The organism is Streptomyces sp. RPT161, assembly GCF_027533845.1.
In the GTDB taxonomy this organism is placed as follows: domain Bacteria; phylum Actinomycetota; class Actinomycetes; order Streptomycetales; family Streptomycetaceae; genus Streptantibioticus_A; species Streptantibioticus_A silvisoli_A.
The window spans coordinates 1-56,579 of sequence record NZ_JAPZVN010000013.1 but is presented as its reverse complement, the minus strand read 5'-3'; the positions used below and the strand labels follow the sequence as shown (position 1 = coordinate 56,579).

Below are 56,579 nucleotides of genomic sequence, written 5' to 3'. Positions count from 1 at the left end.
ACGTTCCTTCACAGGCGTGGGGGCCAGTGGGACGGTACGGCGGGGTGCGCCAGGCAAGGTCTCACCCAACGGGAACCGCCACAACGCCCGCAGACACAACAGTGCGCCCGCTCCGGCCACAACATCGCCTGGCCGCGAACTGCGCTGGCCGTCCACCACCCCTCCCGCAGCGCGCTCGAGCTCGCTCGCGGCGACGGGACTGGGTGTGCCGACTGCTCGTCCGGCCCACCCTCCGAAGGCAGTTGGGCCCTGGCCGCAGCAGCACAGGCCGCTCCACACCTTCAAACGGCCAACGCTGCCGCCACGTTCCCACTCCAGATGTGACTTTCACCGACTCACCTGGGCCTTCTCAACGACGTGTCCTGGACCCCATGATGCGTCTCTCCGCAAGAGCGATCAGACAGCCGCCGCCGCAGGCGATCGGGCTAGCTCCCCCCTGCACACCGAACGGCCTTGTCGCACCTCCGATGAGCGACCGAGGAGACCACCAAATTGATCAAGGACAACACGCCCGTCAACGCATCGGCCGCAGGCACCTGGAGACTCGGCGATCTGAGCGTGAACCGAATGGGCCTCGGAGCCATGCGCCTCACCGGCAGCGCCGCATTCGACCACAGCGCACCGAGCGACCGCAGCACGTCAATCAGGGTCCTGCGCCGAGCGATTGAGCTGGGCGTCAACCACATCGACACCGCTGCCTTCTACTTCTCCCGGCTCCGCTCGGCCAATGAACTGATCAATACGGCCCTGTCGCCGTACCCCGAAGACCTGGTCATCGTGACCAAGGTCGGCCCCGGACGTGACCCCTCGGGTCAGTGGTACTCGGCCACGCCCGAGCAACTCCGCGGCCAGGTGGAAGAGAACCTACGCCAACTCGGCCGAGACCACCTCGACGTGGTGAACCTACGCAGGATGTCCCAGCCGTCGATCGCCGAGCACTTCGGCGCGCTGGCCGAGCTCCGCGATGCCGGGCTGATTCGGCATCTGGGAGTCTCCAATGTCACCGCGGACCAGTTGGCACAGGCCCAAGCCATCGCACCCGTGGTGTGTGTGCAGAACCAGTTCAACCTCGACGTGCAAGCCCACAGTGAAGTACTGCGACGCTGCGGCGAGCAGGGCATCGCTTTCGTGCCCTACTTCGCGATCGCCGGAGAGGGGCGCGAAAAAGGTGCAGCCGCCAGGGAACGCGAAGGCGAGCGTGTCCTGGCTGTCGCCAAGGCCCACGGCGCATCAGCGGCCCAGGTCCGACTGGCGTGGACGCTGCAACAGGGCCCACACGTGCTGGCCATCCCAGGAACCGGCAACCCCGAACACCTGGAGGCCAATATCGCTGCCGGCGCCCTCCGACTTACAGACGACGACATGGTTCTGCTCAACTCCCGTCTCGTCGGCGGCAGTTGAGGACCTGCCGGAAGGCGAGAGTATGCGGATCTGCGCCGGTCACGGCAGAGCAATCCTCCACGCAGTGCTTACGGAAGCTCACCGACTGTGATCACATGCTGCGCCTGGGCCGGTGGGCCTCTTGAGACGCGCGAGCTGCGGGTCGGGGCTTCGCGGGGCAGCTCCCGGGGCGGTGCCCATGTTCCGCTGCGCGGACATCAGCGTGCCGCCCCCGCTGCGGGCTGCACGGTAGGGCCACATTACATACCTTGCTGGTTATATAGCCCAGTGGTAATGTTCACGCGTGGCAACGACTTTCGAGGTCGTGTCCGACCCGACGCGTCGGCGGATACTGGATCTGCTGCGCGAGCGCGAGCGTTCCGTCGGTGAGTTGGTCGAGTGCCTGGGGCTCAGCCAGCCCGGGGTCTCGAAACACCTGCGGATGCTCCGCGAAGCCGGGCTCGTCCACGTCCGCCGTGACGCCCAGCGCCGCTGGTACGGCCTCTGCGCTGAGCCGCTGGCCGAGATCGACGCGTGGCTTGGGCCCTACCGCGAGTTCTGGGCCCGTCACCTCGACGCCCTGGAGCGCCACCTTGACCAGGAGAAGGAGTGATCGACATGCCCAGCAGCAACGACGACGCAGGCATGGGGGCTCTCGAAGTCCGCGACGACGGCAGGTACGTGTTGCGCTTCGAACGGTTCCTCGCCCATTCGCCCGAGCGGGTCTGGCGTGCGCTGACAGAAGCTGACCAGTTGCGCCAATGGTTCCCGTGCGACATCGAGGGCGAGCGCGAACTCGGGGCGAAGATCCGCTTCGCCTTCCGCGGAAACGCCCCACGGGCCGAAGACATGCCCGAAATCCTCACGAAGGACCCAGAGGACCTCGACGGTACGTTCACCGCGTTCGACCCACCGCGCCTGCTCGCCTACACCTGGGGCGAGGAGGACCTACGTTGGGAGCTGGAACCCACTGAGGGCGGCTGCCGCCTCGTCTTCACCCACGGCTTCACCAAGCACAGCGGCATCCCGCACCCCGCCGGCCCGAGGAAGAAGGCCGCCAGGACCGCCGCTGGTTGGGACGTGTGCCTCGACACACTCGAAGCACTCCTGAACGACGACGACACTCCACCGGCGAATCTGTGGCCGCAACTCTACGGCCACTACGCCACCAAGTTCGACCAGCCTCAATAACCGCCGACTTACGGGGCTTCGGCCAAAGGACTGGAGTCGAGCTCGGCGAGTAGACGCGCCGGGCCGTCGTAGACCGCCAGGGCGCCAGCGCGCCGGAGATCGGCCTCCGGTATGCCCCCGGACAGCAGTGCGATGCAATCAACGCCCGCCTTGGCGGAGGCTTGCACGTCCCACACCGTGTCGCCTACGAAGACCGCACGCGATGCTGGTACGCCAGCGCGGTCGAGCGCCCGCTTGACCAGGTTCGGTGCGGGCTTACTCGCGTCCACGTCGTCCGCGCTCGTGGCCGCGGCGATGTACTCATCGGCTCCAATGGCGCAGCGCATTGCGTTGAGCTCGTACTGTCCGGCCGAGCTCGCCAGTAGGACTTTCCAGCCGCGCTGGCTGACCGTGCGCAGCAGATCCGCGGCTCCCTCAAGCGCGGGCAGGCGTTCAAGGTAAGTGGCAAAGAGCGCCTTGTGCGCCGCTGCGATCTCCGCGTCCTGGTCGGTATCGCGTTCCTCACCCAGCAGGTGGGCGATGAGCTTGTCCGACCCCATGCCCACCGTGCGGTGGATGGCCGTCATCGACACAGTGTGCCCGGCTTGGCGGAACGCCTCCCACCAAGTGGACACATGAAGGTAGTTGCTGTCGACCAGCGTGCCGTCGACGTCGAAGAGCGCGGCGCCACCCGTGTCCTGCGGTTCCCTTGCGCGCTCAGCGCGGGAATGCCTCGTCACCTGGACATCACCACTTCCCCGTACGTCGGGTACCACGATGCTCAGTGCGTGTACGGCGCCGGATCACGTAGAGATCGGTCAGCGCCACCACCGCGAACACCGCGCACACGGCGGCCAAGGTGATGTAGAGCGTCCGACCCTGCTGGCTGCTGGGGCTGGCCGTGGCAGCGAGTATCGCGAAGACGGCCGCTCCCACGAGGAAAACCGGAGCGAAAACGGTCGCCAGCATCCGTCGCGCAGGCAGGTCACTGATTGCTGTCCGTGGCTCGGAGCCGGTGCGCTGCCGACGTCCTGCCGCACCCCGTGGGCGCTTGTCCTGCGGGCGCGCAGGCCGGTGGTGTGTGAGGCGATTGCTGTGTGGGTCGGGCATGGCCTCGTCCTCGGCTCGTCGGCGGTTCGGTAGGCCCAACGGATCCCGGCTCCTCCCGGCGGGCCGTGAGTGCGACGTGAGCAGGGGCTCGCCGAGTAACGCTTGGCGGCCGTCTGGTACCGCTCTTCCGACGACCGCCTCCCGTAAGCACCCTGGTCACGGCGGCTCCCAGGATCGGGTACCCGGGGACCGGGCCCTCAACCGCCCGAAGACCCCACCGCAACGACAACTCCGGTTGCCAGCCCCGCCGTTGGAGGCGGACGCCTGCACTGGGCCTCCTGGACGCCTTTTCAATCCGCCCTTGCACGCGACGTACGTCAGTTGTGGCTGCCCCCGTCGGGGTGCATGAGGACCTTCGTCCAGCCGTTGTCCCGGGCGTCGAAGTGCTGGTATCCCTCGGGTGCCTTGTCCAGCGGGAGTTCATGGGAGACGATCCATGAAGGTTTGGCCTTGCCAGCCTGTATCAGGCCGCACAACTGCCTGTTGTAGGCCTTGATGTTGGCCTGGCCGTTGCCGATGGTCTGGCCTTTGAACCAGAGCAACCCGTAGTCGAAGGCGATCTCACCCTCCTTGTACAGCTTGTCCGGGCTGCCCGGGTCCTGCGGGATGAAGACGCCGACCACGCCGATGGTCCCAGTGAACTTCACGGACTGTACGAGATTGTTCAGTGTGAGGTTGGGGTGCTCATGGCCTTGGGGGTCATGGGCCTGGTAGCCCACGCACTCACAACCCCGGTCCGCGCCGAGACCGTCTGTTTGCTCATTCACCTGGTCGACGGGCGAGACCTTGGAGTCGTCGATGGGAATCGCCCCGATCTCCTCGGCCAGGGCCAGCCGGTCGGGGTGCCGGTCCACCACCATGACCTTGGAGGCGCTCTTGAGCGTCGCCGACAACGCGGCCATCAGACCGACCGGCCCCGCACCGTAGATCACCACGGTGTCACCGGGCTGCACGCAGGCCAGCTGGGTGGCGTGCCAGCCGGTGGGGAAGATGTCGGAGAGCATCACATAGTCGCTCTGCCGCTCTCTGGCCTCCTCCGGCAGGACCAGGCAGTTGTGGTCACCGTAGGGTACGCGCAGCAGCTCCGCCTGGCCACCATCGTACGGGCCCATGTCAGCGAAGCCGTAGGCGGCGCCGGCCATCTTCGGGTTGTCGGGCGTCGTCAGGCAGAAGGCGGTCAGGCCCTTCTCGCAGTTACGGCAGAAGCCGCAGGAGATGTTGAACGGGAGACAGACCAGGTCTCCCACCCGGACGCGGTCGACCCCGTCGCCGACCGCGACGACCTCGCCCATGTTCTCGTGGCCGAAGATCCGGCCTTCCTCGAAGTCGGTACGGCCCTCGTACATGTGCAGGTCCGAGCCGCAGATGTTCGTGGTCGTGATCCGCACCAGGACGTCGGTGGGCCGTTCGATCCGTGCGTCTGGAACCTCTTTCACCGCGACGGAACGTGGGCCCTCGTAGACGGTTGCCTTCATGGCATCCCCTTGCGACGGCTTCGCTCTCGGTGGTGCCGGGGGCCGGTGCCCCGCTGAGGCATATCAAGCCCGATACCCATACACGGCATCTGGGCTTACGGCCCGGCTCCGGCATGCCGCACCACCGCGCTTACCATTCCACCCTCCCACTGCCGCCAGCCATGTCAACCGCTGCCTGTCACGTCACAAACGACAGCCTCAGAGGTTCTATGTGAACCGGTCGCGCCCACCAGCTGATGTTGGAGACCGGATGCCGCACAACGCCTCCATGCCTGCGGGTCCCCTCTCCACTTCGCCGACAGCACAAGGCCGACGAAGATGCCCCTCGATGCTCGGCGGCAGTCAGCCCCGCCCCCGAGACTGACCGCCAACAACCCAGACTTCGGACCGTCGTTCAGGCGAGCACCCAGTAGCGGGAACAGGGTGACAGGTGCGCACCTTGGCGCGATCGAGCACCCCGGGTACGCAGGCAACCACGAGCCGCGCAACGGCCGTTGCTAGCCGAGGCGCACCGCCCGGCCATCCTGCCAGGCGTTCAACCGCTGCTCGCTCCGCTCAACGGCGGCCTGCTCGGCGGCCCGGTCGCGGAAGCGGGAGATGGCCAGGTACACCAGTGAGGTGACGAGGAGCCCGACCAGCCAGGAGATGTCGGTGTCGGCGAGTTGGCGGGCCGCTGGGCCGGTGTACGACCACTGGCCCAGGTTGGGCAGGACCATGAAGGGGATCTCGGCGGCGATGCCCAGCGCGTAGGCCGTCAGGCCGCGCCAGGACCAAGTGCCGTAGATGCCGCTCCGGGTGAACAGATCGGTGACGGCGTAGTGGCCGCGCCGGACGAAGAAGAAGTCGACGAGGTTGGTCGCGGTCCACGGGACAAGCAGGTACAGCATGAGCGTCAACGCCGTGAACACGGTCGCCACCGCGTTCTGCGAGACCAGCGATCCGACGGCGTACCAGGTGACGGCGAGTGCGAGGATGGTGATCACGCGCGCGGCACGCGTCGGGTTGATCTTGCGCACCGAGTCGATGCCGGTCAGCACGGTGAGCATGCCCCCGTACGCGTTCATGCCCATGGTGGCGCCCAGGCTGAGCACGGAGAGCAACGCGGTCGCCGCGCCGAGCCCGGTGAGGACGTGGTCGCCCGCCTGCCGCAGCCCTACGAGACCGTCGCTCACACCGAGCCGTACGGCAAGCCAGCCGCCGAGGGCGATGAGCCACACCGCCGATCCGGAGGCGCCGAAGAAGACGGAAGCGATCAGGGCACGGGCCGGGGCGGTACGCGGCAGATAGCGGGAGTAGTCCGAGACGTAGGGCGCGTAGGTGATGTTGTAGGCGGCCGCCGCGGAGAACTGCGCGAAGAACGCGGACCATGTGAAGGCGAAGTGCTGATGGACGGTGTGTCCCCCGGCTTGGCCGGTGAGCACACCGGCGGTGAGCAGCAGCATCAGCGGCAGCGAGACGTACAGCAGCCATCGGAAGACCCGGTGCAGCCAGTCATGGCCGTATATTGCGAGTACCACCGCGAGCAGTGTGGCGGCGAGCGCGACGGCCAGCGGACTCCAGCCGAACACGCTGTGCAGTCCCTGGGACAGCAGCACCTGGTCGGCGACGTTGAAGCCCAGATAGGTGAAGAGAGTGGCCGTCAGGACCACGATGACGCCGCGGTAGCCGAACTGTGCCCGCGACTGGAGCATCTGCGGTAGCCCGAGGACCGGCCCCTGCGAAGCGTGGAAGGCCATGAAGAGGGTGCCGACGACGATACCGAGCACCCCCGCCAGGACCGTCGGGCCGAGCGGCAGGCCCAGCGAGGGACCGACGAACCCGACGGCGACGGTGAAGTACTGGAAGTTGCCCAGGAACCACAGCGGCCCCTGATGCCAGACATGGCCGTGCCGCTCCGAGTCCGGCACCCAGTCGATGGATCGGGTCTCCACCCCCGCACCTATGGAGCTTCGCGTCGTTTCGCGTACGCCACGTGTTCGGACCATGGGTGCCTCCCTGCGACCGTGCGGGGCTTGTGGGACCTGCGGTGGTGTCTGTGGGAGGGGACCGTAACGGGCCAGACCAGGCCGCGAACAGTGGATGTTTCCAACGGTTTCACCGGCCGCGTTGGATGAACCGCACACCGCCTGGAGGCGCCGATGGAGTACGACGCGTTCATCCGGCTGGTTACCGAGAAGTTCGACCTGGCGGAGTTCGTGCGACGTGTGAGCGAGCGTGCGGGTGTCGACGCGACCGTGGCACGCAGGGGAATCTGGGCGGTCTTCACCACACTGCAACAGGCGGTTCCGGGCAAGGAGTTCCAGGACGTACTGGATCAGCTGCCGAGGGAGTTCCAGAACATCTAGCCGCGCGACAGCGGCTCAGTCCACCCTCGGCCCGGCCAGCGGGGCGCGGCGGGTACCGCCAGAGCACGGCTACCGGGCTTGCCGGCCCTCGCCCTTGGCCCACAGGGAGCGGACATGGCCCAGGTGGCGGGTCATGCACTTCTGGGCACCCTTGGCGTCTCCAGCCAGCATCAGCTCCAGCAGTTCCAGGTGTTCCTCGGCTGACGGGAGCAGACGGCCGCTTTCGTTGAGGGCTGTGAGCCCGTACAGGCGTGAGCGCTTGCGCAGATCGCCGACGGTCTCGACGAGGCGTTCGTTACCGGAGAGCGCCAGCAGGCGGAGGTGGAACTGGCGGTCGGCCTCAAGGTAGCCGATCAGGTCCTGGTGGCGCGCGGCGCTCACGATCTCCTCGGCGAGCGGACGCAGAGCTTCGAGTTGCTCGGCGGAGGCGGTGCGGGTGATCCCGCCGACAGTGGGGACCTCGATCAGGGTGCGGATCTCGGTGTACTGGTCGAGATCACGTTCGTTGACCTCGGTGACCCGGAAGCCCTTGTTGCGGACCGGCTCGACCAGTCCCTCGCGGGCCAGGTCGAGCATCGCCTCGCGTACCGGTGTCGCGGAGACACCGAAGTCCTCGGCGAGCCCCGGCGCCGAGTAGAGCTCACCGGGGCGCAGTTCACCGGAGATCAGCGCGGCCCGCAGGGCGTGGGCGACCTGGTCGCGCAACCGCTCGTGCGCGGTGATCAGGTTGCGCGTTTTCAGGTGCCCCATGGTGAGCCCCTCCGTTTCCGAGGTGAGCTTCAGCGTACGGTGTCACACTGCCCCGGTGGGGCTGAGGGTGTACGTCCGTGTGCACGTGTAGAAGTCCAGGGCGGCTCGGCCCTGTTCGCGTGCCCCATGGCTGGATGCCTTGGTGCCGCCGAACGGCAGGTGGAAGTCGACGCCGGTCGACGGGGCGTTGACCCGGACCATGCCGGTGTCGAGATGGTCGAGCCCGTGCAGAGCCGCGTTCAGGTCGGCGGTGTGGACCGAGGTCACCAGCCCGTACGGGACGGAGTTGGCGATCCGTACCGCGTGCGACAGGTCGTCCGCGGGCAGCAGTGCGGCGACGGGGCCGAAGACCTCCTCCTGTAGCAGTTCGTGGCCTGGTGGCAACTTCTCGACCAGGGTCGGAGCCGCGTACCAGCCGGGTCGCCCGGGAGCGTTGCCGCCTGCCAGGACGGCACCGCCCCGGCAGGTCGCCTGGGTCACCCGGTCCCTGGCCTGCTCGCTGATGAGCGGGCCGCAGACGGTAGCCGGGTCGGACGGGTCGCCCACCGGCAGCTCCCGTAGCGCCGCCGCGAGGGCCTCGCGCACCGGGTGGAGGGCGGCGCCCACCGGGATGACCCGGCTGGTGGCCGTGCACTTCTGTCCCGCGTATCCGGCGATCGCGGCGGCGACGTGGGCGGCGGCCCGCTCGATGTCGGCGTCGGGGAGCACGATCGCCGCGTTGAGCCCGCCCATCTCGGCCTGGACCGGAATGCCTCGGGCGGTCGCGGCGCGCACCACCTCGTGGCCGACCGCTGTGGAGCCGGTGAACGAGACGACGTCCGAGAACGTGATCAGGGCGCCGCCTTCCGCGGCGCCGCCGGGAGCTACGGTGAACACCGCGCGTGGCAGCGCCCGTTGGAGGATCTCGGCGAGTCGCAGCGCGCATGCCGTGGCCTCGGGCGCGGGTTTGAGCACGACCGTGTTGCCGACGGCCAGCGCCGGGGCCGCCTTCCAACTGGGGATGGCGAAGGGGAAGTTCCAGGGCGTGATCAGGCCGGCGACGCCGTACGGGCGGCGGCGGGTGAGCAGCAGCCCCGGGCCGCCGAAGGGTTCGTGGACAGCGCCGGTGGGCTCATGGGGGGCTTGGGCGTAGTACCGCCAGATGGCCGCGGTACGCGCCACTTCTGCTCGGGCCTCGGTGAGCGGCTTGCCCACCTCGCGCACGGCGAGTGCGGCCAGCTCGTCCGCCGCGGCCTCGATGGCCTCGGCGACGGCGACCAGGGCCGCCGAGCGGGCGCCCGCGCCGCCGTCCAGCCAGGCGGGTTGGGCGTCACGGGACTTGCCGACGGCATCGGCGACGGCGGCGGCGCCGGACGCCGCCACCCGCAGCAGTACGTCGGCCGGATCGGCCGGATTGCGTGAGACGAGGGACAATGGCGTGGTCACAGGAGGAAGCCTCCGGGGAAGGGGTCGTCCGGGTCGAGGAAGTACTGGGCGGTACCAGTGATCCAGGCCCGTCCGGTGATGGTCGGGATGACGGCGGCCACACCGGCGACGAGGGTCTCCTCGACGAGTCGGCCGGTGAACTCGGTACCGATGAGCGACTGGTTGACGAAGTCGCGGTGGAGGGGCAGTTCGCCGCGCGCGTGGAGTTGGGCCATGCGCGCGGAGGTGCCGGTGCCGCAGGGTGAACGGTCGAACCAGCCCGGGTGGATCGCCATGGCATGCCGGGACCGGTGTGCGTCCGAGCCGGGCGCGGCGAGGTAGACATGCTTGAGGCCGCTGATCTCCGGCCGTTGGGGGTGGACCGGGCGGCTGGGCGAGGCGTTGACGGCGTCCATGACGGCCAGACCCGCGGCGAGCAGCTCGTCCTTGCGGGAACGGTCGAACGGCAGTCGCAGCGCGTCGAGTTCGACGAAGGCGTAGAAGTTGCCGCCGAAGGCGAGGTCGTAGCCCACCGTCCCGTACCCCGGCACCTCGACCTCGCGGTCCAGGCCGAGACAGAACGCGGGCACGTTGGTGAACGTCACGGTTCTGGCCACGCCGTCCTCAACGCGCACGTCGACGCGGACCAGGCCTGCCGGAGTGTCCAACCGCACTGTGGTGACCGGCTCGGTGACCTCTACCATCCCGGTCTCCACCAGTACGGTGGCGACCCCGATGGTGCCGTGCCCGCACATCGGCAGCACACCGGAGACCTCGATGAACAGCACCCCGTAGTCGGCGTCCGGGCTCGTCGGGGGTTGGAGGATCGCACCGCTCATGGAGGCGTGGCCGCGTGGCTCGTACATCAGTAGCGTGCGGATGTGGTCCAGGTGCTTGATGAAGTGCAGTCTGCGCTCGGCCATCGTGGCACCGGGGATCACCCCGACACCTCCGGTGATGACGCGAGTTGGCATGCCCTCGGTGTGCGAGTCGACGGCATGGAAGACATGACGGGTGCGCACGGGAGTCCCTTCTGCGATCCGGCGATCAGTGATGGCCGTCGGCGATGGCCTTCTCGGTGGCGGCGAGCACCGCGGCCTCGGCCAGCCCGGTGAGCGGTGAGCGCGGCGGGCGGGTGGGGCCGCCATGACGGCCGACGATGTCCATGGAAGCCTTGATGGCCTGCACGAACTCCGTCCTGGAATCCCAGCGCAGCAGCGGATGAAGCGCCCGGTACAGGGGCAGTGCCGTCTCCAGGTCCCCTGCGACGGCGCTGCGGTACAACTCGGAACAGGCGGCCGGAAAGGCATTGGGGTATCCCGCGATCCAGCCGACGGCACCGGCGATCGCGAGTTCGAGGAGCACGTCGTCCGCGCCGATCAACAGGTCGAGCGCCGGGGCGAGTTCGGCGATCTCGTAGGCCCGGCGCACGTCACCGGTGAACTCCTTGACCGCGACCACGCTGCCCTCGCCGTGGAGTTGGGCGAGCAGGGCCGGAACGAGGTCGATCTTGGTGTCGACGGGATTGTTGTACGCGACGACCGGCAGCCCGGCCCTGGCCACCTCAGCGTAGTGGGCCCGTACCGCGGCCTCGTCGGCACGGTAGGCGTTGGGCGGCAGCAGCAGTACGGAGCCGCAGCCCGCCTCCGCGGCCTGTTCGGCCCACCGGCGGGCCTCCGCACTGCCGTAGGCGGCCACACCCGGCATCACCCGGGCACCGTCGCCGATCGCCTCGACAGCGGTCCGCACCACGCGGGCGCGCTCCTCGGGGGTGAGGGTCTGGTACTCGCCGAGGGAGCCGTTGGGGACGACACCGTCGCAGCCGTTCGCGATCAGCCAGCGGACGTGCTCGGCGTAGGCGTCGTAGTCGACGGAGAGGTCCTCGCGCAGCGGAAGCGCGGTGGCGACCATGAGGCCGCGCCACGGGCGTTCTACGTGCCAGGAATTGGTGGTCATGCCAGTTGACCCTTCTCTAGCCTGTGACATCTGTGCTTCGGATCGCGGGGGCGCCGCAGGGCTGGGGGGCGGCCGAGCGGGGAACTAGTCGTCGGCTTCGGCTGGCGAGCCGAGCACGCCGAGTGGCACGGGTACGGCGAGCGGCCGACGCTCGGGGGACGGCGGTATATCCCCGTCGCCCGCACCCGCCGCGAGGCAGGCAACGGCGGCTCCGCACATGCGGCCCTGGCACCAGCCCATCCCGGCCCGGGTGAGGAGTTTGACGGTACGGGCGTCCCTCGCGCCCAGGTCTGCGGCGGCCTCGCGGATGCGGCGGGCCGTCACCTCCTCGCACCGGCACACTTCGGTGTCGTCACCGAGCCAGTCGATCCAGCCCGGGTGCGGCGTGTGCGCGACGGCCATGGCATCGGCGAAGGCACGCATCCGGTCTCGACGGCGCCGAAGCTCTCGAACGCGCGCTGCGTCCATGGGCGTCCCGCGCAGCCGGAAGGCCGCCGCCCGGCCCGCCAACTCACCTTCGACGCAGGCTAGTTGCCATCCGCCGACCCCGCCGGTCTCCCCCGCCGCCCACACGCCGGGCACGGAGGTCGACTGGAGCCCGTCAAGGGCCAGGGCGTGCGTTCCGTCCGTCGTCCGCCGGGTCGCGCAACCCAGAGCCGTGGCCAGTTCGATCTGCGGTACCAGCCCATGGCCCACGGCCAGCGCGTCGCACATGATGCGGCGGCCGGTTCCCGGCACGGGCCGCCATTCCTCGTCGATCCGGGAGACGGTCACGGCCTCCACCCGGTCGGTGCCGTGGACCGCGGTGACCGCGCTGCGGGTGTGCGGCCGCACGCGGTGACGCAGCAGGGACGCGCCGTGGGTCGCGGCTTCCAGTAGCTTGTGCGGGTTGGCCGCCAGGGCGCGGGCGTGCCGTGCGTATCTGAGGTAGCCGGTGGCCTCCACGACGGCGGGCACCCGCGCCCCGGCGGCGGCCAGCGAGGAGGCGACGGCGAGTAGCAGCGGCCCGCTTCCGGCGACGACGATCCGCCTACCGGGCAGCACCAGCGCGGACTTGAGCATCGCCTGGGCACCTCCGGCCGCCACCACGCCAGGCAACGTCCAGCCGGGAAAGGGGAGTTGCCGTTCGTGCGCACCCGTCGCGAGCAGGACCGCGCGGGTACGCACCCGCACCGGGCGCTCCTCGTCGCCGTCGGCGCCGGCGACGGCGTGCACCGTCCACAGTTCGCCGCTCTCCCGGGTGACGGTCCACACATGGTGCCGCAAGAGGCGGTGGGTGTCGCCGGTCTCCAGGCGTTGGCGCAGCGTCGCGAAGGCAGACCAGTCATGGTGCAGGGCCTGCGGCCGCCGTGCGCCGAGGGCCGGGGCGGGGTGCCGGAAGAACTGGCCGCCGACCTGGCCCGATCCGTCCATGAGGCAGACCCGCAAGCCCAGTTCGGAGGCCGTGACGGCGCCCGCGAGCCCGGCGCAGCCGGCGCCGACCACCGTCAGGTCGAACGGTTCAGACGCTGAGTCCGGCACGGCCGTGTCCCTCCTGGGTGGTGATCGCGTCACCGGGTCGGGCGGTCACCAGGCATGCCCTCCTGTTGGGCTCGCCGTTGACGGTGGCGAGGCAGTCGTAGCACTGCCCGATACCGCAGAAGGCGCCGCGCGGGCGTCCGCCACCGCGGGTGGAGCGCCAGGCGAGGATGCCCGCACCCCACAGCGCCGCGGCGACGGACTGCCCGGGCAGGGCGGTGACCGCCCTGCCGTCTACCGTGATCTCGAACGGCGGACCGGGCTCGGCCCTGACCAACTCGGCGGGGGTACGGGCCACTGCGGGCCTCCTTTCAAAGTGGTGGGGCGGGAAGCGGTCCACGGCACCCCTACGGGGCCGCTGGGCCGCTCCCCTCAGCGAAGCGCGCGGGGCTGAAGGGCGTTGCGTCAAGCGGCAGTTCGGCGCCACTGAGCATCCCGGCGATGAGCACGCCCGTGGCGGGGGCGAGCCCTATCCCCGCGCCTTCGTGACCGCAGGCGTGCAGTAGGCCAGGGACGCGGGGGTCACGGCCGATCGCGGGCAGGTGGTCGGGCAGATACGGGCGGAAGCCCGCGTAGGCCCGTACCGCACGCACTCCCGCCAGCACCGGGAACAGCGCCGTGGCCTGGGCCGCCAGCCGACGCAGGGCCTCCACCGAGAGCGTGCGGTCGAAGCCGACCCTTTCACGGCTGGCACCGATCAGCACCGGGCCCGCGGGGGTTCCTTCGACCACGGGCGAAGTCTGCAGTGCTGCCGAACCGCTCGCGACATCGGCGACGTAGTCCGCCGCGTACACCTTGTGCCGGACCACGCGTGGCAGTGGTTCGGTGACAAGGACGAAACCACGGCGCGGGAGCACTGGCAGCTCGGTGCCCGCGCGCCGGGCCAGTTCGCCGCCCCAGGTACCGGTGGCGTTCACCACGTGCGGGGCGTGGACGGTTCCGGTCGTCGTCCGAACCCCGGTCACCTCGCCGGTCGTGGCGGCGAGCAGGCCGGTGACCTCCTCGCCGAGGCGGATCCGGGCACCGGAGGCGCGCAGCAAGTGGGCTGCGGCGAGGGCGGGCTGGACTTGCGCGTCCTGCGGGTAGTGGAAGCCGCCCGCCAGGCCGGGAGCGAGGTGCGGCTCCAGATCAGCCAGTCGGTCGGCCGGTATCTCCTCCGCCAGCACCCCGGCCTTCTCCTGCCGCTTCGCGAACTCGCGCAGTGTCTCCATAGCCACCGCGTCGGAGGCGACGACGAGGCCGCCTTTGGCCTCGTACTCGATCTGCAAGGGCAGCGGCTCGGCCAACTGACGCCACAAGCGCGTGGAGAGCAGGGCGAGTTCCAGCTCGGGCCCCGGTTCCTTGTCGGAGACCAGCAGGTTCCCTTCGCCCGCGCCCGTGGTTCCGCCGGCCACGGGGCCGCGGTCGATGACGGTGACGGAGAGGCCGGAGCGAGTGGCGTAGTAGGCACAGGCTGCGCCGACCACTCCGGCCCCGACGACGATGACGTCCGAAGAGTTTCCCATGGACACGTCAGTAATATTTCACATTTCACTGAGCGTCGCTAGAGGCCTGTCCGAACGACTACAAGGCCGAGCGGAGCGGGCGCAGTTGGGGATCTCCCACCGGGGAGCGGTCGGCAGCGTCGGTTTCAGATGGCCGACGCTGCCGACGCGCCGATCAGCGCAACTGGCCGGGCGTCACGCGAGCCGGAACGATGTGTCGTCCAGCAGGAAGGCCGTGGCGGCGTTCCCCGTCTCGTGCGAGGTGAACTTCACGATCACCGTTGACCCGAACTCGGGCGCCACATAAGGCGTCAGATCGACGCTGACCGGCACGTAGCCGGAGGTGGCGTCGAGGTTGGACCAGGTGTGCAGCACGGCGATGCGCTTGCCGGAGTACTGGTCGTCGAGTTCGAGGGTGAGGGTGCCCTGGGACTGCGCCGATGTGTTGGTGGAGTCCACGTGCAGCCAGAAGGAGAAACTGGCCTTGGTGTAGCCGGGGGTCGTCTCGACGGACTGCGACAGCGTGTCGTCCTGGGTCGCGGAGTGGCCAAGCCAGGCGTAGCCCTTACCGGAGTGGGCGGCGTGCGCGGTGGACTGGGTGATGATCCCGGGAGCGGACTGGGCCCACCAGCCCGGGTAGTTGCCCTTGGCGTCCGCGGCCACCTCGAAACCGGGGTCGACGATCTGCTCGATGCCCTGGCAACCGTACTCGGCGCTGGGAAGTATGCCGAGGCGGAAGTGGGCCGCCGCCCGGTTCCCGGCCTTGTCCCGGACCGTCACGGCGACCGCTCGGGTGCCGCGCTGGTTGCTACGGCCGTGGATCAGTCCGGTGCGGGCGTCGATCGACAGGCCTCGGGGCAGTCCGGTTGCCGAGTAGCGCAGTGCCTTCGACAGCCGGTCCGTGGCGATGACCGGCACCGACACCGGTCGGTTGACCGGCTCCGTTCGGTCGCACAACGTGCTCACCACCAACGGATGGTTGGCGACCACCGGATGGGAGCCCGAGCAAGTGTGCTGGTCGTTGGACCACGTGGTCTGCACCGCGAAGGCACCGGTGGTGAGTTGCAGGTTGAACAGTCCGCCCGGTGTTCCCTGGTTGATCCAGGCGCACTTGTCGCCGTCCTCCTGGCCCGCCGCGTCGATCCAGCCGCCGATGGCGTTCTGGTCCGTGATGGTCTCGGCGTACTCGTGGCCGCCCAGGATGCTCCAGCCGTCGAGTCGGCCGCGCGGCCCGGGGTTGATCCAGTTGGTGCCGCAGTACTTGTAGTCGGTGAGGTACGGCATGAGCGTGTACGCCACGGTGCCGTAGCTGGACCGCTCGAAGGTGTGCCAGGCGCACCATGTGTTGAGTTCGTGCCAGTGGTCGGGGTCCATGCCCTGGGCGGTGGTGACCACGTACTGGACGTTGCGGTTGCTGGCCGGTGTGGTGTTGCCGAAGTGCTTGGCGGCGGCAGCCGCCTCCGCGGCTATCTGCGGTTCGGTGGCTGCCTGCGGCGCGGCGGTGGAGTTGTCCACCCAGACCCCCGCCAGTGCGTCACCGTGCGGTATGCCGACGTGCGGGGAGTTGGCGGCGCATTTCGTGGAGCCGGTTGACACGCTCTCGCAGTACTGGGTCATCACGCCGCTCCAGGCGTCGCCCTTGGTGCCGAGCCCCCTGAAGAAGGACTGCTGGTAAGGGGCCGCGTTCTCCGGGTCGTTGGAGAGCGTGGTGTATCCGGCGGAGTCCTTGCCCGCGGTGCCCCACTGGGAGCCCCAGTAGATGATGTAGACCTTCGGGGATCCCGACGTGACGCCCACCGAGTCCTGGCCGCCGCGGTAAGTGAGGTCCGGTTGGTCGTTGTTGACCAGACCCATGGGGTGGGCCGGGTGCTGGCTGACGGTTGCCGTGGATCTCGCGGTCATCGTGGTCAGGGCGTCGGCGGCCGCATGCGGATGGCCGGGTTGGACCTGCACCCAACTGCCGTGGGTCCGCACCCAGCCGGCTGCGGCCGGATGCTGGTCTGCCGCATGGCCCGTGCCGGCGGCAACGGTGGTTCCGGCCAGCGCCAGGGCGAAGGTGATGAGCGGTGCGGTCAGCTTCCCGAGCGCGCGAAGGCCGCGCGGGCGGGCAGGCGGTGCTGCCATGGGGGTTCCCTTCGTAGCGGGCAGAAGGAGGGGCAACGTGACAAGTTGGCCCGGTGGCCGCCACGCCCCGTGTGCGAGTCAGGCGTGGGGTGGCGGTACCGGTCCGCATGGATGCGTCGACGCGCGGAAGGCGCCAGAACGTCGTGGGCGAAGCTCAATTGCATGACGGCCAGGGCGATGGCCCAACAGCGGGCTTCCCGGGCACGGTTACGGTGGTGAAGCCGGGATGCCAGTCGCGCTACGGACGTAGCCGGTTCGCTGAGCTCTACTCACGATGGGTGCTCCCGAAAGGGGCGGGCACGCGACGCGCGCATGACCAGAGCATGACAGCGGTACAATTTCACATGTCACGTGTCGCCGCGCCGCCGCGTGAAGTAAAGGTTGCACAAAGGGCGGACCCGCGAAGCCTGCGCGCCACTCGCGCCCGCTTTCTTCGACCGACGGCGAGGGCTGGCCGGGACGGCACCCACGCCGCCCTGGCCGCGCCGCGAGGCCGGGTCCGCTGCACGCGGGACGCGGCACCAACCCGCTGACGACCGCCCCGCCCACCCTTGCGGCCGCCGTCACCGCTGGTCAGCTCCCCGAAGGCAGGGCAAGGTGGAGAAGTGACCCGGCAACGCCCTGCTGGTCTGGGACAGCCATGGCAGACAAGCCGTGCATGGCTGGCGCTCCCGGTCGTCCTCGTCGTGCTGATCACGGTCGTGGACATCCGCTCTCCGACGGGCGTCCACCTGGGCCCGGCGCTGGTCATCGCTCCGGCGGTCACCGCCTTCTTCGCCGGACCTCGCACGACGGGTTCCGTCGGCGTGCTGGCCCTGGCGGCCCAGGTGGTCATCGCCGTGCTCCACGGGGGGCTCACCACCACCAACCACATAGTCCAGATGATCACCCTCGCGGTGCTCTCAGCACTGGTCGTGTCCATCTGTGTGGTGCGTGAGCGGCAGGGCCAGGAACTGGCGCAAGTGCGCTCGGTGGCCGAGGCCGCACAGCACGTCCTGCTCTGGCCGCTGCCGGAGCACATCGGGCCGCTGCGGGTCGCCTGTCTGTACCTGGCCGCCGAGGAGGAGGCCCGGATCGGCGGGGACCTGTACGCGGCCACCCGCACCGACACCGGCGTCCGCGTCATGATCGGCGACGTGCGAGGAAAGGGCCTGTCCGCCATCGGCGAGGCCGCGCTCCTACTCGGTGCCTTCCGCGAGGCCGCCCACCAGCACACCACCCTCCCCGCGCTGGCCGCAGCCCTGGAACGGAGTGTGACGCGCTACCTCACCGACTTCGAGCCCACGGAAGAGGTCGGAGAACGCTTCGCCACCACCTTGCTGATGGAGATCCCCGACAGCGACCACATCACCCGCATGACCAGCTGCGGACATCCTCCACCGCTGCTGCTCACCCCCGGAGGGTCCGCCGCCCCCCTCAGTCTGCATCCCGCACCCCCACTGGGCGTCGGCCTGGCCGGCCCAGCCGGCTACACACTCGACGTGTTCACCTTCCAGCCCGGTGACACCCTCCTGCTCTACACCGACGGCGTCACCGAAGCCCGCGATGCCGACGGTGCCTTCTACCCGATCGTGGAACGGGCCGCCCGCTGGACCGAGCACAGCCCCGAAACGCTCCTCAGCCACCTCCGGCGCGACCTCCTCGCCCATGTCGGCGGACGCCTCGGAGACGACGCCGCGCTCATCGCCCTCCATCGGACCCCCACCGCTCACCCCGGCCATCACCCTGGAAAGACCATCCACGCCGACGGGTTCCGACACCGGCCCTGAAGAGGCCTCACGGGGCTCGTGCACACCCGCCACCGCGGCGGCGCTGCCTTCGCGAACCATGAACCGGCCAGGTACTGGCCGAAAGTGCCGCTGCGCGGGAGCCCAACTGTCGAGCAGTCTTCGACGAGCCTGATGTGAACGCCCCCGCAAGCCAGTTGAAGCCGCTCAGCATCAGAAGGGAACTCCCCACCGTGTCCGACTCCCCGCAGATCAACGTCGTTCGCCGCTTCTACGACGCCAAGGGCGACCTTGAGGTCATCAGGTCGGTGGTGGCCGAGGACGCCCGGTGGGACGTTGCCGAGGGCTTCCCCAACGGGGGCGTCTACGACGGCCTGGAGCGCATCGTCAACGGTTTCTTTCCCTTCCTCGGCGCCTTCCAGGAGTTCCGCTGCGTGGGCGACGAGTTCTACGAGGACGGCGGCCATGTCATCGTGCTCGGCCGCTACATCGGCACCACCGTCAAGGGCAACGGCGTCGTCTCCCGGTTCGCCCACTTCTTCACCCTGCGCGAAGGAAAGATCACACAGCTGCGCCAGACGTCCGACACCTTGCCCATCGCCCGAGCGCTGGAGCACTGAACAACGACACGACGCTGCGGTCCGGGCCGCTCGGCGGTGGGCCGCTTCTCCAGTCGGTCCGCCCCCGGCCTACGGCCGATGGCGCTGGGCCGGTGGTGACCTGGCGGCCAGGCGGTGCATCGATCGCCCTCGGCCACCCGCTGGACCCGTCGGCGGCCGGTTCGGGCGGACTCCTCGATGATCCTCCAAGGGCCGCCCAGCTGTGCTACCGTTACGGCGTTGCAGTTGTGGTACCCATGAACGCATGTGCGCCTGACGGGAATGTTTCTCCTTCAGGCGCATTATTTGTTTCCGGCGTCTCCGGATGGGGCCTCTGCCTACAGAAGGAGAAGGTCATGGCACAGGGAACCGTGAAGTGGTTCAACGCCGAAAAGGGTTTCGGCTTCATCCAGCAGGACGGCGGCGGCCCCGACGTCTTCGCCCACTACTCGAACATCGCGACTCAGGGCTTCCGTGAGCTCCACGAGGGCCAGCGGGTCTCCTTCGACGTCGCGCAGGGCCAGAAGGGCCCGCAGGCGGAGAACATCGTCCCCGCCTGATCGCCGGACGCGTATCCGCTCGCCGGGGTCCGCACCGCATGGTGCGGACCCCGGTTTGTGCTGTTTCCAGGAAGGCAAATAACTGCATGTCCCGCAGGCCCCAGAAGCCGAACCGGCGCGCCTCGTCGCCCCCGCCGTCCGCGTCGTCGCCGAGGGAGTTCCGGCTGCCGGAAAGCACGACACCCACACTTCCCGCCGTCGAGGACTTCGCCGGTCTTGACATGCCCGCGGGGCTGCTGAAGACCCTCACCGCACAAGGCGTGACCACCCCCTTCCCCATCCAGGCCGCCACGCTGCCCAACTCGCTCGCCGGCCGTGACCTCCTGGGACGGGGGCGCACCGGCTCCGGCAAGACCCTCGCGTTCGGGCTGGCGCTCCTGGCCCGCACCGCCGGACTGCGCGCGGAGCCCAAGGCGCCCCTCGCCCTCGTGCTGGTGCCCACCCGTGAACTCGCCCAGCAGGTGACGGACGCGCTGACCCCCTACGCGACGGCGGTGAACCTCCGGCTGGCCACCGTGGTCGGCGGGCTGTCCATCACCAAGCAGGCCAGTGCGCTCCGGCGCGGCGCCGAGGTGGTCGTGGCGAGTCCCGGCAGGCTCAACGACCTCGTGGAGCGCGGGGACTGCGTGCTCGACAGCGTACGCATCACGGTGCTGGACGAAGCCGACCAGATGACCGACATGGGCTTCCTGCCGCAGATCACCAAGTTGATCCAGCAAGTGCGGCCCGACGGACAGCGCATGCTCTTCTCCGCCACCCTCGACCGCAACATCGACCGCCTGGTGCAGCGGTTCCTGACCGACCCCGTGGTGCACTCCGTGGACCCGTCCGCGGGAGCGGTGACCACCATGGAGCACCACGTGCTCCACGTCCAGGACGAGACCGACAAGAAGGCAGTCACCACGCGCATCGCGGCTCGTGACGGCAGGGTCATCCTCTTCCTCGACACCAAGAGGTCCGCTGACCGGCTCACCAAGCGGCTCCTGGCCGTCGGTGTCCGCGCGGCGGCACTGCACGGAGGACGGTCCCAGCCGCAGCGGAACCGCACCCTGGAACAGTTCAAGAACGGGCAGGTCACCGCGCTGGTCGCGACGAACGTCGCGGCCCGGGGTATACACATCGACAACCTCGACCTCGTCGTCAATGTCGATCCCCCCGCCGACCACAAGGACTACCTCCACCGGGGCGGCCGCACCGCCCGCGCGGGCGGCTCCGGCAGCGTGGTCACACTGGTCCTGCCGGACCAGAAACGAGCCGTCACCCAGCTCATGTCGGACGCGGGCATCCGTCCCCGGACAGCCCGCATCAAGTCGAGCGACGCGGAACTGGCCACCCTCACCGGCGCCCGCGAGCCTTCCGGCGTGGCCGTCACCATCGAGGTCCCCCAGCCCGCGACTCCGACGGCGTCCCGTCCCAGCCGCAAGACCGGCACCGAGCCCGGCAGGCGGTCCGGCCGCCGACGCCGAAACGGCGGCGGGGCCGGAGCGGCAACGGACGCTGCCACCGGGACGGTGGCCCGGCGCTCGGATCGCCGGGCCGCGCCCGGTGCGGCAGCAGCCGGCGGCACGTCCGCAGCCGGCGGTCGCGGCTCTGGCCGCCGGGCGGGATCCGACGGGCCCAAGGGTGGTGCCGCCCGCGCGGGAGGCCGCAGTGCCGACCGCCGGGGAGCGGCCGGCACTGCCTCCGGCAAGGTTGTCCGCGGATCCGGCCGACGGGCGGCGGCCGGAGGAGCCAAGGGTGACACCGGCGACCGCGGCTCCGGCGGCCGAGGCGGCCGCCGCACCGCCAACTAGCTCGGCATCGGGCAATCCGCCCTGCCGACTACCTCGTAGGCGTTCGCCGACGGCGTGCGTGCTCCGCCACTGATGCAGCGGCGGAGCATGCTGCCCTGCTCCTTGCGGCTGGCGTGGTGGGGGCCGCCCGGCGCGACGTAGCGCACGCAGGGCGGCGAAGTGCGCTTCGATACGGCAGCCCAGGGCCGCGCCTCGTACGACAAGCGGTTCGCCCAGGAGTCGGTGGCCCGCAGCGACGACAACGAGTTCGTCGACTTCTGACCATGCCTCGCTTCGAGCGGCGCCGTCTTTCCAGAAGACGGCGGCGCCGCAGCCAACAGCGTCGCAGCGACGCTCGCTTGTGGGGCTGCCGCCTCAAAGGCCAGCGAATGGATCCCGACGCGTCACAGCGGCTGTGCAGTCCAACGAAGCGAGGGCGTGCGCGGTCGCGGTTCCGATGGCGGCGTTGATCGCCGCGTCGTCCGATCCAGGCCGGGACCGTGTGAAGACGGCTGCGGCGTACCGGCGGCCGTCCGGGTAGGAGATGACACCGATCTCGTTGCGCACAACGCCGACGAGGCTGCCGCTCTTGGCCGCCACCCGCACGGGCGGCCGGAACGCGCTCGCGATCCGGTGCCTGGTCAACTGCCGCGCCATGATGGCCCGTACGCGTGCGCACGCGTTGGGCGGCCCTGCCTGCCCGTTCCAGATCAGCCGAAGCAATGTGACCATGTCGTGCGCAGAGGTACGGCTGCCTTTCCTCGGATCCAGCGCGCGAGCGGTCAGCAAGGTCTCATCGGCTCGCGCCGACTCGTCTGCCGGCGCATTGGCCGACCAGGAGACCAGGTCCTTCCAGTCGGCGTGGCCGAGGTCCTCGCCGATGGAGTTCAGCATCGTCATCAGGTCAAACTTGACCACCGTGTCGCTCAACCCGAGACGTGCGGCCGTCGCATTCAGGGTGTCGATACCAAGCCGTCCCATGAGCGCGTCAGTGCTGGGATTGTCGCTGATGGTCAGCATCAGGACGACCATGTCACGCCAGGAGAGCACGGCGTCATCCTCGAACAGGGATATCCCGACCGGGCCTGGAGTCCGGTCAGCGGCCTGCAGGACCACGCGCTCACAGGGGTCCAGGCGACCATCGGCGAACCAGGTCTCCGCCTCCAATGCGACCAGCACCTTGATGACCGAGGCCGGCACCACGAGGTCATCGGCGCGCAGTCCGAACTCCCCTCCGCCGTCCAGCGACTGGACCAGCACAGCGCCTTCGCAACCCGCCCGGTCAAAGACCGGCTGAATACCGCCGCCCATGAAGCCGATCCTGTCACTGGCTGGCGACCGTGTCCGCCGCACGCCGAACGCTTCCATCAGTTCAGGACTGGGGAGTCGCTGATGGATTCAGCATGGCTACCCCAGGCACCGGTGAATCGGAGCGGGGGTCGACACCGGGTTGGTTTATGGCTCCACCCGCGGTCCACCTTGCGATGGAACACGGATGGAGCCGGAGTACACGACTGTTTTCCCTTCGCTGCCGACAAGCTTGGACGGCCGCGACTGGATCTCGACTGCTACCGGGAGGACTCGCCCGTTCGGAAGTAGTGGCCCTGCTCCAGGTCGTCGATGAGCCCGGGGTGGGTCGGCTGCCATCCCAGCAGTTCGCGGGTGAGCGCGCTCGACGTAGGGACGTCGGCCGAGAGGAAGGCCCCGAGCCAGCCGAAGTGCCGGTCCGCGTCCTCGGGAGAAACGGATACCACCGGGAGGTCGAGATGGCGGCCGATCAATTCGGCGACGGTACGGATCGGCACGCCCTCCTCGGCGATCCCGTGCAGTACCGATCCCGCGGGGGCCTTCTCCAGCGCCAGGCGGAACAGGTGCGCGGCATCCCGCCGATGCACCGCGCACCAGCGGTTGGCACCGTCGCCGACATAGCCGGAGACGCCCTTGTCGCGGGCGATGTTGATGAGGGTTGCGATGAAGGCGTGGTCCCCTTCCCCGTGAACCGTCGGAGGCAGCCGCAGGACTGACGAGCGGACGCCGCGTGAGGCCAAGGAGAGCGTGGCCTGCGCGGCGGCGGCCCGAGGTGCCGCGACCGAGCGGGGGTCGGGCGTGTCCCGCTCGGTCGCGACACGTCCTCCCGCGAGGCCGATCGTTCCGGAGGCGATGACGAGGGGGCGGTCGGAGCCTTCGAGGGCGGCGCCGAGCGTCTCGATGGCGCGCAGATCGGTCCGTGCCGCGTTCTGGTACTGCGAGAAGTCGTGGATGAAGGCGAGGTGGATGACCCCGTCGGAGGCGGCTGCGCCGGTGCGCAGGCTGTCGAGGTCCTCCAGGTCGCCGCGGTGCACCTCCGCTCCCGCGGCAGCCAGGGCGACGGCCGAGGCATCCGACCGCGCGAGCCCGATGACCTCGTGACCCGCGCCGATGAGCTCGGGAACGACGGCGGAGCCGATGAAGCCGGACGCACCGGTGACGAATACACGCATGCGAAGACACTCCAAGCAATCAGAAGTCCCCCGGGCATGGTCGGCCGGGGAACAAAGTCGATGTCAGTGGCTGTCGTCAACATAGCACCGATGTCAGCTACTGTCATCAAGTAGGATGCGGAGCATGAGTCGATGGGAGCCCAACGCACGCGGCCGTCTTCAGCAGTCGGCAATGGAGCTCTACATCGAGCACGGGTACGAACAGACCACCGTGGCGGAGATCGCCAAGCGGGCGGGACTGACCGAGCGGACCTTCTTCCGGCACTTCGCCGACAAGCGCGAGGTGCTGTTCGCAGGCGCCGGCCCGCTGCAGGAACTGTTCGTCAACACCGTCGCCGACGCGCCCGCCACCGCGACGCCGATGGACGCGGTGGCAGCTGCCCTCGACACCGTCGCCGCCGACTTCAAGGGGCACCTCGAAAGCGCCCGGCAGCGCCAGACGGTCATCAGGGCGAACGCGGAGCTCCAGGAACGCGAGCTGATCAAGCTGGCCACGTTGGCCGCGGCACTCACCGAGGCGTTGCGTCAGCGCGGCGCCAGCGATCTGACCGCGCGTCTGACAGCCGAGGCGGGGATCGCCGTGTTCAAGATCGCGTTCGAACGCTGGGTTGGCGACACCGACCAGCGAGAGCTGTCGCAACACATCCGGGAGTTGCTCGACGAGCTCAAGGCCGTGACGGCGGGCGGATGACCCCCGGCGGCGCGTCGAAGCGCCAACGCGCGCACCGAAACACTGTCTGAGTCACGGCCTCCTCCGGAGGGTGTCGAACAGTCGCAGCCGCCGACACCCGTTCCGGAGAAGGAGGTTGACCTACCTGGCCCAGTGCGCGCTCACCACGGCACGGGCGTCCCGTCCCACGAGAAGAAACCGCCCGTGGGGCCGTCGTCAGGCAGCACAGCCAGCCGGACAGCGCCCTCCGCCGCCTCGGCCGGATCGCCGCCCGACGCGGCCGCCCGCTCGTTGAGGTCCGTGGCACGGAGCCCCGGGGCCAACGCGTTGACCTTGAAGCCCTCTTCGGCCAGCGTCAGGGCGTAGAAGACGGTCAGGGCGTTGAGCGCGGCCTTGGACGACCGGTAGGCGGCGCCGCCGCCGGAGCCGGTGGCGAACTGGGGGTTGGGTCCGGTGCTCCAGGTCAACGACGCCGTGCCGCTGGAGACATTGACGATACGTGGGTGCGGGGAGCGGCGCAGGGCGGGCAGGAAGGCGTTGGTGACCGCGAGCACCCCGAAGACATTGGTCTCGTAGGTGCGGCGGAACTCCTCCACGTCGGAGGCGACGGGCGGATCGAGCGTGATTGAGATGCCCGCGTTGTTGACCAGGACGTCCAGTCGGCCCACCTCGCGGTCCAACCACGCCGCCGCCTCGGCGATGCCGGCGGCATCCGTGACGTCGAGCCGCAGCGGCCGGGCGCCACCGCCGATCTCCTGCGCGGCCTGCCGGCCGCGGTCGGCGTCGCGAGAGCCCACGTAGACGATGAAGCCCTGCGCCGCGAGTAGTCTCGCGATCTCCCGTCCGATGCCCTTGTTGGCACCGGTGACCAGTGCTGTGCGATCGTTCATGGCATCCACGGTCCTCTGGCCACGACCGCCTTGCCAGGGACAACCTGTACCAGGCAGTCCGTTCGAGCGCAGGAGGCCGTATGCCGCGGGAGGAACTGGCCCGTTTCCTGCGAGACCGCCGACAGGGACTGAGCCCGCACGAGATCGGCCTGCCCGCGTCCGCCCCGCGCCGCACCCCCGGACTGCGCCGCGAAGAGGTGGCCGAGCTGGCCCATATGTCGGTCGACTACTACACCCGGCTGGAGCAGGCCCGCGGCCCCCGTCCTTCGCCGCGGATCCTCGACGGGCTGGCCCGCGCCCTGCGGCTCACCCCCGGCGAACGCCGCCATCTGTTCCAGCTGGCCGGGTCGGTGGCACCACCCGGCACCGCCGCCGAACGGCGGGTACGTCCCCGGGTGGGCCGTATGCTGGAGCGGCTGCCGGAGACCGGTGCCATCGTCACCGACGCGACCTATGACGTCGTCGCCTGGAACCCCCTGGCCCAGGCGTTGCTCGGCGACGACTTCGGGCACGGCGCGGCCAACCTGGCCCGCCGCCGCTTCCTCGGCCAGGGGCGGACGTACGAGAGCTCCAGCTCGGAGGAGTTCGGGTACATCGTGGTGGCGCGGCTGCTCCGGGCCGCGGAACGCTATCCGAACGACTCTCGGCTGACCGCCCTGCTGGCCGAACTTAGGGGCGGCAGCGAGGAGTTCCGCCAGATCTGGGAGACCCGCCCGGTGCACGCCCCCGGCCACCGCACCAAGATCCTCAACCACCCGGAGGCCGGTCAACTGCGGCTGAACTGCGACGTGCTGTTCGTACCCGAGGACGACCAGGAGGTCGTGCTGATCACGGCCGATCCGGGCACTCCCTCCGCCCAGGCCCTGCGCACTCTCGCCGTGAGATCCCCCTGAAGGACCGCGGCCGCCCCCTGCCGATCTCACCCCCGGGCATTCCCCAGGAGCCCCGGGAACCAATCCAACTTCCGCCGCCGTGACGGTACTTGACCGCTGGATCAGGCTGGCACCACACCCGAGCCCCCCGTGTGGCGGTACGACAGGCGGCAGTGGTCGGGGATCGGCGCCTGCTCAGTCGCCCGTTGAGCCGTCTGTCCGCTCCCGAAGGAAGTCGGCGTGGCCGTTGTGGCGCGCGTACTCCTGGATCATCAGCATGTACACCCAGCGCAGACTGAGGGACACGCCCCGAGAGGACATGAACGTCTCGTCGAGGTCGCGTCCGGCCACAGCGGTGTCACACGCCTCGATCTCGGCCCGGAACAGTCCGAAGTCCCGCTCCGCGTCTGCCTCGTGGACTCCGTTGAGCCCTTCGTCACCGTCGGACGGACCGGTGAAGACCTCCCCGACGGCCTCACCCGCGAAGCTCCGCCGGAACCACCACCGCTCCACCTCCGCCATGTGGCGAACCAAGCCAAGGAGGGTGAGGTTCGACGGTTCCACCGTCATCCGCGCCAACTGTTTCGGCTCAAGCCCGGCGCACTTGGTCAGCAACGTCTCCCGGTGCCAGTTCAGCCAGCCTTGGAGCATCTGACGCTCAGTTACGGTTCCCAGTCCACCCAACTGCGTGGTGCGCTCGACCGGCGGTGCTATCCATGTCATGGCCATACCCTCACCCACACCTCAGGCGAAGGCCAGGAGAACACCGCCTGCTGACGTCCCGGGCAGCGCGCAACCGGGACTTCTGTCCGGTATCCGCCGCATGCCGTACCGCGCGCTGGCGGCTCCTGGTCCCGCCCCGACCCCCTCCCCCACAGCGCGACCACCTTCGACCGTCTCGCTCACTCGCCAGCCGGGTAGTTACATCATATTTATTAATGTATTGTTAGTACCTGTGGATGAAACCCATCAGGCCGCGAACGACGCCGTCGAGGTCGGAGCAGCGCTCCGGTTGATCGTGGGGCGCATCGTCCGCAAGCTGCGGCAAGCAACTGACTCCGTAACGGACATACCCCTCTCCGAGGCGTCCGTACTGGCGCGACTGGACCGGGACGGACCGGATTCCCCAGGAGCACTGGCGGCCCTGGAAGGGGTACGCCCGCAAGCCATGGCGACCACTCTCGCCGCCTTGGAGCAGCGCGGTCTGGTGAGTCGGGCGCCGGACCCCGCCGACGGCCGCCGCGCGGTCATGACCATCACGGAGGCGGGCCGCACGGTGGTGACGGATCGGCGCTCGAAGTCCGTGCGGCGTCTGGCCGAGGCCGTTGAGCAGGAGTTGACAGCCACCGAGCGCCAGGAACTGCTCGCCGTACTGCCCCTGCTCGACCGACTCTCGGAGCGACTATGAGCACCGTACGAGACAGCGGCGCCGCCGAGCGCGAGACGGACGGACGCTACAAGTGGGTCGCCCTGTCGAACACGACGATGGGTGTGCTGATCGCGACCATCGACGGTTCGATCGTGATCATCTCGCTGCCCGCGATCTTCCGCGGCATCGGTCTTGATCCCCTCGCCCCCGGCAACATCGGCTACCTGCTGTGGATGATCCTCGGTTACATCCTGGTCTCCGCGGTGCTGGTGGTCGCGCTCGGTCGACTCGGCGACATGTTCGGCCGGGTCCGGATGTACAACATGGGCTTCGCGATCTTCGCCTGCGCCTCGCTCGCCCTCTCCCTCGACCCGCTGACCGGTGGCTCCGGCGCCCTTTGGCTCATCGGGTTCCGAATCGTCCAGGCCGTCGGCGGATCCATGCTGACGGCGAACTCGGCGGCGATCCTCACCGATGCCTTCCCGGCCCGCCAACGAGGGATGGCCCTGGGCATCAACCAGATCACCGCGCTCGCCGGCCAGTTCCTGGGGCTGCTCGCAGGCGGCCTGCTGGCCACGATCGACTGGCGCGCGGTGTTCTGGGTGAGCGTCCCCATCGGTGTGGTCGGCACCTTCTGGTCGTACCGCAGCCTGCGCGAGATCGGTTCCCGCAAGCCCGGGCGCATCGACTGGGTGGGCAACCTGACCTTCACCGCGGGGGCCGGTGCCCTCCTCGCCGCCATCACCTACGGAATCCAGCCCTACGGCGGCCATTCGACCGGCTGGACCAACCCCTACGTGCTCGGCGGCCTCGGAACGGGCGTCACGCTGCTCATCACGTTCTGCGTCGCCGAGACGAAGATCGCCGACCCGATGTTCCAACTCGGTCTGTTCCGCATCCGCGCGTTCGCCGCCGGAAACCTGGCGGCACTGCTCATCGCGATCGCCCGCGGCGGCATGCAGTTCATGCTCATCATCTGGCTCCAGGGCATCTGGCTGCCGCTACGCGGTTACGACTTCGAACGCACCCCGCTGTGGGCCGGCATCTTCATGCTGCCGCTGACCATCGGATTCCTTCTGGGAGGGCCGGTCTCCGGCTACCTCTCCGACCGCTACGGCGCTCGGCTGTTCGCCACCACCGGGCTGGTCCTGGTGGCCGCCGCCTTCGTCGGCCTGCTCACACTGCCGGTCGACTTCCCGTACCCGGCGTTCGCGGGTCTGCTGCTGCTCAGCGGGCTCGGTCAAGGGATGTTCTCCGCCCCGAACACCTCGGCCATCATGGGCAGCGTGCCTTCCGGGCAGCGCGGCGTGGCCTCGGGCATGCGCTCCACTTTCCAGAACTCGGGCACCGCCCTGTCGATCGGGCTGTTCTTCTCCCTGATGATCACCGGCCTGGCCGGGACCCTTCCGCACACACTCGACAGCGGCCTGCGCGCACAGGGGGTGCCCGCGGGAACGGCCGCTCAGGTGGCACAACTCCCGCCGGTCAGCACGCTGTTCGCCACGTTCCTCGGCAACAACCTGATCGGCCACCTGCTGGGTCCCAGCGGCGTACTGCACACCCTGCCCGCCCACAACGCACAGGCCCTCACGGGGATGCGTTTCTTCCCCGAACTCATCTCCGGCCCCTTCCACCACGGACTTGTCATCGTCTTCAGCGCGGCCGCGGTGATGGCCCTGGTGGGCGCCACCGCCTCCGCACTACGCGGGCGCCACAGCACCACCGAGCCAGACGAACCAACCAACTCGGCGAGGGAACAGCGAACATGGCGAAAAGCGCCCTCCTCGTGATGGACGTGCAGCAGGGCATCCTGGATCGCGTGGAAGACAGCACCGGATAACTGCCGCGCCTGCGCGGTGCAGTCGACGCCGCCCACGCTGCCGGCATCCCCGTGATCCACGTGGTCGTCGGGTTCCGCACGGGCCACCCGGAGATCAGTAGCCGCAACAAGGCGTTCAGCGCCCTCCCGCGGTTCGGCGGATTCACCCAGGGCGAACCGGGCACCGAGATCCACCCGGACATCGCGCCCCAGCCAGGCGACATCGTGGTCACCAAGAAGCGGGTCAGCGCCTTCGCCGGCAGCGACCTCGACCTGGTCCTCAGGGCGGGTGGCGTCGACAGCCTCGTCCTCACCGGAATCGCCACCAGCGGCGTCGTACTGTCCACCCTGCGGCAGGCCGCCGATCTGGACTTCGAACTCACCGTTCTGACCGATGGCTGCCTCGACACCGACCCCGAAGTGCACCGGGTCCTCACCGAGAAGGTCTTCCCACGACAGGCCGAGGTCACCACCATCGACGAATGGACCAGGAGCCTCGCGCGTTGAGGGCTGAGCCGGCCGGGACGCCCGCAGGCTGGGTGAGACCGCGGCGCGGCTCGACAGCGGGACGGTGAGCACGGTGACCGTGGACCTCACGGACCCCGACTCGTTGGCGGCGGCGGTCGGCGCCGGGCGGGTGCTGGTCAACACCGTCGGCCCGTTCGCCCGACTCGCACCACCAGTGGTGACGGCCTGCTTGAACGCCGGCACGGCGTACCTGGACCTCGCCAACGAGCGGACCGCCGTGCGCGCCCTACTTGAGCGCGACACCGAGGCGCGCCAGCGCGGTGTCGCGCTGGTGACGGGAGCCGGTTTCGGCCCCGCCGCCACCGAGGCGCTGGTACTGGCCATCCTCGGGCACGGAGTACGCCCGGCCGCGGTTGCCGTCGCCTCCGCCGCCACCAGCGCCTACGACACCGAAGGCGTACGCAGCACGGTCACCGAGGCTGTCGCCGAAGGCGCGACCTTGTACCGCGCAGGCGAGTTGGTCCACACGCCGCTCGGCGAGGGCGCCACCACGCTCACCTTCGGCGGCGCCGCGCGCACGGTGATCCCGGTGCCGGTGGGCGACCTCGAAGCGGCGCGGCAGGCCAGCGGTGCGCCCGACATCACCGCGTACGCGGTGCCGCGCGGCACCGGCGAGCCGGAGGACCGCTCCTACGGCTACGCGGAGATCACGGACGAGGAAGGGCGGTCACACGTCGCCGAGTTGAGCACGGGCGAGGGGTTCGCGTTCACCGCGGCGCTGGCCGTCGAGACCGCGACCAGACTGCTCGACGCCCCGGTCGGGCGGCGCCTGGACGGCGGCGCGGCTGCTCGGCCCCGAGCTGGTGGCGTCCCTGCCCGGCACCACCATCGAGTTGGGACGGTGACGTCAGTGGCCGTTTCCTCTTCTTCGGCGCCCAACGTGCACCGGCTGGGTAACCAGTTGGTCAACTTCTACCTCGTCGACGCCGGACTGCCCGCGCACTGGCAGAGCCTACTCGACGCGTTGCGTGCCCTCGGCCGATCGGTTACCGACATCGCGGCGATACTGATCACCCACGGCCACCCCGACCATGTGGGCCTCGCCGAGCGGGTCCGTGTGGCCTCCGGAGCCGACGTCTGGGTGCACGAGTCCGACGCGCCGATCCTGGCCGAACCACGGCGACTCAACAAGTTCTGGCACCCGGAGCGGTCACTGCTCCGCTACACGGCCCGCCGCCCGAGCGGGCTACGGGCACCACTGCACCTGGCCCGCGCCGGCGCTCTGCGCACACCGCCCGTCCGGGAGTTCCACACCTTCACGGACGACCGCCAACTCGACCTCCCCGACAGCCCGTTGGCCGTTCACACACTCGGCCATACGCAGGGCAGCACCAGCTACCTCTTCCCGGACGCCTCCATCGCCTTCACCGGCGACGCCCTCGTCACCCACGACTCGGTCGCCGGGACGGTCGGGCCGTGCGTCATCTGCCGGGCCTTCACCCAGGACAGCCAGGCAGCTCTGGCCTCCCTCGACAAGGTCGCCGAGCACGAGATCGACACCGTCCTGCCGGGCCACGGAGAAGCATGGACGGACGGTCTGGCGAAGGCCGCGCGACAGGCGGTGGCGAACGGAGTCAGGTAGGTCCGTCACTCGGAGGATGGGCTTCGCCCAACGGATGGGCGAGGCAGTGGCCTTCATGGGCGACGGTGTGGTGGTGAAGGCCGGAGACCCACGAGAGGAACCGACCAAGCCACGCCATGACCGCACCAAGGCCTTCCTGCCGAAGGTGCTCTGACGCAAACGGCACGCTCACCGCGCGAGTGTGCCGATGCGGATACTCGCCAGGTGTCGGCGTCAGGATGCGTTCGGCCCCAGCAGAGCTGCCAAAAGCGTCTCCGCCTGCTCGCGCAGTTCCGCGCGGTCCGGGGGACTGGCCCGGCCGGACCCCGCGGTGGCGTTGAAGAGGATGCCATCACACCAGGCGACGAGGCGGCGGGCGGCGCGCCAGGGGTCGGCGGCTCCCGCCGACGCCAGCAGGTCGGCTGCGAGGTCGACGAAGCCGTGCCCGAGGGAGTCGTAGTGGGCGCGGAGTTCGGGGCGGCGTGTGGCTTCGAGGGCGAGTTCAAGGCGCGCCACGGTGAGGGTGCGGCCGGTGGTGAGCGCCGTGTGCAGGCCCGCGGTGATGGTCTCGCGTAGCGCCGCGCGTGGGCATGGCGCGGGTGGGGGCGCCATGAAGCCGGTCGTCTCCCGCTCGGCGAGGCGAGTGAGCGCGGCCCGCAGCAGTGCGGCACGGGTGCGGGCGTGGTTCGAGGTGGAGCCGGGTGGCAGTCCGGCACGTTCGTCCACGGCTCGGTGGGTGAGGCCGCGCGCTCCACGTTCGGCGAGCAGGGCGATGGCAGTGTCTGCGATCAGGGTGGCGCGCGGTGTGCTCATGCATCCGATCATGCACTGTCCGTACTACGGGCGTAGTATCTCCACTACACCTGTAGTGGAGGTTGCGATGGCGGAACGGCGGCAAGCGGTGGTGATCGGTGCGGGAATCGGCGGTCTCTCCGCCGCACTCGCCCTCCGCCAACAGGGCTGGGACGTGGCCGTGTTCGAGCGGGCGCCCGCCTTGGAACCGGTCGGCTCGGGCCTGGCCGTAGCCCCCAACGCGATGCGCGCCTTGGATGTCCTGGGCCTCGGCGACGAGGTGCGGGCCGCGGCGGTCCGGCAGGGCGAGGGCGGGCTGCGCCGCGCGTCGGGCCGATGGTTGGTGCGGACCGACCTGGCCCGGTTCGAGGAGGCGTTCGGCGATCCGGTGGCCGTCCTTCCCCGCCCGGTGCTGGTCGGCCTGCTGGCCGACCGCCTGCCGGCCGGTACGCTGCGCACCTCAGCGCCCGCCAGCGTCACCGACGCGGGATCCGAGGAGCGGCCCGCACGGGTGCGCATAGCGGCGAACGAGTGCCAGGCGGACCTGGTGGTCGCGGCGGACGGCATCCACTCCGCGACCCGGGCGGCACTCTTCCCCAGCCATCCCGGGCCGCGGTACTCCGGTTTCACCGCCTGGCGCACCGTCGTCGCCGCGCCGCCATGCCCCGTACCGCTCGGCGAGACCTGGGGGCGCGGCGCCCTCACCGGCTTGGTGCCGCTACCCGGCCGGCGCCTCTACCTCTACGCCGCCGCGGTCGCCCCCGCCGGGCAGACAGCGCGGGACGGTGACGAACGTGCCGAACTCATGCGGCGCTTCGGTGAATGGTGCGCCCCGCTGCCCGAGTTGCTCACCGCCGTCTCCCCCGGGCAGGTGTTGCGCAACGACGTGTACGAGATGGTGGAGCGCCTTCCGGCCTACCACGGCGGCCGGGTGGCCCTGTTGGGGGACGCGGCGCACGCCATGACACCGTTCCAGGGCCAGGGCGCGTGTCAGGCCATCGAAGACGCTGTCGTCCTGGCGCGCAGCTCCGACCTGGCCCGCTACAGCGCCGTGCGTCTGCCCCGCGCCACCGATGTGGTCAACCGATCCCGCCGAGTGGGCCGTGCGGTCGCCGTCCAGGCGCGCTCGGCCGTCCTGCTCCGTGACCTGGGCCTCGCCCTCGCCGGGCGTCTCCCGCTGATCCGCATGGCCGCACCGCTGTACGACTGGAACCCGCCCGGTGTGCAAGCTGAACCAGCACCACTCGATCAGGGCGGCGGTCAGTCTCGTTGCCGCCCATGAAGCCGCACCGTGTTCCATGGCACGCAAAGTCCCTTGAGCGTATGGCGAGTTGACCGCCAACTGTTGTCAGCGTTGACGGCGAGGTGCGGTGGCGATCGCGGTCGCGGAGTTGGCGGCGACGATCGCGGCGATCGCGAGCCAGTCGACGACGGGAAGCCGCTGGCCGAGGATGATCCAGCCCACCAGCGCCGCCATCACCGGGTGGGCGCTCATGAACACCCCGAAGATCTGTGTGGGCACCTTGCGCAGTGCGAGCATGTCGACCAGGAACGGCACCGCCGACGACAGCACCCCGGCCGCCGCCGCGCACCCCAACGCCCTTGGCGACGGCGTGTGACGGGCGAACACCAACACTCCGACCGGCACGTACAGCAGCCCGGACAGGACCGCTGCGGCGCCCGAGCCCTGCGCCCCGGGCAGCCTCGCGCCTATGAGGCGATTGAGCAGGATGTACGCGGCCCAGCAGGCCGCGGCGGTCAGGCCCAGACCGAGGCCGAGGTAGTCCGCGGTCGGCTTCGGGCGCAGCAGCACCAGGACGGCACTGCCCGCGACCAGCGCGCACACCAGGTCGACCGCGCGGCGGGAGGTGGCCAGCGCGACCGAGAGTGGCCCCAGGAATTCGAGGGTGACGGCCAGGCCGAGCCCGACGCGGTCAATCGCCGTATAGAGCGTCAGGTTCATGGTCGCGAAGACAACGGCCAGCGACAGCACCGGCCACCACTGCCGCCAGGTGAACGTACGCACCCGCGGACGGCCCACGGCGACGAGCACGACCGCGGCCACCCACTGGCGCACCGCCACCACGCCCGCGGGCCCGATGGACCCGAACGCCAACGCACCGGTGGCGGCGCCGAGTTGGTTGGACAGCGCGCTGGTGAGCATCATCGCGACACCGGACAGCCTTACCGGAGCCGTCGAACGACCGGCGGTTGCCTCGTGAACCGGCGCAGGGGTTGTCATGGACGGGAGGATGCGCCAGTTCACTGGATACACAAAATGCATGGCCGAGTAGACCTATACGCTGAGCGCATGGATGTGGAACTGAAGCATCTGCGCTGTCTGGTCGCCATCCTCGACACCGGCAGTTTCACCGATGCCGCCCTTGAGTTGGGTGTCTCACAGGCCGCCGTCTCGCGCACGCTGGCCGCGCTGGAGAACGCACTGGGCACGCGGCTGCTGCACCGCACCAGCCGCAGCATCACGCTCACCCCGTCCGGTGCGCAGGTCCTTGCACGAGCCCGGCACGTGCTGGCAGAGGTCGACGACCTGGTCCGCGAGGCCGCCACCGGACACACCCGGCTGCGCATCGGACACGCCTGGTCCGCGATGGGCCGCCACACCGCGGCCTTCCAGCGCCGCTGGGCCGAGGCCCATCCGGAGATCGAACTGCAGCTGATCCGCACCAACACGTCCACCGGCGGCCTGGCCGAGGGCATGTGCGATCTCGCGGTCGTCCGCGGCGCCTTCGACACCCACCGGTTCGCCAGCACCGTCGTGGGGCTCGAACGGCGCACGGTCGCCGTCGCCGCGGACGACCCGTGGGCCAAACGACGCTCGATCAGCCTGGACAAGACCCGCGAACGCACAGTGGTCATCGACCGCCGCACCGGGACCACCACGCCGGACCTGTGGCCCACCGGCGCCCGCCCGGCGCTGGAGTACACCAAGGACATCGACGACTGGCTCGCCGCGATCGCGACAGGGCGCAGCATCGGCATCACCCCGCAGAGCACCGCGACCCAGTACCGGCGCGAGGGCATCGTCTTCCGGCCCCTACGCGGCGCCGCACCCGTCGCCGTCCACATCATCTGGCCGCGCCAGGACCCCCATCCCGCCACCGCGGCAGCCGTCGCACTAGCGTCACGGCTCTATGCGACATCGACCTAGCGCCCCCTCGACCCGCGGGACCGGGTTGAGCAGGCGGCCGCGCTTGCGGACTACGTAGCGCACGAAAGACCCGGTCAGGGCTCAGGTCCCGCCACGGCTTCCGCCAACTCAAAGGGCTCAAACAGGCAGGCGTGCCGTTAGTTCACCGCGGGAACCGTCCGTCGCCCTCAGCGGCTCGCTTCGACCGACGCCTGCGCTTGCGCCGAGCGCCCCGACCGTCTCGTGCATAGCGTCGGCGATCGGCGGGTGCCTCTCCGTTGAACGCTGGTGGAACCGCCGAATACTGGTGGAACCGCGCCGCCCGCAGGCTGTCGTGGCCTGTACGCGCGATGATGTCTCGCGGGCTCGTGCCCCGTCACCCGTGCATGTGGCGCCGTAGAAAGTCGTGCCACGTGTGCTCGAATGTGCGGGCGAGGGTCGACTTCGGGGCGAACCGGTCCCAGGCGTGGAACGCGCGGGCGTAGAGGTGCAGTTCGACCGGAACGCCGGCGGTGATCAGTCGCCGCGCGAAATCCATGTCCTCGTCGCGGAACACGTCGAACTGGGCGGCGGCGATGAAGGTGTCCGGCATGCCGGTGAGATCGGTGGCGCGTGCGGGCGCGGAGTACGGATCCAGAGCAGGATCGCCGACCCGGTCACCCAGCACCGCGGCCCAGGCGAGCAGGTTTTCCCGGCGGTCCCAGATGCCGAGGTCGGTCACCTCGAAGCTCGACGGCGTCTCGTTGCGGTCGTCCAGCATCGGATAGCTCAGGGACAGGAAGCAGGGACGCGCATCCTGGCGGTCTCGAAGCATGAGCGCGGTCGCCGCGGCGGGCGCTCCGCCCCCGCTGGCACCGGCGATGCCGATCCGGTGTGGATCGATCCGGTGCTCGGCTGCGTTTTCGCAGAGGTGGGTGTATGCCAGGTAGCCGTCGTCGGCGGCGCCGGGAGCCGGGGTTTCCGGCGCGAGGCGGTAATCGACGACGGCGAGGACGCAGTCGAGCGCCAACGCCAGGGCAGTGTGGTATTCGACGTCGTCGTGGGCGGTACCGAGGATCTGCCCGCCGGCGTGGAACCAGAGCATGGCCGGGCGGGTACGGTCGGCGTTGGCGGGGCGGAACAGGACGACGTCCAGCAGGGATCGGTCGTCTCTCGGAATGCGCAGCGTCTCGACCGTGACCCGAGGATCGTCCGGCGTGCTCGTGGCGAGCGGGCTTACCGCGCGCAGCATTTCGCGCAGCGCCGGGATGTCGGACAGGTCCATCAGACTGCCGTTCGCGGATCTGGGCATCGTCGCGAGCGCGGCCGCGAGCTCGGGGTCGAGCACGGTGTCCATCTTCGGTCTTCCTTCTCCACGAGGCTCAGAAGAGGGAAGGCTGGCCGCTGGCGGCGGTGATTCCCCCGTCGACGGGCAGGACCGTCCCGGTGATGAATCGGGCGTCGTCCGAGGCGAGGAACGTGACCGCGCCAGCGATGTCGGCCGGGGTGGAGTAACCGGCGAGCGCCCGGCGCTGGTTGAACCGGTCGATCAGTTCCTGGAATTGGGGGGCTCGTTCGTCGTCGATCGTGAGGGCGGGGGCGACGGCGTTGACGCGGATGCCGTGTTGGCCGAGATCGAAGGCGAGGCCGCGGGTGAAGTTGACGACGGCGCCCTTGGCGGCGTTGTAGGCGGTGAGGCGGCGGTCACCGCCGAGGCCGGACGCGGAGGCGATCTGAATGATGCTGCCGCGGCTCCGCTTCAGATACGGCAGGGCAGCCTGAGCACCGAAGTAACAGCTTTCGACGTCGGTGTTCATGGTGTGTCGCCAGTCCTCGAGCGTCGTCTCCTCGAAGTCCTTGACCACGGCCGTCCCAGCGTTGGACACCAGCACGTCGATGCCACCGAACCGGGCGACGCCGGCCTGGATCATCGCCTGCATGTCCTCCTGTTTCGTGACGTCCGTGACGACCGAGAGCATGCGGTTCGGGCCGAGTTCGGCGGCGAGGGCGTCGAGCTTGTCCTTCCGTCGCGCCGCGAGCACGACGTTCGCTCCTTCGGCGGTGAACCGTCGGGCAATGCCCTCGCCGATGCCTCCGCTCGCCCCGGTGACGACAACTGTTCTTCCGTCGAAGCGCTGCGCCATGACGATCTCCTTTACGTCAGTAACTGACGAAATACCTGTCAGTTACTGACGATACTTGGCGTCAGTGACTGACGCAACGTGCTGTCAGTTTGTGACACGGACTGGTAGCCTCGGAAAATGCCACGGAGCGGGGAAGAAGTACGGCAGCGGCTGCAGCAGGCCGCACTGGAGCTGTACCTGGAGCGCGGATTCGACCAGACCACGACCGAGAACATCGCGACGCGGGCAGGCGTCACCGAGCGGACGTTCTTCCGGCACTTCGCCGACAAGCGCGAGGTGTTCTTCGACGGCGAAGCGCAGCTCCGCGACGTGCTCACCCGCGCGGTCGCGGCGGTCCCGGCCGGTACCAAGCCGCTGCCGACACTCCGGGCCGCATTCCACGAAGCCGTCCCGCTCTTCGAGCAGAACCGACCGGTCACCGAACCGCGATCCCGCGTCATCGCCACAACGGCGGCCCTGCAAGAGCGGGCGCTGGCCAAGGGCGCGGCGCTCGTCCGCGCGCTCACCGACGCCCTGCGGGCACGCGGTGTCGATGAACAACTGGCGATGCTGTGCGCCCAGGTCGGAATGGACACCTGCACGATCGCGTTCAGAGGCTGGATGGACGACCCGTCGGAAGGTCTCCACGCGCAGCTCGATCGAGCCTTCAGAGAACTGCGACTTGCCGCGGCCGCCTTGAGATGACCGGCGTAAGCGTCCGGGCATGGCCGCGACACCGACGCTGCATGCCGACCCCGGCAAGCACGGGGATGTGCGGTCGGTAAGGGCCAGGCCTGGTCCGCTGCTCTGCGATGTCGAACGGACCAGGCCATCGGCGACCGGCGGCCGGGATCGGGTGAGGTCAGTCCTGGGTCGGCAGGTCCTCGAACTCGACGACCTGCCGCACCTCGACCTCGATCTCATCGAACAGATCGGCATACTGCCGTGCGTACTCGACGGCCTGCGCCCGGTCCTCGGCGTTGACCAACGCGAAGCCGCCGATGACCTCCTTGGCCTCGGTGAAAGGCCCGTCCGTCGCATTGATGGCGCCGCCCCGGGTCTTGCGCACCAGGGCGCCCTTCTCCGACGGATGGACGCCTTCCGCCGTGATCAGGATGCCCTTCTCGATCCAGTCCTGGATGAACGCGCCCATCTTCTCGATGAACTCCTGGCTGGGGTTCCACGCCTCCGGGGCACGCTCGTCAAGCCTGTGCATCATCAAAAACCGCATTACCGCTCCTTGATCTCCGTTGTCACGGGCTGGGATCCGGCCGGTCCCGGACACCACGACCAGCCCGTCACACCTACGCGTCGAACGACGGCACCCGGATTCGACACGTCCGCCGTGACGATTTCAGTCATGCCACGTACATACTGTCGGAGGCACCACGCGGGATGCCGAGGCCGTGGCCCAGCCGGGAGGTCACCTCGCCCTGGAAGACGGCGACCGTGCTGCTGGGCGGATGCAACGAGGCCCGCGGGCGGTCGTGTCACCGTCGACGCGGGCACGCCGACGTTCTTCACCCACCGGTTCCAAGACAGCAAGACAGCACAGCCGACGAACGACAACGCCACGCGAGGCTCCCGGACAGACACGCTGTCCGGGAGCCTCGCGCAAGATCGCGGAGCTCAGTACCGGGAGGGCCAGGGCCGGGAGATCAAGATGGCACTGCCGGGTTCGGCTGACGGATCGGTCGCAGTCACCGTCAGGCTCGGCCCGCCGCGCCGAAGGCCACGCTCTGGCCTCCGTGTACGACGCAGGCACCAGCCGCGCACGCGTCCAGCCAGGTGTTGAAGTCGGCGTCGTAGCGGCTGCCGATCCCGGAGTCGTAGACGGCGTAGCCGCCGGCGTAGTCACCGACCCGGAACTTGGCGAGCATGTTCTCAATGTCCGCCGGATGTTTCTCGACCATGTACCGCACCGCCAGGTACCCCCACGGGTAGGTACGGGTCACGTCGCTGTTGTCATAGGTGTTCTGCCACAGCGTGCTCAACGCGTAGGTGTGCTTGGCGGCTTCGGCGACCGCCTCGGTGTCGGTGACCCCCCGGTAGCGGTAGGAGACGTACTCGGCCAGGCCCTCGATCCACCAGACGTCCGGAACGGTGATCTCCTGGCTGAAGTCGCCCTTCATGTCATAGCGACCGTCGAGGTAGTGGGTGTACTCGTGGTTCAGGTTCCAGATCCGCGCCACGAACCCGTCGTCGCTGCCCTTCTGGTAGGTGAGGGAGCGGGCCTGGTTGGCGGGATTGGTCGGGTCGCCGGTCAGGGTGATGCCGCCGTTGTTGGTGTCGACGCCGAATATCGCCCCGGCGTAGGTCTGGTAGTCGGTGCGACTGGCGAAGACGACGACCTGGATGGAGTCCTCGTGCTGGTTGGGGATCGGTCCGTTGTCCTTGACGAGACTGTGGAAGTACCCGTCCTGCTTCTGCAGACTGGCGCAGGTGGCGGCGAGTTCGGCGGGGGTCAGTGCCTGCGCCCGGATGGTGCGCGTGGCGTCGCAGGCGTGCGTGATGGGCAGGGCGGCCGCGGTGAGCTTGGCGGTCAGGTTGCAGGTGCTGTAGTAGGCGCAGTGGGCTTTGTCGTAGGAGTCGGCCATCTGGGCCACGGCGACCCACAGCGTTGCGGTACGGCCGGTGATCTTCGAGGCCTTGAGCAGCCCTCTCATCAGCGGCCGTACCTTGGCCTGCAGTGCGGGGTGTTGCAGGAAGCGGCCCATCTCGGCGCCCGCGTTGGAGGTCAGCACGGAGTTGCCGGTGCCCAGCAGGCTGAGGTGTTTGCGCGCGAAGGTGTTGAGGGTGTCGATGATGCTCGGGTCGCGCGTCACCGCCTTGACGAAGGCGGGGTTCTGATGTCCTCGGAACAGCGGCGTGTAGACGTCGTTGACGGCGTTCACCATGAAGGAGAACTTGTTGTACGAGCTGTTGTAGCCGTTCAGGACACGCTTGTAGGTGCTGAGGTACCGGGCCTGCTCGTTGGCGCTGTCCGTGAGGATGATGGCCTCGCCGGCTATCGCGCCGTTCGCGTCGCTGACGTCCTTGAAGTGTCGGCTGGCGACGAACGAGTCCAAGGCGCCCTCGACGGCGGTTGCCAGGGTGCGGCCGTAACTGCCCACGTCGCGGGAGTCGTTGTACTGGACGTAGTAGCCGGCACGCAGGAAGAGGACGAGTTGCTGCACGCTGGTCGAGTCATTGCCGGGATACTTCGCCGAGGCACTTCGGAGGGCCTTGGCCACGGTGACCATCTGGGCTTCGCGGAACGCGTTGTGCGCGTCCTTGCCGGTCACGCTGAACAGGGTGTTGACACAGTCGACGGCCGATGCCCTGACGAACGCCACGAGCGCCGATCCGCTCCGGCTGCCGAAGTCAGCCGGAACGCAGGACGCCGAGGCGGCGGGTGTCACGGCTTGTGTGATCGCGCTGTGTGGGCGGAGTTGGGCGGCGGCGAGCGGCATGCGCTGCACATCGTCGCGGTCTGAGGCGGCGGTGGTCGCGCCGGTCGGCGGCAACGCTCGCACCGGGTTCCCGGAGCCGACGGCGGCCTTGGCACCGGCTGTTGGACCAGGCACCGCCAGAGCCGGAGTGGCAACCATGGCGACGACCGTGGCGAACGCCGCCAAGCCGACGGACAGGGATCTGGGCAGGGGGGATCGCATCGCTACTCCCTCGTGAATTCAAGCACCCTGACGTTGATCAGGTACCTGACAGACTCTTGCACCCGCCTGCGGTCGCTATCCATGGGCTGAGGGACAGCACATGCGACGGACACCCCACAACATCCGGGGCGCCCTCGCGTGCCCCACGACCGAGTGTGCGGAACCGTTTCCCCTACGAGCCAACCGCCCCGTAGGTCCGGGACATCCACGCCTGGAAGTGCGTCGACTGGGCGATGAGATCGCGGTAGGACTCGGCGGCGGAGCGAAAGAGCGTCTCCACGACCTCGTCGGCCAGACATTCGCGTCGCCAGGCCAGGAGGTAGCGGCACCACAGCGGCGTGCTGGTCAGTGGTTTGACGAGAACTCCCGAGATGGGCCGGATGGTTGCCTGCACGATGGAGACGCCGAGACCGTTGGCGATCATGTTCTGGAACTGGGCCTGGTCGCCGTAGAACTGGTGGATCGCCGCCGGGCTGAATCCCGCCGCGTGGCAGGCCTCGTAGAAGACACCAGGCCAGCCGGCCCCGTCGTCGGGGGTCAGGAACCACGCGTCGTCGGCGAGTTCGGCCAGCGCGACCTCCATACGGTGCCTCACCCGATGGCGGGCGGGTACGGCGACGAACGACGGCTCGATCACGATCCCGCGATGCGCCAGGGCGTCGGAATGCTGTAGCTCCCGGCCGGGATAGTCCACGCCGATCGCGGCGTCCAACTCGCCCTTCTCCAGCAGTTCCACCATCTCCGAGGAGGCGTAGACGCTGCTGATGGACAGTGCCAGATCCGGCAGGCGACTACGGATGCGTACCACCATCCCGGAAAGCACCGGCGAGTTGGTCGCTGCCAGGCGCAGGACCTGACGGGCTCCCCCAGCGTGATCCGCCGTTCGGCGCCGGATGGCATCAGCACGGTCCAGGACATCGCGCGCCTGGGCCAGAACCTCAACACCACACCGGGTCGGCTGCACTCCCGAGGCGTTGCGCTCGAACAGCGGCTCCCCGAAGTAGCGCTCGATCCGGCCGAGTTGGGCGCTGATGGCCTGCTGCGAGTACCCCAGAATCCGCGCGGCCCGTCCCAGGCTGCCCGCGTCAGCGATCGCGCACAGGGCTCGCAAGTGTCTTAGTTCCAGGTCCATCCGCCCACCTCCACCTCATGTACCGCCTCATGTACTGCGGGGACAACCGCAGCACCTCGCGACGTTGCCCCACCCGTGCATTGATACGCGGCCAAGCGAGGCTTCCACCAGCCTGCGGCCAGGAGGCCCCGCTCACCAGACGTCGCGGGGGACCCAGGCCTCGCCGGGCCACCTCTGGCCAGTAGTCATCCCATCAGGCGCGGCGGGACCTACTCCCCGTCCCGCGGTGCGCCGAGGGGTGGGCGAAGACACACGCCGAGGCCGTACACCCTGGTCGGGGAGGGCGGAAGCTACCAAAAGGCGCGACGTGCTGGTCCAGGTCGGCCCGGCACAGCCCCAGGGCCGGCGGCAACGTTCCCAGGTGGCCGCGGGTCGGGCGTGCCAGGGACCGCCAGTACGTGTGGCCCGCAGCGCAGCGGCTTTGCCAGCCGCGCCGCACCTGAACTGGGTGTCACGCCGTGTGCCCGAGGGAGATGGCGCCGAAGAGTTTCAGCCGTTGGGACCGTTGGGAGATCCATCTGGGCCGACGGAACCGCCGTAAGTGGCGCGTCGTCGCCTCGCGAAGGGCTTGTACATCCACAGCGGGCGACAGAGGCAACGCGGAGTACCCACTCCTTGCCACTCTCAACGTATAGCGCACTGGGGGGCTTGCGGCAAGGCCCGGGTCATGCCGCAGAATCGCTGACTCAGGCCAGAACCTACAGAAATAGGGGATTCGCGAATTGCGTGTGTTGTTGTCGGTTTATGGGTCGTGCCGTGACGTCGAGCCGGTGGTGGAACCCGCACTGCGGTTGCGGGCACTCGCCGCCGAGGTGCGGGTGTGTGCGTCGCCGGACTTCGCGGGAGCGACCTCAGATCGGAGCTGATGGCATGAACTCCCTTACTACCAGCGCGTTCGATCTTCCCGACCACCTCTCCCCCAAGGCCGACCCGACGCTGATCGCCGACGACGAGCAGCACTTCGCGGCCATCGCGGAGAGCCTTGAGCAGACGATCGCCGAACTGTCCGACCGCCTCGATGCCGAACTCAAGGCACCCGGCGGCATTGGCCGACAGGCGATGGACCGGGACATGGAGATCCACCGGCTGAGCGGCCGCCTGCGCGCCTTGCGTCGCTTCGGTTTGGACCTGTGCCTCGGACGCATCGTCAGCGCGGACAACTCCGAGCCCGTGTACATCGGACGACTTGGCCTCACCGACAGCGCGGGACGTCGGCTGCTGCTCGACTGGCGGTCCCCCGCGGCCGAGCCGTTCTTCGCAGCGACCCACGCCAACCCGATGGGTCTGGCAAGCCGCCGCAGGTATCGCTGGACGCGCGGCCGGATCAGCGACTACTGGGACGAAGTGTTCACCGCTGACGGGCTTGACGGGCACGCCGCGCTCGACGACCAGTCTGCCTTCATCGCCAGCCTGGGCAGCAACCGATCAACCCGGATGCGGGATGTGCTGGCCACCATCCAGGCCGACCAGGATGCCATCATCCGGGCGGGATCCCGCGGCGCTCTCGTCGTCGACGGCGGTCCGGGTACGGGGAAGACCGTCGTGGCTCTGCACCGCTCCGCCTACCTCCTCTACTCCGACCCTCGCCTCGATCACCGTCGGGGTGGCGTGCTGTTCGTCGGTCCGCACCAGCCCTACCTCGCCTACGTCGCCGACGTCCTCCCCAGCCTCGGAGAGGAGGGCGTGCGGACCTGCACTCTGCGGGACCTCGTCGCCGAGGGAGCCGGAGCAGCGATCGAGACCGACCCGAACGTGGCCCTGCTGAAGTCGTCCGCGAACATGGTGAAGGCGATCGAGACGGCCGTCAGGTTCTACGAAGAGCCGCCCACCGAGGGGATGACGGTCACGACCTACTGGTCCGACGTCTGGCTGAGCGCCGACGAGTGGGCCGTGGCGTTCGAAGCACCAGAACCAGGTACTCCGCACAACGAGGCGCGCGACCAGATCTGGGAGGAACTGCTCACGATCCTGATGGACAAGCACGACGGCGACGTCCCGCCCGACCTGTTCCGGAGGTCGCTGCTGCACAACAGAGAGCTGATCAGGACCCTCAACCGCGCGTGGCCGCTGCTCGAAGCGGCTGACCTCGTCGGAGACCTGTGGTCGGTACCCGCCTACCTGCGGATGTGCGCTCCCTGGCTCAGCCCCGATGACGTTCGGAAGCTGCAGCGCGAGGACGCCCAGGCCTGGACGGTGTCGGACCTGCCGCTCCTGGACGCAGCCCGGCATCGGCTCGGCGACCCGGAGGCGTCACTGCGCAAGCGTCGGCACAACGCCTCTGTCGCCGCCCAACGCGAGCGCATGGCGAGCGTCATCGACGACCTGCTTGAGGCCGATGACGACGGTGAAGGCGCGGTGACGATGCTGCGAGGACGGGACCTGCAGGAGAGCCTGGTCGACGAGACCGCACTGCCCGGCACCAACTCAGAACCTCTCGCCGGCCCGTTCGCGCACATCGTCGTGGACGAGGCCCAGGAACTGACCGACGCAGAGTGGCAAATGCTGCTGCTCCGCTGCCCGTCCCGGAGCTTCACCATTGTCGGGGACCGCGCCCAGGCCAGGCACGGGTTCACGGAGTCGTGGCAGGAACGGCTCCAGCGGATCGGGCTCGACCGGATCAGCGTGGCCTCCCTGAGCATCAACTACCGGACGCCGGAAGAGGTGATGGCGGAGGCCGAGCTGGTCATCCGAGCCGCGCTCCCGAACGCCAATGTGCCGACCTCCATCCGCAGCAGCGACGTCCCCGTCGTACACGGATCTGTTTCGGATCTGGACTCGATCCTCGACACCTGGCTCGTCGCGCATGCCGAGGGGATCGCCTGCGTCATCGGCGATCCCACGTTCCGGGCGACGCCCCGCGTCCGGTCGTTGACCCCGGAGCTGTCGAAGGGGCTTGAGTTCGACCTGGTCGTCCTCGTCGATCCAGAAGCGTTCGGCAACGGTATCGAAGGAGCGGTCGACCGCTATGTCGCGATGACCCGGGCAACCCAGCAACTCGTCATTCTCACAAGCTCCTGACACCGGCCAAGGCACGTGACCGTCGGACCCTGCCCCACGTCCACGCTGGAGCACCCGGGTATGCGTTCTGACCTTGCTGGTGGGCGGTCGCACATTTGGCGGCCGTCCACCAGCGCGCAACTCCCATGAGCGGCGGACGCGCCGCATCGGGGCTCATGACCTGCAACGACAGGGCTCAACGCTTGGCTTCTAAACTCGGCCTGAGTTGCCGCACGCCCACTGTGCGGCCTGGACCGTTCCCTCCTGCATGGCCTGCTGGGGCAGTTGAAGGCCGAGTGCGTTTTCCAAAGCGTGGAAGTACAGCTCGAACTCGTCGGTCAGTTCGGGATGGTCCAGTTCTGCGCCGCGTATGGCCCGGTTGAGGAAGTCGAGCTGGCCGCCCCGGTAGTAGGGGGCGCAGCCCCGCTTGTACCAGATCAGTTCCAGTAGACCCCAGTCGTCGTCGATGCGGCGGCCGTCGCGCGTGTAGTCGAAGGTGTAGATGGCCTTCGCGGCGCAGGCACTCAGCTGCACGGTCTCTGTGACTCCGAGTCGGGCGAGAGCCGTGCTGTCGACCCGGGTGCCGGGTGGTGTCTCGTGGTACATCAGGAACGCCCACTCGCCTGCCTTCCCGAAGCAGAATGTCTCCCAGGCGATTTCGCCGCGGCTGGCGCCGCGCGTGCTGCACAGGTCCGACAGACGTGTCCCGGTGGCGGTCTGTTCGGGGTCGGCTCCGTGGAGCAGGGCGATCTGTTCGGCGCTGACGCCCTCGCCGCGGAAGAAGGCGAGGTTGGAGTAGGGGGCCTGGTCGCGCCATGCGCCAGCGATCCAGGCAAGCCGTTCCAACGGGTCGCGTCCGCAGGGCTGTGCTACTTGCGTACGGTCCATGCCTCCGCCACGGAATCTGCTTCCCCATGCGGGGTTGATCTGCTCCAGCATCTCGGCCTGCCGGGAGACGAGGTCGGGGGCCGGGCCGTGGCCCGGCGAGTGGACCACGATGTGCTTGGCGAGATTACGGACCGCTTCCTCGGCAGCGAAGTACAGCACCTGGTCGAGATCCTGGGTGGCGAGGATCTCCTGGTAGGGGCTGTGGTAGCCACGCGCAGTGCCGTCTTCGTCCAGTACGAGGAAGAGGCCACCGGCGTCGCCTGCGCGTTGCCTGTACTGGTCCGGTGATGTACCGATGGGCGCAAGCATGGCGTCGTCGAGCAGGTCAGAGCCCGCGGCTAGATGGTGCCAGGCCCGTTTGAGTCCGTGCTCCGTTATCTGCATGGGCGTCAGTATGCTGCCGGGCACTGACAAGCCTGGTCCGCGCCTGAACGCCCAGAGCCTCTTACCGACATCGCCGCCGGAGACAACCGCCGACGCCCAACTTCCGGCGGTTCCACCGTCGATGACATCCTCCGTGCCGCGCGGCCCCGGCCGAGCTCTTCACCCAGCCCTCGGGGGGAAGCGGAGGAGTCCCCATCAGATAGGCGACCCAACTCCCCCGCGTCGCAACCCCTTGACCCAATGGCTCAACGTTAATTATCTTCATGTTCACAGATATTTTTTGATGGGAGGGCGGAGATGGCAGCTGACGTCATCGTGGTCGGCGGCGGACCCGTGGGGTTGATGACCGCCGCGCTGTTGGACGCGGCCGGGGTCCGCGTCGAGGTGTACGAGCGCAACGCGCAACCCAGTGGGCAGTCCCGGGGGGCCACCATGCACCCGCGCACCCTGGAAGTGCTCACCATGCTGGACGCCGGTGAAGGCAGGCGGATCAGCGACGTCCTCATGGCGCAGGGAAGGCGGGTCCGGCAGGCACACTTCGCCGCCCTGCGGGCCACGCTCGACTATCACGAGCTGGACACGCCGTTTCCGTTCGTGCTGATGGTCCCCCAGTGGCGGACCGAGCGGGCACTCGCCGAGTACCTGCGCACCCGCGCCGTGCCCGTGCACTACGGCGCTGAAGTCACCGACGTCGAGCAGTCCGCGGACGAGGTGCGAATACGTGCCGGCCGGACGCGTCGCACGGCGCGGTACCTCGTCGGCGCGGACGGCGCACACAGCATGGTGCGTAAGGCCGCTGGCATCGACTTCGAGGGCACTGTCCCGACCATGGTCGGTTTCGTGGCCGATGTGCAGCTGACCGAACCCGTGCCCGCCGCCCAGCACTTCTGGAACCACGAAGCCGGTCACGCCAGCGTCGTGCCCCTCACCGAGACCACGACGCGGGTCTTCGGGGTCGACGTGGCAGACACCGGGCTGACCGCCGACCAGGTGCGGCGCAGGCAGGCCGAGCCGCTCACACTGGACGAGCTGAGCAGGGCGCTCAAGGCGATCTGCGGCACCGACTTCGGGATGCACAGCCCGTCCTGGTTGTCCAAGGCGAACAACAGCAGCAGGCATGCCGCGTGTTATCGCAAGGGCCGGGTACTGCTCGCTGGCGACGCGGCGCATGTGCACCTGCCCGCCGGTGGCCAGGGCCTCAACGTGGGCCTCCAGGACGCCACCAACCTGGCCTGGAAACTGGCCGCCGAGGTCCACGGTTGGGCGCCGGAACGGTTGATCTCGGGAGAGGCGGACTACGACAGCGAGCGCCGCCCGATCGCGGAACGGCTGGTCGCCAGCACTCTTGCGCAGGACGCGCTGATGCACAACTTCAGCAGTCCCGGCGAGGCGTTGCGTGACATGTTCTGCGGATTCATCCAGCGGCGCGGCGAGTTGGCCGCGGAGCTGTCCGGCTGGCTGTCGGGCCTGGCCGTCGGCTATCCGGGGCCGGAGGGAGCCCATCCGCTGGTGGGCACGAAGGCACCGGACCTGGCACTGCCCGCAGGCACCCTGCTGCGTGCCCTGCGCCCGGACCGGTTCCTGCTCCTCGACTTCACCAGTGGTGCGAGCCACGCCGACCTCGGGTCCGCGCGGGTCGAGGTGGTGAACGCGCAACGGCCGTCCGGTAGGAGCGACCCCGCCTGGGGCGCCGTACGCGCCGCCTTGATCCGGCCGGACGGGCACGTCGCGTACGCCACCGAGTCGGGCGCCGGGCTCGCCGACGCTGTCGCCGAGTGGACCGGAGCGGTCCACGGGCCCGTGTCTGCAGGGGAGTTGTGATGCCGGTCGCACTGCTCGCGCTGGCCATCGGCGCGTTCGGGATCGGCGCGACCGAGTTCGCCATGATGGGCGTGTTGCCCGCGGTCGCGCACGGCATGCATGTGTCCATTCCGCGGGCCGGGTACCTGATCACCGGGTACGCGCTCGGTGTCGTGGTCGGTGCCCCCCTGATCACAGCCGTGTCGGGAAGGTTCACCCGCAAGCGCCTGCTGCTGGCCATGATGGCGGTCTTCACCGTCGGCAACCTGGCAGCTGCGGGCGCCCCCAACTACGGGTTCCTGTTGGCCGCGCGCGTGCTGACCGCGTTGCCGCACGGCGCGTTCTTCGGAGTCGGTTCGGTGGTCGCGGCGGAACTCGTCGACGCGCGGCGCAGCGCCCGGGCGATCTCGGTGATGTTCAGCGGCCTGACCGTGGCGAACGTTATCGGGGTTCCCGCGGCCACCGCGCTGGGGACGGCGTTCGGCTGGCGGCTGGCCTTCGTGCTGATCGGCGCGGCCGGACTGCTGGCAGTCCTGGGCATCGCGGTGCTGGTGCCCGCCGACCGCGCGCACACCCCCGTCCGACTGCGCACCGAGCTACGGGCGTTCACCCGGCCGCAGGTCTGGCTCGCGCTCGCCGTGGGCACCCTCGGTTTCGCCGGTGTGTTCGCCACCTACACCTACATCGCGCCCATGCTGAGCACCCTGGCCGACGCCGGGCCCGTCGGCCTGACCGCGGCGCTGGCCCTGTTCGGGCTCGGCTCGGCAGTGGGCAACCTGTTGGGCGGCCGACTGGCCGACCGCGCTGTGCTGCCCGCGATCTACCTGGCGCTCGGCTTCCTCGCCGCGGTCCTGACCCTGTTCGCACTGACCGTGCACAACGAGGCCGCCGCGTTGGCGACCGTGTTCGCCATCGGCGCGGCGGCGGGACTGGTCATCCCTCCGGTGCAGTTGCGCGCCATGCGGGCCGCTCAGGAAGCGCCGACCATGGCGGCCGCATCGGTGCAGTCGAGCATCAACATCGCCAACGCCGGGGGCGCCGCGCTCGGTGGCGTGGTCATCGGCGCCGGCTTCGGGTACGCCGCACCGAGTCTGGCCGGTGCGGTGATGGCCCTGGCTGGTCTCGGCCTCGCGCTGGTGTCCGGTCGGCTGGATCGCGCCCCCTCACCCGCCAGTACATGAACGTGAAGTTTCTTAACATTCATCGTTAGCATGGGAGGATGGCGATCCGTCCGGAGCAACAGGACTATGTGGACAGGCTGATCGAAGTCGTTTCCGATCAGCACGGTGTTGATGTGGTGCAGGCCAAAGCGCTTGCCTATCGGGTGCGCCGGCTGGCCCACCGGCTGGAGACCGAGATCAAACGCGAGCTCGCGCCTCACGGCATCGAGCTGTGGGAGCTGGAGCTACTGGCCTGTCTGATCCGGACCAGGCCGCACCACCGGCTCAGCGCGGGGCAGCTGATGGCGCAACTGCAACTCACCTCGGGCGCGGTCACCAACCGGGTACGCAGGCTGGAGAGCAGCGGGTGGGTGACCAGGGACTTCGACCCGGACGATCGCCGCTCGGTGCTCGTCACCCTGACTCCGGCGGGCGAGAAGCGCGCACTGGATGTGTTCGCCGTCAAGACCGAGGCGGAGTACGCGCTGCTGTCGGCGCTGCCTGCGACCGCTCAGCGCCGGCTCAACGACGATCTCCGCAGCGTACTGCTCTCCCTGGAGGGCCAGGTGTGATCCAGGATCCGGCCGGACCGACCAGGGGCATTCGGGGGTCAGGCCGTTTCTTTGGGATCGGCTGAGGCGTTGGTTCGGGCAACGGTAGTTGTAGCCGCTCGCGAAGGGCACAGTGATGCGTCTTTTCCGTCCCGTCGTCTTCGGTCTCAGCGGCCTGGCCCTCGCCATGGCCGTTCCCACGGGTGCGGCGGTCGCCGCCAACGGCACGTTCTCCTGGCTGGGGCCGCACAGCCAGGCGCACTTCCTCCAGAACCCGCCGGACAACAAGTGCTACGACATGGGCCAGGAAGCACGCGGCGCGCGAAACGGACTCCGGCAGCCGCTCGTCACCTACCCCCGAAAGCGTTGCAAGGGGACCCCGACACATCTGCGCCCCGGGCAGTCATCACCGTCCGGCGCGCACTTCTCCAGCGTCATCTTCAACCCGCGCTGAGCCCTTTCCGGCCCGAGGCCCGCGGACTCACCATCATGCGGATGTCGTCGGCCGCCCAGAGCACGAACCGTTCGATCGGGATCACCTCGTGTCCTGGCGCGGGCCGGAACCGGAAGCGCTTTAGCAGTACGGCGAGGACCAGCTCGGCCTCGACCATGGCCAGGCCGGCGCCCTCGCAGCTGCGCGGCCCGAGCCCGAACGGGATGTAGGCCAACTTCGGCCGCCCGGCAACCCCTTCGGGGGTGAAGCGCTCGGGCACGAACCTCTCGGGCTCGGGCCAGTAGTCGGGATTCATGTGTACTGCCCAGAACGGGTAGAAGATCGTCGCACCCGCCGGGATCTCGTATTCGCCCAGAACGAGGGCCTCGGTCGTCTCCCGTGCCCCGTACGGGCCGGGTGGGTAGAGCCGCATCGACTCCTTGAGGGTCATCTCCAGATAGGTGAGCCGTCGCAAGTCGGAGTAATCGGGCGCCACACGGTCACCGAGCACGCGGTCCAGCTCGTCGGCGACGCGTTCGGCCGCCTCGGGATGGCGCCCGAGCAGATGCAGGGTCCACGAGATGGCCACCCCGGTGGTGTGGTGGGCGGCCAGCATCATCACCATGACGGTGTCGCGGATCCGCGCGGGTCGCTCACCGGCCTGGACAAGCGCCCCGACCAGGTCGCTCCTGTCCGCGCGGTTACTGGCGCGATGCGCCGTGACCACCTGGTCGAGCATCGCGCGCAGGTAGGCGAGGGACTCCTCGGCCCGCTTGGCGCGTTCCTCCTGCCCAGCCGGGACCGGCGCTTGGTAGAGCCGTCCCAGATGTTCGGTGAGCACCTCCTCGAAGGCGGCGACGACGCCGTCCGGATCCACGGTGTCGCCCCCCAGCGCGTACTCGCAGATCATCCGCAGTGACAGCGCGGTGAGATCCTTCTGCAGTTCGACGGGCCCGCCCTCGGCCCGATCGGCCCAACGGTCCGCGAGTGCCGTCGTCAGCGCGGTGAACCGGGCGAAGTGCCGCTCGTGGGAAGGACGCCCGGCCAGTACCGACAGCAGCAGACGCCGCCACGGGGTGTGTTCTTCGGCCGGGATCACCTGCAGGTTTCCCGCCTCGAACAGCGGGGCCAGGAAGTCGAAGAGTTGCTCCGGCCGCTTGTTGATCCGGGTCGTGGCCTCCAGCAGCACGGGGTCGGCGACCGACACGGTGGTCTCCGTGCCCGGAAGTTGGAACCGTACGACGGGACCGTACTCGGCGTGCAGCCGCAGCTGGTAGTTGTGCAGTCCGCCCGCCGCCGCGATGGCGCCAACCCCGCCGTCCAACTGAGCTGCGGGGCCAGGGATGTTCATGGTTGCTCCTCTTCAGCCGCGACCGGCGGTGATCCAGGATGCCCCGCCTTCGTGGGAAACCACTCCAGTGGAGACCACACATCGGCGTCAATGACGCCGTTGAAGGCGGCAGCTGACTGGCCGTAGCCCGGATGTGCCGGACGCTGCGGTCCGCACACGATGCCGTCGACCCCCGCGCCCTGGGCGTCAAGCCGCTACGGCGGCATGCGTGGAGGCGCTACCCGACGGTTGACTGTGTGCCGAACACAGTGAGGAGGGCGAGGCGTTCGGCGTCTTCGGTGCCGGGTTCAGCGGTGTAGATCATGATGCGCAGGTCGCTGCCGGTGACGGTCAGCACGTCGCAGTCCAGCGTCACGGGGCCGACGTGCGGATGGTCGATGGTTTTGTGCGCGGCCTCGTGACGGCCGACGGCGCCGGAATCCCACAGGCGGGCGAACCGGTCGCTGTTCGCGCGCAGTTCCGTGACCAGCTGCCGTAGTCCCTTGTCGGCCGGATACTGGTCTGCGGCGGTGCGTAGATCCGCGACGAGCGCGGTCTCGAAGGCGCGTAGGGACTCGGGGGTGTGCCGGGCTCGGCTGCCCGGGCCGAGGAAGTGTCGCCACACCGCGTTGCGCTGGTTGCCGCGCCATCCGGAGGGGTCGCCCATCAGCGCCGCGTATGGCGGGTTGGCCACCAGCAGCGTCCAGGCCGCGTCGTAGACCGCGACGGGTGTTCCGGCCAGTCTGTCGAGCAGCCGTTGGACGCTCGGGGTGATGTGCGTGGGTATGGCGTCCGGGCCGGGCGGTGCCAGCCCCGCCAGCTGGAACAGGTGTGCGCGCTCGGGCTGCGACAGCCGCAGTGCCCTGGCCAGGGCCTCGACGACCTGCGCCGACGGGTTGGACGCGCGGCCTTGTTCAAGCCGCGTGACATAGTCGACGGAGATCCCGGCCAGCGAGGCGAGCTCCTCTCGGCGCAGCCCGGCCGCGCGCCGCTGCCGCCCAGCGGGCAGCCCGGCCGCTTCGGGCGAGGTCCGGTCGCGCCAGCGGCGCACCGCGTGACCGAATTCCGCTGTCGCCATGCCCACCAGTGTGCACCGCGACCGACCAGTCGTCCTGGTACCGGCAGTCCTAGGAAGACGGGACGCCTGGCTGACCACGCCGTCCGGGCGAAAGCTGAAGGCATGACGACAACACTGATCACCGGAGCAAACAAGGGACTGGGCTTCGAGACCGCCCGTCGCCTCATCGCCGCAGGCCACACCGTGTACGTCGGCAGCCGGGACCTTGAACGCGGGCGCCGGGCCGCCGAGCAGCTGGGCGCGCGGATGGTGCTGATCGATGTCACCGACGACGCCTCCGTGGCTGCCGCGGTGAAGACCATCGAAGCCGACGGCGGGCTGGACGTGCTGGTCAACAACGCCGGCGTCGAAGGGCGGACGCGGGACGGAGGTGTGGTCGGCGCGGCGGAGGTGACCGCCGACATGATGCGGCAGACCTTCGAGACGAACGTCTTCGGCATGGTGCGCGTCACCCACGCGTTCCTGCCGCTGCTGCAGCGGTCCGCCGCCCCGGTCGTGGTCAACGTGAGCAGCGGCCTGGGCTCGCTGACCCGAGTCACCACCCCTGACACACCCACCTACGCGTACCCCGGGCTCGCCTATCCGGCGTCGAAGACCGCGGTGAACATGATCACCGTGCAGTACGCGAAGGCTTTTCCGAAGATGCGGATCAACGCGGTGGAACCCGGCTACACCGCGACCGACCTGAACCACCACACGGGTACGCAAACCGTCGAGCAGGGCGCCGAGATCATCGTCCGCATGGCGCAGGTGGGCCCCGACGGCCCGACGGGAGGCTACGTCGGCGCCGAGGGCCCGCTTCCCTGGTAAGCCCCGGGACCACACCTGGTCCGCGGCGGCTGAGCGCTCCAAACAGCCGATCCTGTCAACCGGAGCGCCCAGTCAGTCACGTCTCACTGCTGTCCCAGCAGGCCCACCGCCGACGCCGCGATGGCGCAGCTGGTCGCCCGGCCGGATCGGGCGTGAAGTTCTACCGGCGCGGAACCTGGCAAAGGACCCAGCAGCCAATGCCGGGCCTACAGCCGGGAGTTGTGCCCCACCCGCGGCAGGGGCCGGGGACGCGGCCAGGGAATCCTCAGCGGAGACCGCCACCCGGCTGGGGCTGGGGCTGGGGCGAACTACCGTGTCTCCCCTACTCGTTGATGGCGATGGCTCCGGCGGGGCAGACACCGACGGCCTGACGGGCTCCGCGGTGGCGCCCAGGGGGTGGGCCGGGTTCGAGGAGCAACACCCGGCCGTCTTCGGGGTCCTGGTCGAAGACATCGGAGCGGTCAGTGCGCACATTCCGGCGCCGACGCACCGCTCGCGGTCGATGCTGAGTTCCACCGGGCTACTCCTCGTCCCAGGTGACCGGGAGCCGGTGCACACCGTAGATGTTCGAGTGGGTGCGCAGCGGGATCTCCGCGGGCGGGACGGCCAGACGCAGCGTCGGGAAGCGGTCAAGGAGTGCGGGAAAGGCAACGCGCATCTCCACGCGGGCCAGTTGTTGGCCCAGGCACTGGTGAACGCCGTGTCCGAAGCCCACTTGGCCGGTGGCCTTGCGGCGTACATCGAGGATGTCCGGCTCGGGGAACCGCTGCGGGTCGCGGTTGGCCGCTTGCAGCGAGAGGGTTACTGTCTCGCCGGCCTTGATCGACTGGCCCGCGATCTCCACGTCCTCCAGCGCTGACCGCACCCCGGTGTGGGCGATGGTGAGGTAGCGCATCAACTCCTCCACGGCCTGGTCGGTAAGGCCCGGATCAGCGCGCAGGGCGGCGAGTTGTTCCGGGTTGGACAGCAGCGCGAAGGTGCCCAGCGCGAGCATGTTGGCGGTGGTGTCGAGGCCGGCGCCGAGTAGAAAGCTGCCGATGCCGGCCAGCTCGTCATCGGTGAGGTCGCTGCCGTGGGTCAGATCGCTGAGAAGGTCGTCGGTGGGCTCGGCGCGCTTGGCGAGGACCAGCGCGTGCAGGATTTCGTGGAACGCGCCTATCGCGGCGATCCGCTCGTCGTCAGTGGAGAGTTGGTTGGTCAGCGTCGTCGTATGACGTTGGAAGACCTCCCGATCATCGGTCGGCACACCGAGGAGTTCGCAGATCATCAGCGCGGGGATGGGTTGGGCGTAGGCCTCGACCAGGTCCACCACTGGCCCCCGGCGTTCCATGGCGTCGAGGTGCTCGGCGACGATCTGCTCCACCCGCGCGGTGAGTGCACGCATCCGGCGGACCGTGAACTTGCCGGTGAGCAGCCGCCGGTAGCGGGTGTGCTCGGGTGCGTCGATCCCGGTGAGATCTCCAAGCGGCGCTGGTGGCAGCTCACCGGTGGGCCCGTCGGGGAACGGGTAGTGCATGGTCTCGTAGCGCGAGCTGAACCGAGTGTCGGCCAGGACCGCGCAAACCGCCGAATGGCCCGTAGCCAACCAGCCCAGGTGCCCGTCGGGGTAGCGCATGCGGACGATCGGCTGGCTCTCGCGCAGTCGCGCCAGCTCGGTGGGCGGGTCGAAGGGACAGCCCGAGGGACGGGTCATCGGCAGTTGTACTGGCTCGGCGGGCGGAGCTGTGCGCCGGGCACTCTTCTCGGGACATGGGCTTTCCCCCGCTTGAGCGGTGCCGACGGCTTGGGCAAGGGCCGGTGATTCCTGCTGCATGGTGTCCTCCAGATCCGATCCAGGTGATGTGCGGGAACGGTGATGCGACGTATCCGGGTGAAGCGGCTTGTGCGGTGCGCCGGTTACCGCTTGACGCCATGGTTGAAAACCGCCGACGCCAACCGGTGGCCGAAGGACACCGGGCCCCGACCTGGCCTATGTCGAACCGGCCCGACGCGACGGCCTCGATGTCTTCCGTAACGCGGCCCCCACGGCTGTCGCCGCGGTAGGTCCTCAGAGGTTGGCGGCTGCCATCTCATCGGCCTGGACACCAGGATGGCGCCAAACTGGCGCCAATGCAAGGCCGCTTGGGCACCAAAATGGCGTCTGCCGTCTCAGGGTGGCACCAAGCCGCAGGACACGCCGTCGGCAGACCCGCACCGCCCCGCGTCGGTGCACCGGCCGCCACGGCATCACAACAAGCAGCAGCGCGGACAGAACCACGCGGTATCCGCATGAGGTGGCGCCCCGACGACCGGGCTCTGCCCCGACTGCACGGAGGCGACGAAAGCCCGCACCACGTCTCCGGGATGATCTGGGTGCAGGAAGCATCAGCCCTTCGGGTGAACGCGACCGGCTGACTCTTTGAACGGCGCGAGCGATGGCTACGAGTGTGGTGTCCCCCCGTCACCCACTCGCCGAGGAGTCCTCCCGTGCCCGTTCCGACCTCGATCGACCACCGTGCCCGCGGCTACAGCCTGCAGCAGGCCTACTGGTTGGCGAAGGCATCCGACCTCGCCTACAAAGACGAGGCCACCATCGAGGAGCAGGCCCGGAGTTGGGGGTTCGACACCGTACGGCACCACCACACGCGGTTCACTCCACCGTTCCCGCTGGAGGACACCCAGGCGTACACGATGGCCAGCGACAGCATGATCGTCACGGCGTTCCGGGGTACCGAACCGGCGGAGATCCGTGACTGGCTCTCGGACGCCTCCACCCCGC

The 56,579-nt window shown here is 69.2% G+C and carries 49 protein-coding genes and 3 pseudogenes; 26 read left to right on the top strand and 26 right to left on the bottom strand.

Translation table 11 applies throughout. From position 1 onward, the window contains the following. The first annotated feature begins 492 nt into the window (after positions 1–492). The 3 genes from O5O46_RS23600 to O5O46_RS23590 all read left to right on the top strand — a co-directional run bounded on the left by O5O46_RS23600 (position 493) and on the right by O5O46_RS23590 (position 2,571). A complete protein-coding gene (locus tag O5O46_RS23600) occupies positions 493–1,401 on the top strand; it encodes an aldo/keto reductase (RefSeq protein ID WP_269857553.1) in 909 nt (302 codons plus the stop codon). 283 nt (positions 1,402–1,684) lie between these two features. Next, positions 1,685–1,993: an ArsR/SmtB family transcription factor gene (locus O5O46_RS23595; RefSeq protein ID WP_269857552.1), complete on the top strand. Its 309-nt coding sequence runs from the start codon at positions 1,685–1,687 to the stop codon at positions 1,991–1,993. Between the two features lie 5 nt (positions 1,994–1,998). Further along, positions 1,999–2,571 carry an SRPBCC family protein gene (locus O5O46_RS23590; RefSeq protein ID WP_269857551.1) on the top strand — a complete coding sequence of 191 codons (573 nt, stop codon included), beginning with the start codon at positions 1,999–2,001 and terminating at the stop codon, positions 2,569–2,571. 8 nt (positions 2,572–2,579) lie between these two features. Here the strand turns inward: O5O46_RS23590 and O5O46_RS23585 are convergent, their stop codons facing one another. The 3 genes from O5O46_RS23585 to O5O46_RS23575 form a co-directional block, all read right to left on the bottom strand. Beyond that, the gene (locus O5O46_RS23585) at positions 2,580–3,290 is read right to left on the bottom strand and encodes an HAD family hydrolase (protein ID WP_269857647.1); all 711 of its coding nucleotides are present in this window, start codon (positions 3,288–3,290) and stop codon (positions 2,580–2,582) included. A gap of 687 nt (positions 3,291–3,977) precedes the next feature. Continuing rightward, positions 3,978–5,135, bottom strand: a complete 1,158-nt coding sequence (locus tag O5O46_RS23580) for a glutathione-independent formaldehyde dehydrogenase (RefSeq protein ID WP_269857550.1) — start codon at positions 5,133–5,135, stop codon at positions 3,978–3,980. 497 nt (positions 5,136–5,632) lie between these two features. Further along, entirely contained in the window at positions 5,633–7,066 is a 1,434-nt protein-coding gene (locus tag O5O46_RS23575; protein WP_269857549.1) for a purine-cytosine permease family protein, read from the bottom strand. A 207-nt stretch (positions 7,067–7,273) separates the two neighbouring features. Here O5O46_RS23575 and O5O46_RS23570 point away from each other — a divergent pair, with 207 nt between their 5' ends. Continuing rightward, positions 7,274–7,480: a DUF2267 domain-containing protein gene (locus O5O46_RS23570; RefSeq protein WP_269857548.1), complete on the top strand. Its 207-nt coding sequence runs from the start codon at positions 7,274–7,276 to the stop codon at positions 7,478–7,480. 69 nt (positions 7,481–7,549) lie between these two features. Here the strand turns inward: O5O46_RS23570 and O5O46_RS23565 are convergent, their stop codons facing one another. From O5O46_RS23565 to O5O46_RS23530, 8 genes are all read right to left on the bottom strand, one after another. Beyond that, entirely contained in the window at positions 7,550–8,230 is a 681-nt protein-coding gene (locus tag O5O46_RS23565) for a GntR family transcriptional regulator (RefSeq protein WP_269857547.1), read from the bottom strand. Positions 8,231–8,272: 42 nt separating this feature from the next. Then, the gene (locus O5O46_RS23560; protein ID WP_269857546.1) at positions 8,273–9,655 is read right to left on the bottom strand and encodes an aldehyde dehydrogenase family protein; all 1,383 of its coding nucleotides are present in this window, start codon (positions 9,653–9,655) and stop codon (positions 8,273–8,275) included. Continuing rightward, positions 9,652–10,656 carry a proline racemase family protein gene (locus O5O46_RS23555; RefSeq protein WP_269857545.1) on the bottom strand — a complete coding sequence of 335 codons (1,005 nt, stop codon included), beginning with the start codon at positions 10,654–10,656 and terminating at the stop codon, positions 9,652–9,654. The genes O5O46_RS23560 and O5O46_RS23555 overlap by 4 nt, the downstream gene beginning before the upstream one ends. Positions 10,657–10,681: 25 nt before the next feature. Continuing rightward, entirely contained in the window at positions 10,682–11,590 is a 909-nt protein-coding gene (locus tag O5O46_RS23550; RefSeq protein ID WP_269857544.1) for a dihydrodipicolinate synthase family protein, read from the bottom strand. Positions 11,591–11,674: 84 nt separating this feature from the next. Next, positions 11,675–13,111, bottom strand: coding sequence for an NAD(P)/FAD-dependent oxidoreductase (locus tag O5O46_RS23545; protein ID WP_269857543.1), 1,437 nt, complete (start codon positions 13,109–13,111; stop codon positions 11,675–11,677). Beyond that, on the bottom strand, positions 13,092–13,406 hold the full coding sequence (locus O5O46_RS23540; RefSeq protein ID WP_269857542.1) for a (2Fe-2S)-binding protein: 315 nt from the start codon (positions 13,404–13,406) through the stop codon (positions 13,092–13,094). Before O5O46_RS23540 ends, O5O46_RS23545 begins: the two co-directional genes overlap by 20 nt. 49 nt (positions 13,407–13,455) lie before the next feature. Next, positions 13,456–14,613, bottom strand: a complete 1,158-nt coding sequence (locus O5O46_RS23535) for an NAD(P)/FAD-dependent oxidoreductase (protein WP_443072605.1) — start codon at positions 14,611–14,613, stop codon at positions 13,456–13,458. Between the two features lie 174 nt (positions 14,614–14,787). Beyond that, positions 14,788–16,716: an Ig domain-containing protein gene (locus tag O5O46_RS23530; RefSeq protein WP_269857540.1), complete on the bottom strand. Its 1,929-nt coding sequence runs from the start codon at positions 16,714–16,716 to the stop codon at positions 14,788–14,790. A gap of 605 nt (positions 16,717–17,321) precedes the next feature. Between O5O46_RS23530 and O5O46_RS23525 the strand changes: the two genes are divergently transcribed. The 4 genes from O5O46_RS23525 to O5O46_RS23510 all read left to right on the top strand — a co-directional run bounded on the left by O5O46_RS23525 (position 17,322) and on the right by O5O46_RS23510 (position 21,395). After that, positions 17,322–18,485 carry a PP2C family protein-serine/threonine phosphatase gene (locus O5O46_RS23525; protein WP_269857539.1) on the top strand — a complete coding sequence of 388 codons (1,164 nt, stop codon included), beginning with the start codon at positions 17,322–17,324 and terminating at the stop codon, positions 18,483–18,485. A gap of 134 nt (positions 18,486–18,619) precedes the next feature. Further along, the gene (locus O5O46_RS23520; protein ID WP_269857538.1) at positions 18,620–19,063 is read left to right on the top strand and encodes a nuclear transport factor 2 family protein; all 444 of its coding nucleotides are present in this window, start codon (positions 18,620–18,622) and stop codon (positions 19,061–19,063) included. A gap of 335 nt (positions 19,064–19,398) precedes the next feature. Beyond that, entirely contained in the window at positions 19,399–19,602 is a 204-nt protein-coding gene (locus O5O46_RS23515) for a cold-shock protein (protein WP_269857537.1), read from the top strand. An 86-nt stretch (positions 19,603–19,688) separates the two neighbouring features. Further along, the gene (locus O5O46_RS23510; RefSeq protein ID WP_269857536.1) at positions 19,689–21,395 is read left to right on the top strand and encodes a DEAD/DEAH box helicase; all 1,707 of its coding nucleotides are present in this window, start codon (positions 19,689–19,691) and stop codon (positions 21,393–21,395) included. A gap of 354 nt (positions 21,396–21,749) precedes the next feature. Here the strand turns inward: O5O46_RS23510 and O5O46_RS23505 are convergent, their stop codons facing one another. Continuing rightward, complete coding sequence (locus tag O5O46_RS23505; RefSeq protein ID WP_269857535.1) at positions 21,750–22,742, bottom strand: serine hydrolase; 993 nt, start codon at positions 22,740–22,742, stop codon at positions 21,750–21,752. Positions 22,743–22,942: 200 nt separating this feature from the next. Further along, positions 22,943–23,854: an SDR family oxidoreductase gene (locus O5O46_RS23500; protein WP_269857534.1), complete on the bottom strand. Its 912-nt coding sequence runs from the start codon at positions 23,852–23,854 to the stop codon at positions 22,943–22,945. 124 nt (positions 23,855–23,978) lie between these two features. Between O5O46_RS23500 and O5O46_RS23495 the strand changes: the two genes are divergently transcribed. After that, the gene (locus tag O5O46_RS23495; RefSeq protein ID WP_269857533.1) at positions 23,979–24,545 is read left to right on the top strand and encodes a TetR/AcrR family transcriptional regulator; all 567 of its coding nucleotides are present in this window, start codon (positions 23,979–23,981) and stop codon (positions 24,543–24,545) included. Between the two features lie 140 nt (positions 24,546–24,685). Here O5O46_RS23495 and O5O46_RS23490 read toward each other — a convergent pair whose 3' ends face one another. Next, positions 24,686–25,414, bottom strand: coding sequence for an SDR family oxidoreductase (locus O5O46_RS23490; RefSeq protein WP_269857532.1), 729 nt, complete (start codon positions 25,412–25,414; stop codon positions 24,686–24,688). A gap of 80 nt (positions 25,415–25,494) precedes the next feature. On the opposite strand from O5O46_RS23490, the gene O5O46_RS23485 reads away from it, so the two are divergent. Next, positions 25,495–26,307: a helix-turn-helix transcriptional regulator gene (locus O5O46_RS23485; RefSeq protein WP_269857531.1), complete on the top strand. Its 813-nt coding sequence runs from the start codon at positions 25,495–25,497 to the stop codon at positions 26,305–26,307. Positions 26,308–26,481: 174 nt separating this feature from the next. Here O5O46_RS23485 and O5O46_RS23480 read toward each other — a convergent pair whose 3' ends face one another. After that, complete coding sequence (locus O5O46_RS23480; protein ID WP_269857530.1) at positions 26,482–27,009, bottom strand: DinB family protein; 528 nt, start codon at positions 27,007–27,009, stop codon at positions 26,482–26,484. Positions 27,010–27,241: 232 nt separating this feature from the next. Here O5O46_RS23480 and O5O46_RS23475 point away from each other — a divergent pair, with 232 nt between their 5' ends. The 6 genes and pseudogenes from O5O46_RS23475 to O5O46_RS23450 all read left to right on the top strand — a co-directional run bounded on the left by O5O46_RS23475 (position 27,242) and on the right by O5O46_RS23450 (position 31,738). Continuing rightward, positions 27,242–27,694: a MarR family winged helix-turn-helix transcriptional regulator gene (locus O5O46_RS23475; RefSeq protein ID WP_269857529.1), complete on the top strand. Its 453-nt coding sequence runs from the start codon at positions 27,242–27,244 to the stop codon at positions 27,692–27,694. Next, a complete protein-coding gene (locus tag O5O46_RS23470) occupies positions 27,691–29,445 on the top strand; it encodes an MFS transporter (protein ID WP_269857528.1) in 1,755 nt (584 codons plus the stop codon). Before O5O46_RS23475 ends, O5O46_RS23470 begins: the two co-directional genes overlap by 4 nt. Continuing rightward, positions 29,421–29,981, top strand: a pseudogene (locus O5O46_RS23465) (cysteine hydrolase family protein). The gene O5O46_RS23470 and the pseudogene O5O46_RS23465 overlap by 25 nt, the downstream one beginning before the upstream one ends. Before the next feature lie 19 nt (positions 29,982–30,000). Continuing rightward, positions 30,001–30,228: pseudogene (locus tag O5O46_RS23460) on the top strand (saccharopine dehydrogenase NADP-binding domain-containing protein); the annotation flags it as partial. A gap of 675 nt (positions 30,229–30,903) precedes the next feature. After that, positions 30,904–31,584, top strand: a complete 681-nt coding sequence (locus tag O5O46_RS35640) for an MBL fold metallo-hydrolase (protein WP_443072610.1) — start codon at positions 30,904–30,906, stop codon at positions 31,582–31,584. 16 nt (positions 31,585–31,600) lie between these two features. After that, the gene (locus O5O46_RS23450) at positions 31,601–31,738 is read left to right on the top strand and encodes a hypothetical protein (RefSeq protein WP_443072604.1); all 138 of its coding nucleotides are present in this window, start codon (positions 31,601–31,603) and stop codon (positions 31,736–31,738) included. 59 nt (positions 31,739–31,797) lie between these two features. Here the strand turns inward: O5O46_RS23450 and O5O46_RS23445 are convergent, their stop codons facing one another. Further along, a complete protein-coding gene (locus O5O46_RS23445) occupies positions 31,798–32,376 on the bottom strand; it encodes a TetR/AcrR family transcriptional regulator (protein WP_269857527.1) in 579 nt (192 codons plus the stop codon). Positions 32,377–32,443: 67 nt separating this feature from the next. On the opposite strand from O5O46_RS23445, the gene O5O46_RS23440 reads away from it, so the two are divergent. Beyond that, on the top strand, positions 32,444–33,637 hold the full coding sequence (locus O5O46_RS23440) for an FAD-dependent oxidoreductase (protein WP_269857526.1): 1,194 nt from the start codon (positions 32,444–32,446) through the stop codon (positions 33,635–33,637). 66 nt (positions 33,638–33,703) lie between these two features. Here O5O46_RS23440 and O5O46_RS23435 read toward each other — a convergent pair whose 3' ends face one another. After that, entirely contained in the window at positions 33,704–34,597 is an 894-nt protein-coding gene (locus tag O5O46_RS23435; RefSeq protein WP_269857525.1) for an EamA family transporter, read from the bottom strand. 69 nt (positions 34,598–34,666) lie between these two features. Here O5O46_RS23435 and O5O46_RS23430 point away from each other — a divergent pair, with 69 nt between their 5' ends. Further along, positions 34,667–35,524 carry a LysR family transcriptional regulator gene (locus tag O5O46_RS23430; RefSeq protein ID WP_269857524.1) on the top strand — a complete coding sequence of 286 codons (858 nt, stop codon included), beginning with the start codon at positions 34,667–34,669 and terminating at the stop codon, positions 35,522–35,524. A gap of 355 nt (positions 35,525–35,879) precedes the next feature. Here O5O46_RS23430 and O5O46_RS23425 read toward each other — a convergent pair whose 3' ends face one another. Both O5O46_RS23425 and O5O46_RS23420 read right to left on the bottom strand, forming a co-directional pair. Beyond that, positions 35,880–36,839 (bottom strand): alpha/beta hydrolase fold domain-containing protein, encoded by a 960-nt coding sequence (locus tag O5O46_RS23425; protein WP_269857523.1) that lies wholly within the window; start codon positions 36,837–36,839, stop codon positions 35,880–35,882. A gap of 25 nt (positions 36,840–36,864) precedes the next feature. Beyond that, positions 36,865–37,626 carry an SDR family NAD(P)-dependent oxidoreductase gene (locus O5O46_RS23420; RefSeq protein ID WP_269857522.1) on the bottom strand — a complete coding sequence of 254 codons (762 nt, stop codon included), beginning with the start codon at positions 37,624–37,626 and terminating at the stop codon, positions 36,865–36,867. A gap of 117 nt (positions 37,627–37,743) precedes the next feature. Between O5O46_RS23420 and O5O46_RS23415 the strand changes: the two genes are divergently transcribed. Continuing rightward, positions 37,744–38,310, top strand: a complete 567-nt coding sequence (locus O5O46_RS23415; RefSeq protein ID WP_269857521.1) for a TetR family transcriptional regulator — start codon at positions 37,744–37,746, stop codon at positions 38,308–38,310. 157 nt (positions 38,311–38,467) lie between these two features. Here O5O46_RS23415 and O5O46_RS23410 read toward each other — a convergent pair whose 3' ends face one another. The 3 genes from O5O46_RS23410 to O5O46_RS23400 all read right to left on the bottom strand — a co-directional run bounded on the left by O5O46_RS23410 (position 38,468) and on the right by O5O46_RS23400 (position 42,390). Next, positions 38,468–38,836 carry a YciI family protein gene (locus O5O46_RS23410; RefSeq protein ID WP_269857520.1) on the bottom strand — a complete coding sequence of 123 codons (369 nt, stop codon included), beginning with the start codon at positions 38,834–38,836 and terminating at the stop codon, positions 38,468–38,470. Positions 38,837–39,311: 475 nt separating this feature from the next. Further along, complete coding sequence (locus O5O46_RS23405; protein WP_269857519.1) at positions 39,312–41,258, bottom strand: collagenase; 1,947 nt, start codon at positions 41,256–41,258, stop codon at positions 39,312–39,314. 172 nt (positions 41,259–41,430) lie between these two features. Beyond that, the gene (locus O5O46_RS23400; RefSeq protein WP_269857518.1) at positions 41,431–42,390 is read right to left on the bottom strand and encodes a LysR family transcriptional regulator; all 960 of its coding nucleotides are present in this window, start codon (positions 42,388–42,390) and stop codon (positions 41,431–41,433) included. An 870-nt stretch (positions 42,391–43,260) separates the two neighbouring features. On the opposite strand from O5O46_RS23400, the gene helR reads away from it, so the two are divergent. Further along, positions 43,261–45,408: an RNA polymerase recycling motor ATPase HelR gene (gene helR, locus O5O46_RS23395; RefSeq protein WP_269857517.1), complete on the top strand. Its 2,148-nt coding sequence runs from the start codon at positions 43,261–43,263 to the stop codon at positions 45,406–45,408. Positions 45,409–45,597: 189 nt separating this feature from the next. Here the strand turns inward: helR and O5O46_RS23390 are convergent, their stop codons facing one another. Next, positions 45,598–46,659: a hypothetical protein gene (locus tag O5O46_RS23390; RefSeq protein WP_269857516.1), complete on the bottom strand. Its 1,062-nt coding sequence runs from the start codon at positions 46,657–46,659 to the stop codon at positions 45,598–45,600. Positions 46,660–46,956: 297 nt separating this feature from the next. Here O5O46_RS23390 and O5O46_RS23385 point away from each other — a divergent pair, with 297 nt between their 5' ends. From O5O46_RS23385 to O5O46_RS23370, 4 genes are all read left to right on the top strand, one after another. Then, positions 46,957–48,480 (top strand): FAD-dependent oxidoreductase, encoded by a 1,524-nt coding sequence (locus O5O46_RS23385; protein ID WP_269857515.1) that lies wholly within the window; start codon positions 46,957–46,959, stop codon positions 48,478–48,480. Continuing rightward, complete coding sequence (locus tag O5O46_RS23380) at positions 48,480–49,640, top strand: MFS transporter (protein ID WP_269857514.1); 1,161 nt, start codon at positions 48,480–48,482, stop codon at positions 49,638–49,640. Before O5O46_RS23385 ends, O5O46_RS23380 begins: the two co-directional genes overlap by 1 nt. Before the next feature lie 38 nt (positions 49,641–49,678). Further along, positions 49,679–50,191 (top strand): MarR family winged helix-turn-helix transcriptional regulator, encoded by a 513-nt coding sequence (locus O5O46_RS23375; protein WP_269857513.1) that lies wholly within the window; start codon positions 49,679–49,681, stop codon positions 50,189–50,191. Positions 50,192–50,306: 115 nt separating this feature from the next. Then, on the top strand, positions 50,307–50,624 hold the full coding sequence (locus tag O5O46_RS23370) for a hypothetical protein (protein WP_269857512.1): 318 nt from the start codon (positions 50,307–50,309) through the stop codon (positions 50,622–50,624). On the opposite strand, the gene O5O46_RS23365 is transcribed toward O5O46_RS23370, so the two are convergent. Continuing rightward, entirely contained in the window at positions 50,611–51,954 is a 1,344-nt protein-coding gene (locus O5O46_RS23365) for a cytochrome P450 (RefSeq protein ID WP_269857511.1), read from the bottom strand. The genes O5O46_RS23370 and O5O46_RS23365 overlap by 14 nt on opposite strands. 217 nt (positions 51,955–52,171) lie before the next feature. Continuing rightward, complete coding sequence (locus O5O46_RS23360) at positions 52,172–53,011, bottom strand: helix-turn-helix transcriptional regulator (protein WP_269857510.1); 840 nt, start codon at positions 53,009–53,011, stop codon at positions 52,172–52,174. A gap of 102 nt (positions 53,012–53,113) precedes the next feature. On the opposite strand from O5O46_RS23360, the gene O5O46_RS23355 reads away from it, so the two are divergent. Next, positions 53,114–53,821 carry an SDR family oxidoreductase gene (locus O5O46_RS23355; protein WP_269857509.1) on the top strand — a complete coding sequence of 236 codons (708 nt, stop codon included), beginning with the start codon at positions 53,114–53,116 and terminating at the stop codon, positions 53,819–53,821. A 520-nt stretch (positions 53,822–54,341) separates the two neighbouring features. On the opposite strand, the gene O5O46_RS23345 is transcribed toward O5O46_RS23355, so the two are convergent. Further along, positions 54,342–55,514: a cytochrome P450 gene (locus O5O46_RS23345; protein ID WP_269857508.1), complete on the bottom strand. Its 1,173-nt coding sequence runs from the start codon at positions 55,512–55,514 to the stop codon at positions 54,342–54,344. A 773-nt stretch (positions 55,515–56,287) separates the two neighbouring features. On the opposite strand from O5O46_RS23345, the pseudogene O5O46_RS23340 reads away from it, so the two are divergent. Continuing rightward, positions 56,288–56,579: pseudogene (locus tag O5O46_RS23340) on the top strand (lipase family protein); the annotation flags it as partial.

What these genes read in the sequence shown, in the direction of transcription:
- O5O46_RS23590 (WP_269857551.1), top strand. Translation starts at nt 1,999, where the DNA reads ATGCCCAGCAGCAACGACGACGCAGGCATGGGGGCTCTCGAAGTCCGC.
- O5O46_RS23355 (WP_269857509.1), top strand. Translation starts at nt 53,114, where the DNA reads ATGACGACAACACTGATCACCGGAGCAAACAAGGGACTGGGCTTCGAG.
- O5O46_RS23415 (WP_269857521.1), top strand. Translation starts at nt 37,744, where the DNA reads ATGCCACGGAGCGGGGAAGAAGTACGGCAGCGGCTGCAGCAGGCCGCA.
- O5O46_RS23425 (WP_269857523.1), bottom strand. Translation starts at nt 36,839, where the DNA reads ATGGACACCGTGCTCGACCCCGAGCTCGCGGCCGCGCTCGCGACGATG.
- O5O46_RS23495 (WP_269857533.1), top strand. Translation starts at nt 23,979, where the DNA reads ATGAGTCGATGGGAGCCCAACGCACGCGGCCGTCTTCAGCAGTCGGCA.
- O5O46_RS23510 (WP_269857536.1), top strand. Translation starts at nt 19,689, where the DNA reads ATGTCCCGCAGGCCCCAGAAGCCGAACCGGCGCGCCTCGTCGCCCCCG.
- O5O46_RS23535 (WP_443072605.1), bottom strand. Translation starts at nt 14,613, where the DNA reads ATGGGAAACTCTTCGGACGTCATCGTCGTCGGGGCCGGAGTGGTCGGC.
- O5O46_RS23430 (WP_269857524.1), top strand. Translation starts at nt 34,667, where the DNA reads ATGGATGTGGAACTGAAGCATCTGCGCTGTCTGGTCGCCATCCTCGAC.
- O5O46_RS23580 (WP_269857550.1), bottom strand. Translation starts at nt 5,135, where the DNA reads ATGAAGGCAACCGTCTACGAGGGCCCACGTTCCGTCGCGGTGAAAGAG.
- O5O46_RS23570 (WP_269857548.1), top strand. Translation starts at nt 7,274, where the DNA reads ATGGAGTACGACGCGTTCATCCGGCTGGTTACCGAGAAGTTCGACCTG.
- O5O46_RS23515 (WP_269857537.1), top strand. Translation starts at nt 19,399, where the DNA reads ATGGCACAGGGAACCGTGAAGTGGTTCAACGCCGAAAAGGGTTTCGGC.
- O5O46_RS23375 (WP_269857513.1), top strand. Translation starts at nt 49,679, where the DNA reads ATGGCGATCCGTCCGGAGCAACAGGACTATGTGGACAGGCTGATCGAA.
- helR (WP_269857517.1), top strand. Translation starts at nt 43,261, where the DNA reads ATGAACTCCCTTACTACCAGCGCGTTCGATCTTCCCGACCACCTCTCC.
- O5O46_RS23485 (WP_269857531.1), top strand. Translation starts at nt 25,495, where the DNA reads ATGCCGCGGGAGGAACTGGCCCGTTTCCTGCGAGACCGCCGACAGGGA.
- O5O46_RS23440 (WP_269857526.1), top strand. Translation starts at nt 32,444, where the DNA reads ATGGCGGAACGGCGGCAAGCGGTGGTGATCGGTGCGGGAATCGGCGGT.
- O5O46_RS23365 (WP_269857511.1), bottom strand. Translation starts at nt 51,954, where the DNA reads ATGAACATCCCTGGCCCCGCAGCTCAGTTGGACGGCGGGGTTGGCGCC.
- O5O46_RS23360 (WP_269857510.1), bottom strand. Translation starts at nt 53,011, where the DNA reads ATGGCGACAGCGGAATTCGGTCACGCGGTGCGCCGCTGGCGCGACCGG.
- O5O46_RS23500 (WP_269857534.1), bottom strand. Translation starts at nt 23,854, where the DNA reads ATGCGTGTATTCGTCACCGGTGCGTCCGGCTTCATCGGCTCCGCCGTC.
- O5O46_RS23450 (WP_443072604.1), top strand. Translation starts at nt 31,601, where the DNA reads ATGGGCTTCGCCCAACGGATGGGCGAGGCAGTGGCCTTCATGGGCGAC.
- O5O46_RS23530 (WP_269857540.1), bottom strand. Translation starts at nt 16,716, where the DNA reads ATGGCAGCACCGCCTGCCCGCCCGCGCGGCCTTCGCGCGCTCGGGAAG.
- O5O46_RS23420 (WP_269857522.1), bottom strand. Translation starts at nt 37,626, where the DNA reads ATGGCGCAGCGCTTCGACGGAAGAACAGTTGTCGTCACCGGGGCGAGC.
- O5O46_RS23550 (WP_269857544.1), bottom strand. Translation starts at nt 11,590, where the DNA reads ATGACCACCAATTCCTGGCACGTAGAACGCCCGTGGCGCGGCCTCATG.
- O5O46_RS23400 (WP_269857518.1), bottom strand. Translation starts at nt 42,390, where the DNA reads ATGGACCTGGAACTAAGACACTTGCGAGCCCTGTGCGCGATCGCTGAC.
- O5O46_RS23345 (WP_269857508.1), bottom strand. Translation starts at nt 55,514, where the DNA reads ATGACCCGTCCCTCGGGCTGTCCCTTCGACCCGCCCACCGAGCTGGCG.
- O5O46_RS23385 (WP_269857515.1), top strand. Translation starts at nt 46,957, where the DNA reads ATGGCAGCTGACGTCATCGTGGTCGGCGGCGGACCCGTGGGGTTGATG.
- O5O46_RS23390 (WP_269857516.1), bottom strand. Translation starts at nt 46,659, where the DNA reads ATGCAGATAACGGAGCACGGACTCAAACGGGCCTGGCACCATCTAGCC.
- O5O46_RS23380 (WP_269857514.1), top strand. Translation starts at nt 48,480, where the DNA reads ATGCCGGTCGCACTGCTCGCGCTGGCCATCGGCGCGTTCGGGATCGGC.
- O5O46_RS23470 (WP_269857528.1), top strand. Translation starts at nt 27,691, where the DNA reads ATGAGCACCGTACGAGACAGCGGCGCCGCCGAGCGCGAGACGGACGGA.
- O5O46_RS23370 (WP_269857512.1), top strand. Translation starts at nt 50,307, where the DNA reads ATGCGTCTTTTCCGTCCCGTCGTCTTCGGTCTCAGCGGCCTGGCCCTC.
- O5O46_RS23410 (WP_269857520.1), bottom strand. Translation starts at nt 38,836, where the DNA reads ATGCGGTTTTTGATGATGCACAGGCTTGACGAGCGTGCCCCGGAGGCG.
- O5O46_RS23435 (WP_269857525.1), bottom strand. Translation starts at nt 34,597, where the DNA reads ATGACAACCCCTGCGCCGGTTCACGAGGCAACCGCCGGTCGTTCGACG.
- O5O46_RS23445 (WP_269857527.1), bottom strand. Translation starts at nt 32,376, where the DNA reads ATGAGCACACCGCGCGCCACCCTGATCGCAGACACTGCCATCGCCCTG.
- O5O46_RS23505 (WP_269857535.1), bottom strand. Translation starts at nt 22,742, where the DNA reads ATGGAAGCGTTCGGCGTGCGGCGGACACGGTCGCCAGCCAGTGACAGG.
- O5O46_RS23480 (WP_269857530.1), bottom strand. Translation starts at nt 27,009, where the DNA reads ATGACATGGATAGCACCGCCGGTCGAGCGCACCACGCAGTTGGGTGGA.
- O5O46_RS23565 (WP_269857547.1), bottom strand. Translation starts at nt 8,230, where the DNA reads ATGGGGCACCTGAAAACGCGCAACCTGATCACCGCGCACGAGCGGTTG.
- O5O46_RS23490 (WP_269857532.1), bottom strand. Translation starts at nt 25,414, where the DNA reads ATGAACGATCGCACAGCACTGGTCACCGGTGCCAACAAGGGCATCGGA.
- O5O46_RS23405 (WP_269857519.1), bottom strand. Translation starts at nt 41,258, where the DNA reads ATGCGATCCCCCCTGCCCAGATCCCTGTCCGTCGGCTTGGCGGCGTTC.